The sequence below is a fragment of the Pseudomonas sp. 1D4 genome, assembly GCF_001728925.1.
GTDB classification, from domain to species: Bacteria; Pseudomonadota; Gammaproteobacteria; order Pseudomonadales; family Pseudomonadaceae; genus Metapseudomonas; species Metapseudomonas otitidis.
Window position 1 is genome coordinate 1 of sequence record NZ_LXJQ01000047.1, and the last position, 52,379, is coordinate 52,379.

At 66.6% G+C, this 52,379-nt stretch carries 48 protein-coding genes; 34 read left to right on the forward strand and 14 right to left on the reverse strand.

The features are described 5' to 3' along the window. Positions 1-115 precede the first annotated feature (115 nt). On the reverse strand, positions 116-583 hold the full coding sequence (locus A7D27_RS20845; protein ID WP_069565956.1) for a BRO family protein: 468 nt from the start codon (positions 581-583) through the stop codon (positions 116-118). Between the two features lie 396 nt (positions 584-979). Beyond that, positions 980-2,425, reverse strand: coding sequence for a P-loop ATPase, Sll1717 family (locus tag A7D27_RS28045; protein WP_139134144.1), 1,446 nt, complete (start codon positions 2,423-2,425; stop codon positions 980-982). A 955-nt stretch (positions 2,426-3,380) separates the two neighbouring features. Between A7D27_RS28045 and A7D27_RS28530 the strand changes: the two genes are divergently transcribed. The 3 genes from A7D27_RS28530 (at position 3,381) to pbpG (ending at position 5,341) form a co-directional block, all read left to right on the forward strand. Next, complete coding sequence (locus tag A7D27_RS28530; RefSeq protein WP_082078335.1) at positions 3,381-3,803, forward strand: GNAT family N-acetyltransferase; 423 nt, start codon at positions 3,381-3,383, stop codon at positions 3,801-3,803. Between the two features lie 134 nt (positions 3,804-3,937). Beyond that, positions 3,938-4,273, forward strand: a complete 336-nt coding sequence (locus tag A7D27_RS20855) for a hypothetical protein (protein WP_069565957.1) — start codon at positions 3,938-3,940, stop codon at positions 4,271-4,273. 135 nt (positions 4,274-4,408) lie between these two features. Further along, positions 4,409-5,341 carry a D-alanyl-D-alanine endopeptidase gene (gene pbpG, locus A7D27_RS20860; protein ID WP_069565958.1) on the forward strand — a complete coding sequence of 311 codons (933 nt, stop codon included), beginning with the start codon at positions 4,409-4,411 and terminating at the stop codon, positions 5,339-5,341. Position 5,342: 1 nt separating this feature from the next. On the opposite strand, the gene A7D27_RS28810 is transcribed toward pbpG, so the two are convergent. Beyond that, the gene (locus A7D27_RS28810) at positions 5,343-5,468 is read right to left on the reverse strand and encodes a hypothetical protein (RefSeq protein WP_256548389.1); all 126 of its coding nucleotides are present in this window, start codon (positions 5,466-5,468) and stop codon (positions 5,343-5,345) included. Between the two features lie 177 nt (positions 5,469-5,645). Between A7D27_RS28810 and A7D27_RS20865 the strand changes: the two genes are divergently transcribed. Beyond that, positions 5,646-6,332, forward strand: coding sequence for a tellurite resistance TerB family protein (locus A7D27_RS20865; protein ID WP_069561339.1), 687 nt, complete (start codon positions 5,646-5,648; stop codon positions 6,330-6,332). On the opposite strand, the gene A7D27_RS20870 is transcribed toward A7D27_RS20865, so the two are convergent. Further along, complete coding sequence (locus A7D27_RS20870; protein WP_069565959.1) at positions 6,325-7,992, reverse strand: diguanylate cyclase domain-containing protein; 1,668 nt, start codon at positions 7,990-7,992, stop codon at positions 6,325-6,327. The genes A7D27_RS20865 and A7D27_RS20870 overlap by 8 nt on opposite strands. A 167-nt stretch (positions 7,993-8,159) precedes the next feature. On the opposite strand from A7D27_RS20870, the gene A7D27_RS20875 reads away from it, so the two are divergent. The 11 genes from A7D27_RS20875 to A7D27_RS20925 all read left to right on the forward strand — a co-directional run bounded on the left by A7D27_RS20875 (position 8,160) and on the right by A7D27_RS20925 (position 19,930). Beyond that, the gene (locus tag A7D27_RS20875; protein ID WP_069565960.1) at positions 8,160-10,169 is read left to right on the forward strand and encodes a VIT domain-containing protein; all 2,010 of its coding nucleotides are present in this window, start codon (positions 8,160-8,162) and stop codon (positions 10,167-10,169) included. Beyond that, positions 10,166-11,497 (forward strand): exosortase Q, encoded by a 1,332-nt coding sequence (gene xrtQ, locus A7D27_RS28535; RefSeq protein WP_069565961.1) that lies wholly within the window; start codon positions 10,166-10,168, stop codon positions 11,495-11,497. Before A7D27_RS20875 ends, xrtQ begins: the two co-directional genes overlap by 4 nt. Positions 11,498-11,586: 89 nt before the next feature. Further along, positions 11,587-12,682 (forward strand): peptide chain release factor 2 gene (prfB, locus tag A7D27_RS28050; RefSeq protein WP_139134145.1). Its coding sequence is split into 2 segments (ribosomal slippage): positions 11,587-11,658 and positions 11,660-12,682, totalling 1,095 coding nucleotides; the frame shifts between segments, so codons are not numbered across the junction. 123 nt (positions 12,683-12,805) lie between these two features. Next, entirely contained in the window at positions 12,806-14,311 is a 1,506-nt protein-coding gene (gene lysS / locus A7D27_RS20890) for a lysine--tRNA ligase (protein WP_069565963.1), read from the forward strand. 412 nt (positions 14,312-14,723) lie between these two features. Next, positions 14,724-15,473, forward strand: coding sequence for a TetR/AcrR family transcriptional regulator (locus A7D27_RS20895; protein ID WP_371850561.1), 750 nt, complete (start codon positions 14,724-14,726; stop codon positions 15,471-15,473). Positions 15,474-15,540: 67 nt separating this feature from the next. After that, a complete protein-coding gene (locus A7D27_RS20900; protein ID WP_069561333.1) occupies positions 15,541-16,095 on the forward strand; it encodes a hypothetical protein in 555 nt (184 codons plus the stop codon). 2 nt (positions 16,096-16,097) lie between these two features. After that, complete coding sequence (locus A7D27_RS20905) at positions 16,098-17,387, forward strand: flavohemoglobin expression-modulating QEGLA motif protein (protein WP_069565964.1); 1,290 nt, start codon at positions 16,098-16,100, stop codon at positions 17,385-17,387. Positions 17,388-17,473: 86 nt separating this feature from the next. Next, the gene (locus A7D27_RS20910; RefSeq protein WP_069561331.1) at positions 17,474-18,220 is read left to right on the forward strand and encodes a TIGR00266 family protein; all 747 of its coding nucleotides are present in this window, start codon (positions 17,474-17,476) and stop codon (positions 18,218-18,220) included. Beyond that, the gene (locus A7D27_RS20915) at positions 18,217-19,101 is read left to right on the forward strand and encodes an alpha/beta hydrolase (RefSeq protein ID WP_069565965.1); all 885 of its coding nucleotides are present in this window, start codon (positions 18,217-18,219) and stop codon (positions 19,099-19,101) included. The genes A7D27_RS20910 and A7D27_RS20915 overlap by 4 nt, the downstream gene beginning before the upstream one ends. Continuing rightward, positions 19,098-19,421 carry a hypothetical protein gene (locus A7D27_RS20920; RefSeq protein ID WP_069561329.1) on the forward strand — a complete coding sequence of 108 codons (324 nt, stop codon included), beginning with the start codon at positions 19,098-19,100 and terminating at the stop codon, positions 19,419-19,421. Before A7D27_RS20915 ends, A7D27_RS20920 begins: the two co-directional genes overlap by 4 nt. A gap of 8 nt (positions 19,422-19,429) precedes the next feature. Continuing rightward, positions 19,430-19,930 carry an O-acetyl-ADP-ribose deacetylase gene (locus A7D27_RS20925; protein WP_069565966.1) on the forward strand — a complete coding sequence of 167 codons (501 nt, stop codon included), beginning with the start codon at positions 19,430-19,432 and terminating at the stop codon, positions 19,928-19,930. Positions 19,931-20,110: 180 nt separating this feature from the next. Here the strand turns inward: A7D27_RS20925 and A7D27_RS20930 are convergent, their stop codons facing one another. Continuing rightward, positions 20,111-22,372 (reverse strand): heavy metal translocating P-type ATPase, encoded by a 2,262-nt coding sequence (locus A7D27_RS20930; protein ID WP_139134146.1) that lies wholly within the window; start codon positions 22,370-22,372, stop codon positions 20,111-20,113. Between the two features lie 71 nt (positions 22,373-22,443). On the opposite strand from A7D27_RS20930, the gene cadR reads away from it, so the two are divergent. Continuing rightward, positions 22,444-22,911 carry a Cd(II)/Pb(II)-responsive transcriptional regulator gene (gene cadR / locus A7D27_RS20935; RefSeq protein ID WP_069565967.1) on the forward strand — a complete coding sequence of 156 codons (468 nt, stop codon included), beginning with the start codon at positions 22,444-22,446 and terminating at the stop codon, positions 22,909-22,911. A 61-nt stretch (positions 22,912-22,972) separates the two neighbouring features. On the opposite strand, the gene A7D27_RS20940 is transcribed toward cadR, so the two are convergent. Both A7D27_RS20940 and A7D27_RS20945 read right to left on the reverse strand, forming a co-directional pair. Further along, positions 22,973-23,749, reverse strand: a complete 777-nt coding sequence (locus A7D27_RS20940; RefSeq protein WP_069565968.1) for an OmpA family protein — start codon at positions 23,747-23,749, stop codon at positions 22,973-22,975. 35 nt (positions 23,750-23,784) lie between these two features. After that, a complete protein-coding gene (locus A7D27_RS20945) occupies positions 23,785-24,195 on the reverse strand; it encodes a DUF4398 domain-containing protein (RefSeq protein ID WP_069565969.1) in 411 nt (136 codons plus the stop codon). A gap of 292 nt (positions 24,196-24,487) precedes the next feature. On the opposite strand from A7D27_RS20945, the gene ppc reads away from it, so the two are divergent. The 8 genes from ppc to A7D27_RS20985 all read left to right on the forward strand — a co-directional run bounded on the left by ppc (position 24,488) and on the right by A7D27_RS20985 (position 32,481). After that, entirely contained in the window at positions 24,488-27,127 is a 2,640-nt protein-coding gene (ppc, locus tag A7D27_RS20950) for a phosphoenolpyruvate carboxylase (RefSeq protein ID WP_069561324.1), read from the forward strand. Between the two features lie 157 nt (positions 27,128-27,284). After that, the gene (gene adk, locus A7D27_RS20955; protein WP_069561323.1) at positions 27,285-27,932 is read left to right on the forward strand and encodes an adenylate kinase; all 648 of its coding nucleotides are present in this window, start codon (positions 27,285-27,287) and stop codon (positions 27,930-27,932) included. Positions 27,933-28,019: 87 nt separating this feature from the next. Then, positions 28,020-28,700, forward strand: coding sequence for a tRNA (adenosine(37)-N6)-threonylcarbamoyltransferase complex dimerization subunit type 1 TsaB (tsaB, locus tag A7D27_RS20960; RefSeq protein ID WP_069565970.1), 681 nt, complete (start codon positions 28,020-28,022; stop codon positions 28,698-28,700). Positions 28,701-28,829: 129 nt separating this feature from the next. Then, the gene (locus tag A7D27_RS20965; RefSeq protein WP_069565971.1) at positions 28,830-29,177 is read left to right on the forward strand and encodes a hypothetical protein; all 348 of its coding nucleotides are present in this window, start codon (positions 28,830-28,832) and stop codon (positions 29,175-29,177) included. Then, a complete protein-coding gene (locus A7D27_RS20970; RefSeq protein WP_069561320.1) occupies positions 29,177-30,037 on the forward strand; it encodes a DUF72 domain-containing protein in 861 nt (286 codons plus the stop codon). The genes A7D27_RS20965 and A7D27_RS20970 overlap by 1 nt, the downstream gene beginning before the upstream one ends. Before the next feature lie 83 nt (positions 30,038-30,120). Further along, complete coding sequence (locus A7D27_RS20975; RefSeq protein ID WP_069565972.1) at positions 30,121-30,951, forward strand: isocitrate lyase/phosphoenolpyruvate mutase family protein; 831 nt, start codon at positions 30,121-30,123, stop codon at positions 30,949-30,951. A 14-nt stretch (positions 30,952-30,965) separates the two neighbouring features. Beyond that, complete coding sequence (locus A7D27_RS20980; RefSeq protein ID WP_083265725.1) at positions 30,966-31,643, forward strand: extensin family protein; 678 nt, start codon at positions 30,966-30,968, stop codon at positions 31,641-31,643. Positions 31,644-31,698: 55 nt separating this feature from the next. Beyond that, positions 31,699-32,481 (forward strand): class I SAM-dependent methyltransferase, encoded by a 783-nt coding sequence (locus A7D27_RS20985; RefSeq protein ID WP_069565973.1) that lies wholly within the window; start codon positions 31,699-31,701, stop codon positions 32,479-32,481. Between the two features lie 50 nt (positions 32,482-32,531). Here the strand turns inward: A7D27_RS20985 and A7D27_RS20990 are convergent, their stop codons facing one another. Further along, positions 32,532-33,173, reverse strand: a complete 642-nt coding sequence (locus tag A7D27_RS20990) for a TetR/AcrR family transcriptional regulator (RefSeq protein ID WP_069561316.1) — start codon at positions 33,171-33,173, stop codon at positions 32,532-32,534. A gap of 95 nt (positions 33,174-33,268) precedes the next feature. On the opposite strand from A7D27_RS20990, the gene A7D27_RS20995 reads away from it, so the two are divergent. Together A7D27_RS20995 and A7D27_RS21000 are read left to right on the forward strand one after the other, a co-directional pair. Next, a complete protein-coding gene (locus A7D27_RS20995) occupies positions 33,269-34,372 on the forward strand; it encodes an efflux RND transporter periplasmic adaptor subunit (protein WP_069561315.1) in 1,104 nt (367 codons plus the stop codon). A gap of 6 nt (positions 34,373-34,378) precedes the next feature. After that, entirely contained in the window at positions 34,379-37,450 is a 3,072-nt protein-coding gene (locus A7D27_RS21000; protein WP_069565974.1) for an efflux RND transporter permease subunit, read from the forward strand. A gap of 105 nt (positions 37,451-37,555) precedes the next feature. On the opposite strand, the gene rnt is transcribed toward A7D27_RS21000, so the two are convergent. Continuing rightward, positions 37,556-38,224, reverse strand: coding sequence for a ribonuclease T (rnt, locus tag A7D27_RS21005; RefSeq protein WP_069565975.1), 669 nt, complete (start codon positions 38,222-38,224; stop codon positions 37,556-37,558). After that, positions 38,221-39,267: a dihydroorotase gene (gene pyrC / locus A7D27_RS21010; protein WP_069565976.1), complete on the reverse strand. Its 1,047-nt coding sequence runs from the start codon at positions 39,265-39,267 to the stop codon at positions 38,221-38,223. Before pyrC ends, rnt begins: the two co-directional genes overlap by 4 nt. Before the next feature lie 161 nt (positions 39,268-39,428). Here pyrC and A7D27_RS21015 point away from each other — a divergent pair, with 161 nt between their 5' ends. The 3 genes from A7D27_RS21015 (at position 39,429) to gloA (ending at position 42,233) form a co-directional block, all read left to right on the forward strand. Further along, positions 39,429-40,412: an OmpA family protein gene (locus tag A7D27_RS21015; protein WP_069565977.1), complete on the forward strand. Its 984-nt coding sequence runs from the start codon at positions 39,429-39,431 to the stop codon at positions 40,410-40,412. A gap of 118 nt (positions 40,413-40,530) precedes the next feature. Then, the gene (locus tag A7D27_RS21020; RefSeq protein ID WP_069565978.1) at positions 40,531-41,748 is read left to right on the forward strand and encodes an argininosuccinate synthase; all 1,218 of its coding nucleotides are present in this window, start codon (positions 40,531-40,533) and stop codon (positions 41,746-41,748) included. A 92-nt stretch (positions 41,749-41,840) separates the two neighbouring features. After that, entirely contained in the window at positions 41,841-42,233 is a 393-nt protein-coding gene (gloA, locus tag A7D27_RS21025; protein WP_069561309.1) for a lactoylglutathione lyase, read from the forward strand. Positions 42,234-42,279: 46 nt separating this feature from the next. On the opposite strand, the gene A7D27_RS21030 is transcribed toward gloA, so the two are convergent. The 4 genes from A7D27_RS21030 to plsB form a co-directional block, all read right to left on the reverse strand. Next, positions 42,280-42,957, reverse strand: coding sequence for a DUF4197 domain-containing protein (locus A7D27_RS21030; RefSeq protein WP_069565979.1), 678 nt, complete (start codon positions 42,955-42,957; stop codon positions 42,280-42,282). Between the two features lie 30 nt (positions 42,958-42,987). Continuing rightward, the gene (locus A7D27_RS21035; RefSeq protein WP_069565980.1) at positions 42,988-43,389 is read right to left on the reverse strand and encodes a YbaY family lipoprotein; all 402 of its coding nucleotides are present in this window, start codon (positions 43,387-43,389) and stop codon (positions 42,988-42,990) included. 83 nt (positions 43,390-43,472) lie between these two features. Then, complete coding sequence (locus A7D27_RS28405; protein WP_069561307.1) at positions 43,473-44,423, reverse strand: hypothetical protein; 951 nt, start codon at positions 44,421-44,423, stop codon at positions 43,473-43,475. A 160-nt stretch (positions 44,424-44,583) separates the two neighbouring features. Further along, positions 44,584-47,088 (reverse strand): glycerol-3-phosphate 1-O-acyltransferase PlsB, encoded by a 2,505-nt coding sequence (plsB, locus tag A7D27_RS21045; RefSeq protein WP_069565981.1) that lies wholly within the window; start codon positions 47,086-47,088, stop codon positions 44,584-44,586. A 239-nt stretch (positions 47,089-47,327) separates the two neighbouring features. Here plsB and A7D27_RS21050 point away from each other — a divergent pair, with 239 nt between their 5' ends. The 5 genes from A7D27_RS21050 (at position 47,328) to A7D27_RS21070 (ending at position 52,336) form a co-directional block, all read left to right on the forward strand. Further along, the gene (locus tag A7D27_RS21050) at positions 47,328-48,251 is read left to right on the forward strand and encodes an ABC transporter ATP-binding protein (RefSeq protein WP_069561305.1); all 924 of its coding nucleotides are present in this window, start codon (positions 47,328-47,330) and stop codon (positions 48,249-48,251) included. Further along, positions 48,248-48,982: an ABC transporter permease subunit gene (locus A7D27_RS21055; protein ID WP_069561304.1), complete on the forward strand. Its 735-nt coding sequence runs from the start codon at positions 48,248-48,250 to the stop codon at positions 48,980-48,982. Before A7D27_RS21050 ends, A7D27_RS21055 begins: the two co-directional genes overlap by 4 nt. Position 48,983: 1 nt before the next feature. Continuing rightward, positions 48,984-50,816, forward strand: coding sequence for a Gldg family protein (locus A7D27_RS21060; RefSeq protein WP_069565982.1), 1,833 nt, complete (start codon positions 48,984-48,986; stop codon positions 50,814-50,816). 9 nt (positions 50,817-50,825) lie between these two features. Next, positions 50,826-51,809, forward strand: coding sequence for a DUF4340 domain-containing protein (locus A7D27_RS21065; protein WP_069565983.1), 984 nt, complete (start codon positions 50,826-50,828; stop codon positions 51,807-51,809). Positions 51,810-52,126: 317 nt separating this feature from the next. Beyond that, positions 52,127-52,336: a cold-shock protein gene (locus A7D27_RS21070; protein WP_044413245.1), complete on the forward strand. Its 210-nt coding sequence runs from the start codon at positions 52,127-52,129 to the stop codon at positions 52,334-52,336. The last annotated feature ends 43 nt before the right edge of the window (positions 52,337-52,379 follow it).

A 52,379-nucleotide genomic window follows, 5' to 3' on the forward strand; every position in this document is an offset into this window, starting at 1 on the left:
TTACACCCGTAGGGGCGATTTCAATCGCCCAAGGGCAACCCCGTTGCCCCAAAAGGCCCCTCCCCACACCGAGAGGGGCCAAGCCCAGGTCAGCGACCGGCAGCCGGGGTACCGGTCATGCCGTCACCTCCGGCTCGCCGGCCATAAAGGACGGCAAATCCCGCCAGGCCACCCACAGCTCCCCTTGCCAGCGCACCACCCCCAGCCGACGCCCGCCGTAGTTCAACACCTCACGGCAGGGCGCCGCGTCCGGCGTGCGGTGGTGGTCATGCAGCGTTGGCACCAGCACCTCGTTCAACCAGCGGCCCACCTCGCCGTGCTTCGGCTGGCTGAACTGGAACAGCGCCCGGTAGGCACCGATATCGCTGATCACCACCACCTCTTCGTGGAAGTCGTCGCTGTAACCCAGGCAGAGCGTCTGCTGCTCGTGCGGCTCCAGGGCCGGGAGCAGGGGCACGGCATCGGCCAGGCCGATCAACTGCGCGAAATCATGGGCGACGAACCACGGCTGGTTGTCGACCATCACCGCGCGCAGGCGTTGGTGGTGGTGATAGAAAACGAAGGGGGTGAAAGCCTTGTTCATGGCGAATAGTCCTTTGCTGAGTTCATCAGCTGCCACCATTCGCTGTCATTCGAAGGGTGGCAGATCGCGCAGGGTTGACAGACCGGGCAAAGGAGCCGGCAGACCCGAGGGTCTCCCCACGCGATCTGCCATAGAGCCATGCAGTTGGAAAACTGCATGCGAGCAAGAGCCTGCAAAGAACGTCCGCCGTTCTTCGCATGCACCTTGCGGCGCAATCGCGCCTTTGCATCGGGCTGTCAAACCCGGCCACGGGATTTACCGTGGCTCGGGGAGGATAGGGAGGAGGAAGTAGTAGGGCAAGAGGTGGAGTAAGAGTGTTTAAGCCTTTGTGACTCTGATTGTTCTGGATGATTGGGGTAGGCCCGCCAGTGCAAGTTGACGAGCGCTAGAGGTATTTCAAATTAGGTTAAGGGACTTCCATAAGCCTTTGTGCAGAACAATAGTTTTCTCTTTGTCAAAGTCTGCATGAGGGTTTCTATAGACGAACTCATATCTGTTGCTGTCTCCAACGCGCCACTTATTTCCAATTGCGCTACATTTGAATAGCGTCTTTAGTAATTCATATAGATCGCTCTCTCCATATTTTAAATCTAGTTCAAAATTTGCATAGAGGGATGAGTACTTGAACTCCCTCTCTTTGAGCTTTGTTGCTGCAGATTTAAATCTTACAAACAATTCATGATCTGCATAGCCTACGATTTCGTCTTCAATCTCGGGTAGGAAGTAGTCTATGGAGTACTTTCTTATTCCTTTTATGACATCTGCTCGATTTAGCTTTCCTCCATTGTCAAACGCTTTGCAGCTATTTAGGAGTTGAATGAAGTCTCTTGGTGTATGCCTTGTGTGCTCGAGCAGAAACTGTGCTGAAGGGCGCTCTTCAATGTTGGTATGGAAGAATTCCTGAAAGATATCAACTTCGCGCTCCAGTGCAAGGCCGGCGCGTAAGTTGGCTAATTTTGCTAATTGGGATTTTTCCGGTTCACGTGAGTCGTGGTACCAGTTTAATAGAATAGCGGAGTCTTGCTTAATTTTGTTCTTGTTTGGAATTGGTAGTCTCTCAAAGAGATCCGTTCGGCAGAGTACTATAATTTTTGCTGGAACCCCTTCTTTCTTGAACCAAATATTTAACCTGTTTGATTCAAATACTAGGGCGGAGAGAGCATGTAATTGCACGTCTCGACTTGTTAAAACATCATCCAGACCATCAATTACTAGGAGGTGCGTGCTTTGTGTGGAAAATTCAGGAATCATTTCCTTAATGACGTCAACTACGTCAAGGAACATAAGGTCTTGGTCGGTAGTTCTGTCGGTAGACTCTCTTGTGTATTCCAGTAGTTTTGCGAGGCTTACTTTAAATGATGATTTTGAAGCTTTTAGTGCAATGTGTTTCAAGCTTTTGGCTGGAAGCACTCCCGCGTCGGTGAGCTTTCCTATGTTTTCTCTGAATTCTAGATTTTCTGTATCTCGCCCTCTGGGGTCGGCCAGAAAAGAAGTTAAAAGCGTGGTTAGTAGTAGATACTGCCAGCTAGTAGGGTATTTTGCCTCAGGCTCTGCGCTGCCTGGGTATATTTTTGAAAAACTTTTGAATGGAAAGTCTGCTAGATGGTTAACTACGGCACAAACATTGGAGTCTTCTACAGCTGGATAGCAGCCTAATCTGATTTTTTCTCCGATTGTTGATTTTCCGCTGCCTTTGAAACCTAGTACTAAACTTTTCCCTCCATCTATAATGCTTTCTAAGATTCCACCTTCATCTAAAAAGCCGTCTCGTATCAGTAGTGGTGAATCAATTCCTTCTAATTCCCCAGTTGCTTTTCCGAAGTCTATTTTCCCTAAAGACATTTTGATTCTCCCAATGTTTGTGGTGGGGTTTGTGTTGGTTGTTCTAGTGTGTGATTTTGTACGCTGCGATTGGACTGGTGGTTTGCTTTTGAATTTTACGAAATAAATTGGTGAAAATAACTAGGCGATTGATTTTTTTATAGTATTTACGGGTGGGCTAATTGGGTTTTTGGTTGGAGTTTTTATTTTGATTGGGGCGTTATTTGTATAGGGCAAATAACTACGTTTCGATTCACTGATCGAAACGTCATTGCAGATATACAGGACACTGACGCAGGGAGCGATGCCACCCTTGCTGCCGGAGCTCGTTGTATTGCCGACGTGCGGGCTGTGAAAGCGCGACGAGCACCGGGGCGATAAGGAGATGAAGGCGGAGTAGGCCGGGCACTGTGAGCATCCTTGCGAGTGATGGCCCGATGCTATTCCTCAAGTCTTACCAAAGGCAAGGTATTGGCTTACGGCGGATTGCGCGCGCCTTGCTGAGCGCCAGCTGAGTCAATTCTTACCGTCCACTCACCCCATGCCCGGCACTTCCCCTTCCTCTATCCGGACAATTTCCTGCTCCGCACAATCCGCAAGACTGCCGCCCAGCCCAGTAATCACCACAGGGCAGTCCCATGGAGTTCGCATTCAGCGATGAGCGGCAAATGACCCGCGCATCCGCCGAGGGTTTTCTGGCGGATGTATCCGACTACGCCGCCATGCGTGCGGCTATAACGTCCGAGCAGGGAATACGATCCAACCTATGTCAGCGTCTCTGCATGGAGACGCTGTGACCTGCCACTCATACCCCCAAGTAGTCCCGCAAGTTGGATCTGGGTTTCCTTGTACTGGCGATCCTGCCGAAGCAGAAGGACTGCCTTCCCATCGACAAACAGCTTCTGTCCATACCCAGCGAACATCTGGCTTACTAGCCCATGCTTCTACCCCTTCACTCCCAACCACGGTGACGCCATTGACTGACTATTCCTGCCTGCTCGAAACCCCTTCCGTCCCGGTCTACCAAGCGCTGCGCACGGGCTCTGGCCTCAGCGGCAAGACCGATGAAGCAGCGGTGCGCGGGCTGCCCAATACGCTCTTCGCGGTGCAGATCCTTCATCAGTCGCAACCCGTGGGAATGGGGCGGGTGATCGGTGATGGCGGGTGCTTTTTCCAGGTCGTCGACATTGCCGTGCTCAAGGCGCACCAGGGCAAGGGGTTGGGTAAACGCATCATGGGCGAGATCCTGAAGTACATCGAAACCCATGTGCCGGAGAGCGGCTACGTCAGCCTCATCGCCGATGGCCAGGCGCAGGACCTCTACGCGCAGTTCGGCTTCGTGCAGACCGCGCCGCGTTCGGTGGGCATGGCCTACCGACGACCGGAGTTGAAGCGCTGACCGGCGTGGTAACGCTCCGGCCACCGCCCGTTACCCGCCACTGATCCGAAACCCGCCACAGCCCCGAACCCAAGCCCTGGAGCGGTTGCCCAACGGACGTATCATCGGCATCCATCCCTCAGCGAGGTACGGCCATGAATCTCTTCCGTTGTGCGCTGCTGGCCCTGGTGGCGAGCGGTGCGATCCCCGCGCTGGCCGCCGAACCGAGCGGGCAGCAGACCATCCGCGTCATCCCCAAGACCTACGTCAGCCCCGGCGCCAGCGGCAGTGTGGACACCTACGAGCGCAGCGAGCGCTACAACGTCTACGGCGGGCAGCCCGTGCCCCAGGGCACCACGCGCTACAGCACCGGGAGCGGCAGCCAGGTGATCCAGCAGCAGGGCGGGATTCGCCAGAGCACGGAGTACCCCAACGGGGTGATCATCGAGCGGACGCCGGGGCAGGGGAGTTACCAGTACCAGCAGCGCTGACGGAGGCGCTTGCGAGCTGAGAGTTTTCTTTCAGAAAGCGATGAAAGTGGCTGAAGGAATTGACCTTCAGGGATCTATAATGTGCGTCAGTTCGCACAGGCGATCTTCATCCCACTCTTCATCCGGTAGCCTCCCGTGAAAATCCGAACCGCTCTGCTCAAGGCTCTGTTCTTCTGCACCAGCCTGGCCGTCGCCGCCCCCCTCGAAGCCCAGGCGGCCGCCCCGGTCCGTGACCCCGCCCAACTGCAGCTCGCCTCCGGCAGCGCCATGCTGGTGGACCTCGCCACCGGCAAGCTGATCTACGCCAACAACCCCGACCTGGTGGTGCCCATCGCCTCGGTGACCAAGCTGATGACCGCCCTGGTGGTGCTCGAAGCCAAGCAGCCGCTGGACGAGGTCATCAGCATCGACATCAGCCAGACCAAGGAAATGAAGGGCGTCTATTCGCGGGTGCGCGTGGGCAGCCTGGTGAGCCGTCGCGACGTGCTGCTGATGGCGCTGATGTCCTCCGAGAACCGCGCGGCGGCGAGCCTTGCCCACCACTACCCGGGCGGCTACGGCGCCTTCATCGCGGCGATGAACGCCAAGGCCCGTGCCCTGGGCATGAAGCACACCCGCTACGTGGAGCCCACCGGCCTGTCGCTGAACAACGTCTCCACCGCCCGCGACCTGGTCCAGTTGCTGCTGGAAAGCCGCAAGTACCCGCTGCTGAGCCAGATGAGCACCACCAAGGAAAAGACCATCACCTTCGTCAAGCCGCGCTACAGCCTGGGCTTCAGCAACACCAACCACCTGACCCGCAAGAGCGACTGGGACATCGAGCTGACCAAGACCGGCTTCACCGACGAGGCCGGCCACTGCCTGGTGATGCGCACCCGCATGGGCAACCAGCGGGTCGCCATGGTGCTGCTGGACGCCTTCGGCAAGTACACCCACTTCGCTGACGCCACGCGCATGCGCCGCTGGGTCGAGACCGGCAAGGGCGGCCCCATCCCCGAGGCGGCCAAGGCCTATCGCCAGCAGAAGGACGCGGCCCGTCGCCAGCAGATGGTCGCCTCGCCCAACTGAGTCAGGCGCGCCAGTCCTCTTCGCTACGGTCTTCCTTCAGGCCGTAGCGAATGTACAGCCGCACACCCAGGTGCAGGCCCACGGCCAGCAGCACCCATCCCCACCCGCCCAGCGACAACCCTTCCATGACGGCCTCCTGACGAAACGGCCTACAGCCTAGCCGGTAGGCGTCGGCAGGGCTACGCGGCACGGGACCGGTGATGGCGGTTTCGGGACGCAATATCTCGAAGCAATCCCCCAGCGCGGCATGCGGAAGACTGGCGGTAGAGTGCGCCCCATCGTCCATTGCGACCTGGAGGCCCCCATGAACACCCGTGGATTGCTCGATCAATTGCTCAAGTCCGGCCAGGACCTGCTGCAGAAGAAGGCCGGCGGCAAACCGTCCGGCATCGGCGGCGGCCAGCTCGGCAGCCTGCTCGGTGGCGCGGGCGGTGGTGCCCTGGCTGCCGGTGCGCTGGGCCTGCTGCTGGGCAACAAGAGCGCGCGCAAGCTCGGCGGCAAGGCGCTGACCTACGGCGGGCTCGCCGCCCTGGGTGTGCTGGCCTACAAGGCCTACAGCAACTGGCAGGCCAACCAGCCCACCGCGCCCCAGGGCGAGCCCCGCACCCTCGACCGCCTGCCGGCGCCCCAGGCCGAGCAGCACAGCCAGGCCATCCTCAAGGCCCTGGTGGCGGCGGCCAAGGCCGACGGCCATGTGGACGCCCGCGAGCGCCAACTGATCGAGAGCGAACTGGCCCGCCTGACCGACGACCCCAGCCTGCGTGGCTGGCTGGAAACGGAACTGAACAAGCCGCTGGACCCGGCCGAAGTGGCCCGCGCGGCCACCACCCCGGAGATGGCGGCCGAGATGTACCTGGCCAGCGTGCTGATGGTGGACGAGGAGCACTTCATGGAGCGCGCCTACCTGGACGAACTGGCGCGGCAGATGCGCCTGGAGCCGGGGCTCAAGGCGGAGCTGGAAGCCCAGGTGCGGGACGCCCAGGTCAGTTGACGGCGGGGCCTGCGGCGATGTGCACCGCTTCGTCTTCGTCATGCAGGAAGGCCCGGTTGCGGCCTTCCCGCTTGGCCCGGTAGAGCGCCTGGTCGGCGCGTTCCATCACCTCTTCCAGGCGTTCCCCGTCACGGGGCCACAGGGCCCCGCCGATGCTGCAGCCGATGCCCAGGGTGCGCCCTTCCAGCAGCATCGGCTCACCCAGCACCTGCAGCGCTCGCTGGGCGACCCGGCTGATGTGGCTCAGGCCGTCGTCCTGCTGCAGCTGCAGCACCATCAGGAACTCATCCCCGCCCAGGCGCGCCACCAGGTCTCCGTCCCTCAGGCAGCCGCGCATCCGCTGGGCGGCCTCGCGCAGCACCAGGTCGCCGACGGCGTGGCCGTGGGTGTCGTTGATCGGTTTGAACCCATCCAGGTCCAGGTAGAGCAGCCCCAGTGCGCCGCCCGCTACGTGGCAGCGTTGCTGCAACCGGGGCAGGTGCTTCTCCAGCGCGGCGCGGTTCGGCAGGCCGGTGAGGGGGTCGTGGTGGGCCTTGTTCTCCAGCAGGCCGAGGGTGAGCTGCTGCTGGGTGAGGCTCTCCACCAGGTGGGCGATGGATTTGCTCAGTGTGCGGATTTCCCGGGTGCCGGTGCCGGAGGGGATGACGGCGATTTCCCCGGCGCTGAGACGGTCCGCTGCGTCGGCGATGTGCTGCAGCGGGCGCGTCACCCGGGCTGCCAGCAGCCAGCCGAGAGCGGCGAAGAAGATCGCCAGCGCGCCGCCCCAGAGGTAGATCTCCCGTTGCAGCGCGTGGGCGGGGGCGAAGGCTTCCTCTTCGGCCTGGCGGGTGACCACGATCCAGCCGAGGCCGGGGTAGTCGCGGTAACCGTGGCTGGGGGCGAAGCCGGTGAGGTAGCGGCGGCCGTCCGGCCAGCGCTGCACGCTCCAGAAGCTCTTGCGCGCGTCGATGCTGGCCAGGGCCGGCAGCTCCAGCTTCTGGCCGATGCTGCTCGCCGGGCCCAGCAGCACGCTGTGGTCGCTGCTGAGGATGAAGAACTCTACCCGGCGGTGCGCCTGCATGGGTTCGATCAGCGCGCGGCGCACCTCGTCGGCCCAGGACCAGGACAGGTGTGAGGCGAGCACGCCGACGGTGCGCCCGTCCGGCCCCTTCACCGGCAGGGCGATGTCGACGAACTTCATGGCCTCCCCGGTGGGGTTGGGCAGCAGCTTGGCCAGCAGCACGGCCTCATGCACGTCACCGATGAAGCGGCCCTGGATGCCGCGCTGGTAGACCGGCCGCTGGGCGATGTTGGCGCCTTCCAGCACGCCGTTGCTGGAGGCCATCACCCGGCCGGCGGGGTCGGTGAAGCCGATCCAGGCGATCTCCGGCAGCTCGTGCTGCAGGCTGTCCAGCAGGGCGCGGACCTGGTGGATGTCCTTGGGCTGGCGCAACGCCTTCAGTTCGCTGATGACCTGCAGCAGACGGGCGCGGTTGTCCATGTCGCGGTCCAGGCGGTCGACCATCTGGAACGACAGCTCCGCCAGGCCCTGGCCGAATTCCTCGCCCATGCGCTCGACCGAGCGCTGGCCGATCAGCGTGCCGAGCAGCCAGCTCAGGGCACACACCAGCAGGGCGACGGACAGGGCGATGCGACTACGCAGGCTGTGGGGGCGACGCATGGGGGAGGATCTCCGGGCGAAGACTGCAAGCGAGCCGGCCGTTAAAGGATAGTCCGCTCCGCCTGGGGCCGGCGGCATAAAACCACAGAAACCCCACACACCCTGCACGAAGCCTTCACAGGCGCGGGCGAGGCTGGGCGTCCGATACACGCAAGGAGCCACGCCCCATGTCCCGCCCTGTCCCCCTCCCGCGCCGCCGCTGGTGGAGCCTGTTGTTGTTGCTGGTGCCGATGACCCTCCTGGCCGACGCGGCGCAGCCCGTCCCGGAAGGGCCCTATTTCGTGGTGGAGAACGCCGAGCCCGGCGTGGACGGCCTGCCGCTCAAGGCCACCGAGGTGAAGGCGCGGGTGCTGGGGGTGATTGCCGACGTCAGCGTCACCCAGCACTACCGCAACGAAGGCAACCGGGCGCTGGAGGCGCGCTACGTGTTTCCCGGTTCGACCCGGGCGGCGGTGCACGGCATGACCGTGCGCATCGGCCAGCGGGTGATCGAGGCGCGCATCGAAGAGAAGGGCAAGGCCCGCGAGGACTACGAGGCGGCCAAGGTGGCCGGGCAGACCGCGGCCCTGCTGGAGCAGCAGCGCAGCAACGTGTTCGAGATGAATGTCGCCAACATCCTCCCCGGCGATGTGGTGGACGTGGAGCTGCGCTACACCGAGCTGCTGGTCCCCCGCGATGGGGTCTATTCCTTTGTCTTCCCCACCGTGGTCGGCCCGCGCTACACCGGTCGGCCGGGGGGCGCCGTCGAACCCTGGACGGCCACCGCACACCTGCCGGAAGGTGAGCCTGGAACCGCCGGGTTCAGCCTGGACGTGGACCTGCAGGCCCCGGCGGACATCGCCGAGCTGGCCTCGCCCAGCCACCGCATCCTGCGCCAGGGGCAGAGCGCCCGGCATGTGCGGGTGAGTCTGGACCCGGCCGGTGGCACGGCGGCCAACCGTGACTTCGTGCTGGACTACCGCCTGGGTGGCGAAGGCTTCCAGAGCGGGGTGCTGCTCAGCGAGGGGGCCGAGGAGAACTTCTTCCTGGCCATGGTGGCGCCGCCCCGGCGCGTGCCCAGCGAGGCGGTGGTGCCCCGTGAATACGTGTTCGTGGTGGACATCTCCGGCTCCATGCACGGCTTCCCCCTGGACACCGCCAAGCACCTGCTGCGCCGGCTGATCGGCGGCCTGCGCCCGCAGGACCGCTTCAACGTGTTGCTGTTCTCCGGCAGTGCCAGCCTGCTGGCGCCGCAGTCGATCCCCGCCGATGCCGAGCACATCCAGCAGGCCCTGGGGCTGCTGGACACCCAGATGGGCAGTGGCGGCACCGAGTTGCTGCCGGCCCTGCAGAACGCCCTGGCGATGCCGGCGGAGGCGGGGCGCTCGCGCTCCTTCATCGTCGTCACCGATGGCTTCGTGGACGTGGAAAGCGAGGCCTATGCGCTGGTGCGCGGCAACCTGGGCAAGGCCAACCTGTTCGCTTTCGGCATCGGCAGCTCGGTGAACCGCGAGCTGATCGAGGGCCTGGCCCGCGCTGGCCAGGGCGAACCCTTCGTGGTGCTGGACGCCGCGCAGGCCGATGCCCAGGCCGAGCGCCTGCAGCGGATGATCGAGTCGCCGGTGCTGGTACGCCCGAAGCTGACCTTCGACGGGCTGGACACCTATGACGTGGAGCCCCTGGAGCTGCCGGACCTGTTCGCCGAGCGGCCGCTGGTGGTGTTCGGCAAGTGGCGCGGCGAGCGCCGGGGCTTCCTCCGCGCACAGGGTCTGACCAGCCGGGGCACCTGGCATGCCGAGGCACCGCTGCTGGCCGAGCAGGCCGTGGAGGGCGGCGCCCTGGCGCACCTCTGGGCCCGCCAGCGCATCGCCTCGCTGCTGGACCAGGAGGCCATCGAAGGCGGCTACGCCTACAACTACAGCCAGCAGATCCTCGACCTTGGCCTCAAGTACAGCCTGCTGACGCCCTACACCTCCTTCGTCGCGGTGGATGAGCAGGTGCGCAACCCGGCGCCGCAGGATGCGGCGGAAGTCGACCAGCCGCTGCCCCTGCCCCAGGGCGTCAGCGCCCAGGCCGTGGGCGGCAGCGTCAGCGGGCCGATGGTGCCGGGCACGCCGGAGCCGGCGACCTGGGCCCTGCTGCTGGTGGGCCTGCTGGGCCTGGGATGGGCATTGCGCCGTCAGCGGGGCCAGGCGTGACCCGCGCGCTGCCCGCCTGGGCCTGGCTGGCCCTGCCGACCCTGGCGCTGTGGCCGGTGTGGCGCTGGGCCGTCGCCCGCATGGGCGATGGCTCGGACGACCCCTGGGGCGCGGTGGCGCTGGTGGTGCTGCTGGCTTGCCTGTGGCGTGACCGCCACGCGCTGCTGGCGGCGCCGCGCCTGCCCGGTCTGCTCGCTTCCCTGGGGCTGACGGCAGCCGCGCTGCTGGTGCCGGGCGTGCCGGCCCTGGGGCGCGGGTTGCTGGCCGTGCTGGCGGTGCTGGTGATGGCCTTCGCCCTGCGTCGGCCCGGCCAGCCGCTGCTGGCCTGGCTGGGGCTGGGGGTACTGGCGCTGCCGATCCTGGCGTCGCTGCAGTTCTTCATCGGCTACCCGCTGCGGGTGATCACCGCCGAGGCCAGCCTCTGGGCCTTGCGCGGGCTGGGCTTCGCCGTCACGCGCCAGGGCAGTGCGCTGGAGGTGGGCGGCCAACTGGTGATGGTCGACGCGCCCTGTTCCGGCGTGCAGATGGCCTGGGCCGCCTACTTCGTGGCCTTCACCGCTGCCGCCTGGCTGCGGGTGGCGGATGCCCGGCTGCTGCGCCGGCTGCCCTGGCTCAGCCTGCTGATCCTCGGGGCCAATGCGCTGCGCAATACGCTGCTGGTGCTGCAGGAGGCCGGGCACTGGCAGGGGCCGGCCTGGCTCCACGAGGGCATCGGGCTGGCGGTGTTCGCCGTGCTCTGCGGGCTGGTGCTGCGCCTGGTGGCGGGCTTGCCGGCCCAGCCGGTGAACCGGACGGACGGCCTGCCCGGCGCAGCTCGTCCGTGGCCCTGGGGCGCGCTCTTCGTCGGCCTGGCGGCGTACAGCCTGGTGCCGGGCGCGGGCGGGGAGGGCGCGCGCCCGGCCGCTTTCGTCGAGTGGCCGAGCACCTTCGAGGGGCAGGCATTGCGCCCGCTGGCGCTTACGGCGGTGGAGCGGCGCTTCGCCGAGGACTTCCCCGGCCGCCTGGCGCGCTTCGCCGCCGGCCCGCGCACCCTGGTGCTGCGCCAGGTGCAGGTGCCGACCCGCAAGCTGCACCCGGCGGCGGATTGCTACCGCGCCCTGGGCTTTCGCATCAGCGCCATCGCCCTGCACCGCCGGGCCAGTGGCGAGGGCCTGCAGCGCTGCTTCCTGGCCAGCGCCGCCTCCGGTCGGCTGCGGGTGTGCGAATACATCGAGGACGCCGCCGGACGGAGCTTCAGCGACACCTCCGCCTGGTACTGGTCGGCCCTGGCCGGCACCTCCCCGGGGCCCTGGCGGGCGGTCACCGTGGCCGAGGCGGCGGGCCGGTAAACGGTGGTCGGCGCAGGCTGCCCGAGGCGAAACGACTCGGGTATACTCGCCGGCTTTTCCGAAAGTTTTGCCAGTGAGAGCTTCCCGCCATGGAAATCAACCCGATCCTGAACAGCATCAAGGACCTCTCCGAACGTACCCAGGCCATTCGGGGGTATCTTTGACTACGATCAGAAGCATGATCGTCTCGTCGAAGTAAACCGCGAACTCGAAGACCCCAACGTCTGGAACAACCCCGAATACGCCCAGAACCTGGGCCGCGAACGCTCCATGCTGGCGCAGGTGGTCGAGACCCTCGACGAACTCACCAGCGGCCTGGCCGACTCCAGCGACCTGCTGGACATGGCGGTCGAGGAGAACGACGAAGGCGCCGTGAACGACGTCGCCACCGAAGTCGAGCGCCTGCGCGAGATCCTCGAGAAGCTGGAGTTCCGCCGCATGTTCAGCGGCGAGATGGACGCCAACAACGCCTACCTGGACATCCAGGCCGGTTCCGGCGGCACCGAGGCCCAGGACTGGGCCAACATGCTGTTGCGCATGTACCTGCGCTGGGCCGACAAGAACGGCTTCACTGCCGAGATCGTCGAACTCTCCGAAGGCGAAGTCGCCGGTATCAAGGGCGCCACCGTGCACATCAAGGGCGAATACGCCTTCGGTTGGCTGCGCACCGAGATCGGCGTGCACCGCCTGGTGCGCAAGAGCCCGTTCGACTCCGGCAACCGTCGTCACACCTCGTTCACCGCGGTGTTCGCCTCCCCGGAGATCGACGACAACATCGAGATCGAGATCAACCCGTCCGACCTGCGCATCGACACCTACCGCTCCTCCGGTGCCGGTGGCCAGCACGTGAACACCACCGACTCCGCGGTGCGGATCACCCACGTGCCCACCAACACCGTGGTGGCGTGCCAGAACGAACGCTCCCAGCACGCCAACAAGGACACCGCCATGAAGATGCTGCGGGCCAAGTTGTACGAGCTGGAGATGCAGAAGCGCAACGCCGCCTCCCAGGCCCTGGAGGACACCAAGTCCGACATCGGCTGGGGGCACCAGATCCGCTCCTATGTCCTCGACCAGTCGCGGATCAAGGACCTGCGCACCGGCGTCGAGCGCAGCGACTGCGACAAGGTGCTGGATGGGGATCTGAACGAGTACCTCGAGGCCAGCCTCAAGCAAGGGCTGTAACGCCGCCGCGCCCGGCCAGCCCGCCTCAAGCAGCGGCTGGCCTGCGCCCGCCAGGCTTTGCTGCCGCTGTTATGCAATCCGTTTCCACAGGCAAGAGCGCCTAATCAGGAACCACCGAAGACCATGAGCGACCAACAACCCGACCAGCACGAACTGCAACAGGAAGAGAACAAGCTGATCGCCCAGCGCAAGGAAAAGCTTGCTGCCGTGCGCGAAGCCAAGGCCATCGCCTTCCCGAACGACTTCCGCCGCGACGCCTACTTCGCGGACCTGCAGAAACAGTACGCGGACAAGACCAAGGAAGAGCTGGAAGCTGCAGCCATCCCGGTCAAGGTCGCCGGTCGCATCATGCTCAACCGCGGCTCCTTCATCGTCCTGCAGGACAGCAGCGCTCGCCTGCAGGTCTACGTGAACCGCAAGACCCTGCCGGAAGAGACCCTGGCCGAGATCAAGACCTGGGACCTGGGCGACATCATCGGCGCCGAAGGCACCCTGGCCCGTTCCGGCAAGGGCGACCTGTACGTCGACATGACCAGCGTGCGCCTGCTGACCAAGTCCCTGCGCCCGCTGCCGGACAAGCACCACGGTCTGACCGACACTGAGCAGCGCTACCGCCAGCGCTACGTCGACCTGATCGTCAACGAGGAAACCCGCCACACCTTCCGCGTGCGCTCCCAGGTCATCGCCCACATTCGCCGCTTCCTCAGCGACCGTGGTTTCCTCGAAGTGGAAACCCCGATGCTGCAGACCATCCCCGGCGGCGCGGCAGCCAAGCCTTTCGAAACGCACCACAATGCCCTGGACATGCCGATGTTCCTGCGCATCGCCCCGGAGCTGTACCTCAAGCGCCTGGTGGTCGGTGGCTTCGAGAAGGTCTTCGAGATCAACCGCAACTTCCGTAACGAAGGCGTCTCGACCCGGCACAACCCCGAGTTCACCATGCTCGAGTTCTACCAGGCCTACGCCGACTACGAAGACAACATGGACCTGACCGAGGAGCTGTTCCGCGAGCTGGCCCAGGCCGTGCTCGGCAGCACCGACGTGCCCTACGGCGACAAGGTCTTCCACTTCGGCGAGCCCTTCGCCCGCCTGTCGGTGTTCGACGCGATCCTCAAGTACAACCCGGACATCACCGCCGCCGACCTCAACGACGTCGAGAAGGCCCGCGCCATCGCCAAGAAGGCCGGCGCCAAGGTCCTCGGCCACGAAGGCCTGGGCAAGCTGCAGGTGATGATTTTCGAGGAGCTGGTGGAGAGCAAGCTGGAGCAGCCGCACTTCATCACCCAGTACCCCTTCGAGGTCTCCCCGCTGGCCCGCCGCAACGACCAGGACCCGAGCGTCACCGACCGCTTCGAGCTGTTCATCGGTGGCCGCGAGATCGCCAACGCCTACTCCGAGCTGAACGACGCTGAAGACCAGGCCGAGCGCTTCATGCTGCAGGTGAAGGAGAAGGACGCCGGTGACGACGAGGCGATGCACTACGACGCCGACTTCGTCAACGCGCTGGAATACGGCATGCCGCCCACCGCCGGCGAAGGCATCGGCATCGACCGCCTGGTGATGCTGCTGACCAACTCCCCGTCGATCCGCGACGTGATCCTGTTCCCCCACATGCGGCCCCAGGCCTGAGTGGGATGAGAAAGCCGCCTTCGGGCGGCTTTTTTGTGGCTGCGTTCTGAATGGGATCAACGGGAGGCAAGCTGATTGACGAGCGCTGCTGGCGACGACTGCGCTCGGCCTCCTGAAGGGGCCTTTGTCCCCGCGCCAACATCCGTCTCAGGAACAGCTTCAAGGTGCGCACCAGATTCGCTTTTCCAAGCGCCGCGACAGCGTCGCGCGCGGCCCCGTCCATAACAGAGGATGGAAGCGCTATGCCTTCTGGAGCTTTTCCAAGCCTGCCCACTTTCCCGTGTATGGCTCTGGATTGCGCGCTGCTCCACACGGCACGACGGGCGGTGTGCCCTGGCCGGGTCTCATCACGTCGAGTACGCAAGTTCTTACCTTGTGGCAGTTGAATCGACCGCTGATTGGTCGAAACTGTCTGACATCCACGTACGCAGCCGAAGGTTCCCGCATCTTGCCCCAGCCGTCCCGTCGTGACAGTGCCGCCCAGGCGGCCAGCGCCCTCGCCGAAAGTGTCCAGTACCAGGGCCGCAAGGCCAGTCGCCACGGCAGCGAGCAGCGCCGCCAGGCCATTCTCGATGCCGCCATGCGCATCATCGTTCGTGACGGCGTGCGGGCCGTGCGCCACCGGGCCGTGGCCGCCGAGGCGGATGTGCCGCTGTCGGCCACCACCTATTACTTCAAGGACATCAACGACCTCATCACCGACACCTTCGCCCAGTTCGTCGAGCGCAGTGCCGAGGCCATGGCTGCGTTCTGGAGCAGCGTCGAAGGGGACCTGCAGGACATGGCCGCCGCCGTGGAGCAGGGCGGTGAGCCTCGCCGGGAGGTGACCGAGCGCATTGTCGAGCTGGCCATCGACTACGTGCGCCGCCAGTTGCTGGAGAACCGCACCCAACTGCTCGCCGAGCAGGCGTTTCGCCAGGAGGCGCTGATCAATGAAGGGTTGCGTGTGCTCGCCGAGGCCCATCGCGGCATCCTTTCCCAGGGGGCTGAGCATTTCTTCCAGGCCCTGGGCACCGAGGAACCCGTCGAAGACGCCAAGGTGTTGACGGCCATCATTCTGCAGATGGAATATCAGGGCCTTGTCGGCGGTGTGGATAAGCTCGACATCAATGAAATGCGAGCCGTGCTGAGGCGCTACCTCCATCTGGTGATGGACCTCTAGCGCGATGGCGCCGAACCCCGCTCCAGGCATCCGCCTCGCGGGGTTTTTAATGAACAAGGAGAACACGATGAACCCCTGGCGCGTGCTGGTCGCACTGTCCTTCCTGCTGCTGGGAGGCTGCCTGGTCACCCTCCGGGAGCCGATCCCCGCCCACGAGCCGGCCCCCATGCCGCTGCTGGGGGATTGGACGCGCAAGGACGAATGGGGCGAGCGCGCCTACCTGGAGATCAGTCGCTCCGGCTCCAACCTCTACCGTGCCCGCACCTACGAGGGCGGCAAGGACAACCTCGACAGCCTGCACGAGTACGGCTTCACCGTCGCCCACCACGGCCGCCGCTGGTACCTCTCCGCCGGGTTGCCGAAGCAGTGGGGTGCCAACTTCGCCGTGGCCGGCTTCGAGCTGACCGCCGACAACGAGCTGGTGGTCTACAACCTCGACGTGGAGCGCCTGCGCCAGGAAGTGGAGCGCGGCACCTTCAAGGGGGCGGCGGTGGAGATGCCCGAGGGAGACGGCGTACTGCTGGACGTGCCTTGGGCCACCCTGCAGGCCTGGCTGGACGACCCGGCCAACTCCGACGTGTTCATCGAGGCGGCGCGCTACCAGCGGGCCGGGGCGGAATGACCATGAGCCGGCGCAAGGTCCCCGACGACTACCAGAACACCGTCCGCAGCCTGTCCGACCGTATCGTCCTGGCGCAGACGCCGATCCGTGTGCTGGATGCCATCAAGTGGGACGACAGCGTTCGCCAGGGCTTCCTCAAGCACAAGGGCAAGGCCATGCCCGAGGTGGACCGTGCCTACTACGAGAGCCGGCCGCTGGCCTTCGAACCGGTGGCCAAGAAGCTCGAATTCCAGAACATCGAGCGCGACATCACCCGCCATCTCGGCCAGTTCAACCCGGTGGGGCAGATCATGCGGCGCATGTGCAAGGAGTACCGGATGGTCATCCGCATGCTCGAAGCACGCGGCACGCCGGACTTCGGCCTGATCTCCCAGGAGCTTTACGGTGCCGCTTCCGACGCCTTCCACGCCGGTGACCCGACCCTGTCCGACCTGGGGCTGATGCTTTCGGACTACCTGAACAAGATCGACGACCGTGGCGACCTGAAGGACGAGCCCAAGACCCTCACCGCCAAGGACGCCGTCGGCCTGCTGCAGAGCCGCCTCTCGGCAGTGTTCGGCGACGAGACCATTCGCGTGCTGGAGTCCGACGGCATCGTCGCCGACGCAGCGGCCGGCGCCGACTACATCAAGATCCGCAGCGACGCGCTGTTCAATGAGCGGGATGTGCGCGCGCTGGAAGTCCACGAAGGGTTGGTGCACGTCGGCACCACCCTCAATGGCCAGAACCAGCCGGTATGCACCTTCCTCGCCAAGGGGCCGCCGTCCTCCACCGTGACCCAGGAAGGCCTGGCGATCCTCATGGAGGTGATCGCCTTCGCCTCTTATCCCACGCGCCTGCGCAAGCTCACCAACCGTACCCGCGCCATCCACATGGCGGAGGAGGGCGCGGACTTCCTCGAGGTCTACCAGTTCTACCGCGAGCAGGGTTATGGCATGGGCGAGAGCTACGGCAGTGCCAGCCGCGTGTTCCGGGGCTCGTCGCCGGACGGGCTGCCCTTCACCAAGGACCTGTCCTACCTGAAGGGCTTCATCATGATCTACAACTACATCCAGCTCGCCGTACGCAAGGGCAAGCTGGAGCAGATCCCGCTGCTGTTCTGCGGCAAGACCACCCTGGAAGACATGCGCACCCTGCGCCAGTTGGTGGACGAGGGCCTGGTGGTACCGCCGAAGTACCTGCCGCCGCAGTTCCGCGACCTCAACGCGCTGTCCGCGTGGATGTGCTTCTCCAACTTCCTCAACCACCTGAGCCTGGACCGCATCGAGGCGGACTACGCCAACATCCTCTGACGCTGCGGCGCTCGGTCCCGAGGTGTCGAACCACGGCCTGACCGGCGCTCGTGATTGATCCCCAGTCACCTCCAAGGGAGCCCTGCATGGCCAGCCACCAGCTCGAATACGACATCCTCGGCGCCTCGGCGCAGACCGTGGAGATCATCCTCGACCCCGGTGAAACGGTGATCGCCGAGGCCGGCGCCATGAACTACATGACCGAAGGCATCCGCTTCGAAGCCCGCATGGGCGATGGCAGTGCCAACGGCCTGCTCGGCAAGCTGTGGGGCGCCGGCAAGCGCATGCTCACTGGCGAGTCGCTGTTCATGACCCACTTCACCAACGAAGGTCAGGGCAAGCAGCGCGTCGGTTTCGCCGCGCCCTACCCGGGCACCGTAGTGCCGGTGGACCTGGCTCAGGTCGGCGGCCAACTGATCTGCCAGAAGGACGCCTTCCTCTGCGCCGCCCACGGCACGCGCATCGGCATCGCCTTCAACAAGCGCCTGGGGGCGGGATTCTTCGGCGGTGAAGGCTTCATCCTGCAGAAGCTGGAGGGCGATGGACTGGCCTTCGTGCACGCCGGCGGCACGGTGATCCGCAAGGAGCTGAACAACGAGACCCTGCGCCTGGACACCGGCTGCCTGGTGGCCTTCACCCAGGGCATCGATTACGACATCGGGCTGGCCGGCGGACTGAAGAGCATGCTCTTCGGTGGCGAGGGCATCCTCCTGGCCACCCTGCGCGGCACCGGTACGGTGTGGATTCAGAGCCTGCCCTTCTCGCGGCTGGCCGAGCGCATCTATGAAGCCACCTACAAGGCGCGCGAGGAAACCCGCGCCGGCGGCAAGTGAGGCGCCTCGTCCCGCTGCTGCTCCTGCTCCTGCTGCTGCAGGGCTGCAGCGGGCTGCTGTTCTACCCCGAGCGCGAGCTGCCGTTCACCCCCGAGCGGGTTGGCTTGGCCTACCGCGACGTGAAACTGGTGACCGACGATGGCCTGCGCCTGCACGGCTGGTGGCTGCCGGTGGCGCCGGGCAAAGCGGTCAAGGGCACCGTACTGCACCTGCACGGCAACGGCGGCAACCTCGCCAGCCACCTGGGCGGCAGTTGGTGGCTGCCCGAGCAGGGCTACCAGGTGCTGATGCTGGACTATCGCGGCTACGGCCACTCCGAAGGCAAGCCGGCCCTGCCGGATGTGTTCCTCGACCTGGACGCCGCCTTCGACTGGCTCGACCGTGCGCCCGAAGCCCAGGGCCAGCCGCGCATCGTCCTCGGGCAGAGCCTGGGCGGCGCCCTGGCGCTGCGCTACCTGGCCGAGCACCCCGAGCGCCGGGCCGGCGTCCGGGCGCTGGTATTGGACGGCGTGCCGGCCAGCTACCGTGACGTGGCTCAATTCACCCTCGGCAACGCCTGGTTAACCTGGCCGCTGCAGGTGCCGCTGTCCTGGCTGGTGCCGGATGGCGACAGCGCAATCGGTGCCATCGGCCGCCTGCAGGGGCTGCCGATGCTGATCTACCAGAGCATTGACGATCCGGTGGTGCCCCTTTCCAATGGCGTGCGCTTGTATCAAGCTGCGCCCCCGCCACGGGTGTTCCAGCCGACCCGGGGCGGCCATGTGCAGACCTTTGCCGACCCCACCTGGCGCGAAGTGATGCTGCGTTACCTCGACGACCCCAAGGGGTTCGTCGGGTTGCGACGGCTGGCTGAAGTCCCGAATACAGAGAGTCCCCAATGAGCGAACGCAACCCCATTCCGCTGATCCTCACCGGCGTCGGCACCATCATCGGCACCGTGATGGTCCTCTGGTACTACGGCTACCTGCACTTCGCCAAACCCGAGGATGCATTGCTGCTGTCCGACTTCACCATGCTCAAGACCATCCCCGGCGAGGACTACAAGGTCTCGCTGCAGCCGGCCAACCAGGTCGCGCAGTGCATCGATGGCGTGCTGGTGCTGTTCGACACCCAGCAGAAGGGCCTGACCGGCGTGCTGGTGAACAACAAGAAGCAGGCCGTGCGCTGCATGGGCCAGGAAACCCCGCAGGAAATCCGCTGAGACCGCTGATGAAAATCACCGTCTGGCAGGGCGACATCACCACCCTCGATGTGGACGCCATCGTCAACGCCGCCAACTCCTCCCTGCTGGGCGGAGGTGGCGTCGATGGTGCGATCCACCGTGCGGCGGGGCCGGAGCTGGTGGCCCGCTGCCGGATCATCGGTGGTTGCCCCACGGGCGAGGCGCGCATCACACCGGGCTACCGCCTGCCGGCGCGCTTCGTGATCCACACCGTCGGGCCGGTCTGGCGCGGCGGTGATCAGGGCGAGCCCGAACTGCTCGCCCGCTGTTACCGCAACAGCCTGGCGCTGGCCGAGGCGCAAGGGCTGGCGCGCATCGCCTTCCCGGCCATCAGTTGCGGCATCTACGGCTACCCGCTGGAGGCCGCCGCCGCCGTGGCCGTCCACGAACTGCGCCAAGCGCGCCCCGCCGGCAGCAGCCTGGACGAGGTGCTGCTGGTGGCCTTCGCCGACGACATGGCCCGCGTCTACCGCAACGCCCTCGCCTGATCTGGCGGCTTTTGTAGGGTGGCTCGGGCGGCGTTCCGCTTCAGCCCACCGCTTTTCAGTGGCTTGAAGCACCAGAATGACCCGGCGCCATTCCGGGCCCGCTGTTTCTATGGAGCCACTGCTCCCCGGGCTGAAGCCCGGGCTACGTGAGCTGCGCCGTAGCCGGGCGATGCCGCTCCTCTACTTCACGCCGCGCAACAGCCGCAGGCCGTTGAACACCACCAGCAGGCTCGCGCCCATGTCGGCGAACACCGCCATCCACAGGGTGCCTTCGCCCATCAGCGTGAGCACCAGGAACACTGCCTTGATGCCCAGGGCGAGGGCGATGTTCTGCACCAGCACCGACCAGGTCCGGCGCGACAGGCGGATGAACTGCGGCAGCTTGCGCAGGTCGTCGTCCATCAGCGCCACGCCGGCAGTCTCGATGGCGGTGTCGGTGCCCGCCGCACCCATGGCGAAACCGATGTCGGCACGGGCCAGGGCCGGTGCGTCGTTGATGCCGTCGCCGACCATGCCGACCCGCTTGCCGCCGGCCTGGCACTCGCGAATCGCCGCCAGCTTGTCTTCCGGCAGCAGGTTGCCGCGCGCCTCGTCGATGCCCACCTGGGCAGCGATGGCCGCAGCGGTGTGGGGGTTGTCGCCGGTCAGCATCAGGGTGCGCACCCCCAGTTGGTGCAGTTCGGCCACCGCTTCACGGCTGGTCTCGCGCACGCTGTCGGCCACGGCGAAGAGCGCCAGCGGGCCCTGTTCGTCGAGCAGCACGATCACCGTCTTGCCCTGGCGTTCCAGCACATCCAGGCGCGTCTCCAGTTCGGGCGAGCACAGGCCCAGCTCCTCCACCAGGCGGTGGTTGCCCAGGTGGCAGGTGTGACCGGCGACCTGGCCGCGCACGCCGCGGCCGGGCAGGGCGGCTTGCTCGTCCACCTCCAGCAGGGCGACGCCGTCGGCCTCGGCAGCGCGGGCGATGGCCTGGGACACCGGGTGGTCCGAGCGGGCGGCCAGGCTGGCCGCCAACTGGCGCGGGTCGTGGCCCGGCAGGTCGCGCAGGCGTTCGTGGTCGGTCTGGGTCGGCTGGCCGTGGGTCAGGGTGCCGGTCTTGTCGAGGGCGACCCAGGCGAGCTGGCGGCCCATTTCCAGGAACACCCCACCCTTGACCAGTACCCCGCTGCGCGCTGCGGCGGCGAGCCCGCTGACCAGGGTGACCGGCGTGGAGATCACCAGGGCGCAGGGGCAGGCGATCACCAGCAGCACCAGGGCGCGGTAGATCCAGTCCAGCCACAGCCCGCCCAGCAGCAGCGGCGGCACCACGGCAGTGGCGACGGCGATGAGGAACACCACCGGGGTGTAGACGCGGGAGAAGGCGTCGACGAAGCGCTGGGTCGGCGCCCGCGCGCCCTGGGCTTCCTCAACGGCGTGGATGATGCGCGCCAGGGTGCTGTCGCCCGCCGCGTGGGTGACGCTGTATTCCAGCTCGCCCTCGCCGTTGATGCTGCCGGCGAACAGGCTATCGCCCGGCTCCTTCTCCACCGGCAGGCTCTCGCCGGTGATGGGCGCCTGGTTGACGCTGGAGCGGCCGCGCAGCACTTCGCCGTCCAGGGCGATGCGTTCACCGGGGCGTACCCGCACTCGCGCACCGACTTCCACCTCGCGCGAAGAGAGCGCCTGCCAGGTGCCGTCCCGCCACACGGTGGCCTGTTCCGGCGCCAGGTCCAGCAGGCCGCGGATGGCGTTGCGCGCCCGTTCCAGGGAGCGCGCTTCGATCTGCTCGGCGATGGCGAACAGCACGCTGACCATGGCCGCTTCCGGCCACTGGCCGATCAGCATGGCGCCGGTGACGGCGATGCTCATCAGCGCGTTGATGTTGAGGTTGAGGTTCTTCAGCGCGATCCAGCCCTTGCGGTAGGTGGGCAGGCCGGCGGTGAGAATGGCCAGCAGCGCCAGCCCGGCTTCCAGCCAACCCGGGCCGATGGAGAACCACTCGCAGGCTTCGGCCGCCAGGGCGGCGACGCCGGCCAGGGCCAGCGGCCACCAGGGCTTGCGGCGCTCGGCCGGTGCCGGCTCGCCAGCCTCCAGGGGTTCGGCCTGCATGCCGAGCTGGGCCACCAGTCGCTGCAGTGGCGCCAGGTCGACGAAGCGGTGGCGGACCTTGAGCACTCGCTGCATCAGGTTGAATTCCAGGGCCTCGATGGCCGGGACCTTGCCCAGGGCGTCGCGCAGCAGGCGCTCCTCGGTGGGGCAGTCCATCGCCTTGATGCGCAGGCTGCTCCAGCGTGCTTCGCCGAGGGTGGCGTCCGGGGCGTGCAGCGCCGGCGCGGGGCCCGCAGGCTGATGGTCGTGGTCGTGGTCGTGGTCGTGGTCGTGGTCGTGATGGTCGTAGGCTGTCTTCGGCCTGGCTGTGGCCGCACGTCCGTGGTTGTGGTTGCAGCAATTGTCCTGGCTCATGGCGGACTCCATTGACGGTACGGGCGTCATTGCACACCCTGTAGCAACTACAGAGTCAAGGAGTGCTGTTCATGAAGATCGGTGAACTGGCCCGGCTGACCGAATGCCCGGTGGAAACCATCCGCTACTACGAGCGTGAGGGCCTGCTGCCCGAGCCCGCGCGCAGCGAGGGCAACTACCGCCTCTATACCCAGGCCCATGTGGAGCGCCTGGCGTTCATCCGCCATTGCCGCTCGTTGGACATGACCCAGCAGGAGATCCGCGAGCTGCTGCGCCTGCGGGACAACCCCGAGGCCGATTGCGCGGTGGCGAACCGGCTGATCGACGAGCACATCCACCACGTCGAAGTGCGCATCGCCGAGCTGCGCGCCCTGCAGGACCAATTGCGGGATTTGCGCGCCCAGTGCCAGGGCGCCGGCAGCAGCGAGTCGTGCGGCATCCTGCGGGAGCTGGAGCAGCCGGCACCGCCCAGCGTGGTGTCCGAAGCCTGCTCCGAGGCGGGGCACCTGCATGTGCCGGGGGTGCATGGGCGGCATTGAGTGAAGGCCGTTGCATGAAGAAGCCCGCCATCAGGCGGGCTTCTTCATGGGCGCGGTGTCTTCAGAGGGCGCGGGGCGTGACCGGGCCGGGGCCGTTGGCGATGGTCACCTCGACCCGGCGGTTCAGCGCGCGGGAGGAGGGCGAGTCATTGCTGGCCACCGGGTAGTCCTTGCCGAAGCCGTGGGTGGTGACGCGGCTCGGGTTCACGCCCATGGCCACCAGCGCGCGGCGCACGGAGTCGGCGCGGGCCTGGGACAGTCGCAGGTTGTGGTCGACGGTGCCGGTGTTGTCGGTGAAGCCTTCGATCACCACCTGGCGGTCCGGGTTCTGGGTCAGGTAGGTGCCCAACTGGTGCACGCTCTGCATGCCGTTGGGGGTCAGTTCGGCGCGGTCCACTTCGAACAGCACGTCGCCCAGGGTCACCACCTGGCCACGGTCGGTCTGCTTGGCCTTGAGCTGGTTGAGCAGCACGTCCACCTGCTGGTTGCGGGCGTCCAGTTGGGCCTGGGTGCGTTGTGCCGGCGCCTTGGCCAGGGCCTCTTCGGCGGCCTTCTGCTTGATGGTCTGGCGGGCCAGTTCGATGCGCTGGTTGGTCAGGTAGGCCAGGTGATCGACCTGCACTGGCTCCTGCTTGTCGGCGTAGGCCTGCTCGGCACGGCTGAGCATGTCGCCGGCTTCCTTGGTTTCGAGGGCGGCCAGGCTGTTGGCCTGGGGCTCGGCCTGCAGTTGGGAATAGTTGCTGCGGGCCTGGTCCAGGTTCGGGTTCGGCTTGGAGGCACAGGCCACCAGGGCCAGGCTCAGCACGGAAAGGGCGGAAACGCTGATCAGCTTGTTCATGGGGATCATCCTTATCTGGGTTCGGAGGCCAGGGTTCAGTGCACCAGGATCGGGGTGCGCGAGCCCTCTTCACGGATCTGCTGGACACCCTGGTGGGCGTCGTCCAGCACCTTCTCGGCCTTCACTGCCAGCGCCTTGCGCTCGGCCACGCGGGCATCCCACTCGGCCTGCTCGGCAATGCGGCGGGCCTCGTCGTAACGCTCGTCGCGCATCAGGCGCTCGGCCTGGTCGAGCTTGTCCTGGGCGGTCTTCATTTCAACCGGGGCGTACTGCGGAGCGCCGGCATCGACCGCGCTCTTGACCACGGTGTTGGTGACGGCGAACTGTTCGGTCGGCGGGTTGCCGGCGCAGCCGGCGAGCAGGGCGGTAGCGCCCAGGGCCAGCACGGCCATCACTGTTCTCGGATTCGCTACAGCAGCGCGCTTTTTCATCATGTTCAGCTCCATTGGTGACCTCGGCCCGGTGGGGCTTCATGGCTACTTTCCTGCCAGATGCGCGCCAATGAATACATGTTGGCGCCGGATAGCCGCTTTTAGGCGGCGTTTTCCGAATGACCTGGCTTATGGGGTGTGACTGGCCGCCTGTCGAAAATGTTCAAGAAAATTTACGAGGCAGGGTCACAGCCCTTGACCGCAGCGAGCCGGAGCGCAGGTGCCGCGTGGTAGGGCGGCGGTCTTGCCAGTGCTGCCTGGCGTGGGCACTCTGGAGCCTCCTTGCCCTTTACCGGAGAGGCCTGCCATGGCGGAGATCGACCCGCGCCTGCGTGAAGACGTCCACCTGCTCGGCGAACTGCTGGGTGACACCATCCGTGACCAGTGGGGCGATGCCTTCCTGGAGAAGATCGAGCGCATCCGCAAGGGCGCCAAGGCCGCGCGCCAGGGCGTGGCAGAAGGGCGCCAGCGGCTGGAGGCGTCCTTCGCCGACCTCACCACCGATGAACTGCTGCCGGTGGCCCGTGCCTTCAACCAGTTCCTCAACCTGGCCAACATCGCCGAGCAGTACCACCGGGTACGCCGCCAGGCACCGGGTGAGCCGCTGGCGTTCGAGCAGCGCGTGTTGCCGGAACTGCTGCAGCGCCTGCGTCAGGCCGGCCACGCCCCCGATGCGCTGGCCCGCCAGGTGGCGACGCTGGACATCGAGCTGGTGCTCACTGCCCACCCCACCGAGGTGGCGCGGCGGACGCTGATCCAGAAGTACGACGCCATGGCAGCGCAACTGGCCCGTCTGGACCATGACGACCTCACCGATGCGGAGCGCGAGTCCGTGCACCTGGCGTTGCGCCGGCTGATCGCCGAGGCCTGGCACACCGACGAGATCCGCCGCCAGCGGCCGACCCCCGTGGACGAGGCCAAATGGGGCTTCGCGGTGATCGAGCACTCCCTCTGGCAGGCGCTGCCCAACGTGCTGCGCAAGGCCGACCAGGCGCTGTTCTCCGCCACCGGCGAGCACCTGCCCCTGCGCGCCGCGCCCGTGCGCTTCGCCTCGTGGATGGGCGGCGACCGCGACGGCAACCCCAACGTCACCGCAGCGGTCACCCGCCAGGTGCTCCTGCTGGCCCGCTGGATGGCGGCCGACCTGTACCTGCGGGACGTCGATCACCTGGCGGCCGAGCTGTCCATGCAGCGCGCCAGCGATGAATTGCTGGCGCGCGTCGGCGGCGAACAGGCCGAGCCCTATCGCGCCTTGCTCAAGCAACTGCGCGAGCGCCTGCGCGCCACCCGTGCCTGGGCCCAGGCCGCGCTGGACGGCGAGCGGTTGCCCGGCACCGACGTGCTGCAGGACAACGAGGACCTGCTGCAACCGCTGGAACTCTGCCACCGCTCGCTGCATGCCTGCGGCATGGGGGTGATCGCCGACGGCGCGCTGCTGGATTGCCTGCGCCGTGCGGCCACCTTCGGCCTGTTCCTGGTGCGCCTGGACGTGCGCCAGGACTCGGCCCGCCACCGCGCCGCCCTGGCGGAGATCACCGACTACCTGGGGCTGGGCGACTACAGCCAGTGGGACGAGGACACGCGCCTGGCCTTCCTCCAGCGCGAGCTGGCCAATCCGCGCCCGCTGCTGCCGCCCCATCACCAGCCCGGCGAGGACACTGCCGAGGTGCTCGCCACCTGCCGTGTGGTGGCCCAGGCGCCGGCGGCGTCCCTCGGCTCCTACGTGATCTCCATGGCGGGGGCACCTTCGGACGTGCTCGCCGTGCAACTGCTGCTGAAGGAGGCCGGGCTGCAACGGCCGATCCGCGTGGTCCCGCTGTTCGAGACCCTGGCGGACCTGGACAACGCCGCACCGACCATCGACCGGCTGCTGGGCCTGGCGGACTACCGCGCGCGTCTCTGCGGCCCGCAGGAAGTGATGATCGGCTACTCCGATTCGGCCAAGGACGCTGGCACCACCGCCGCCGCCTGGGCCCAGTACCGTGCCCAGGAAGCGCTGGTACAGGTGTGCGCCCGGCATGGCGTCGAACTGCTGCTGTTCCATGGCCGGGGCGGCACGGTGGGGCGCGGCGGCGGTCCGGCCCATGCGGCCATCCTGTCGCAGCCGCCGGGTTCGGTGGCGGGGCGTTTCCGCACCACCGAGCAGGGCGAGATGATCCGCTTCAAATTCGGCCTGCCGGATGTGGCCGAGCAGAACCTCAACCTCTACCTGGCCGCCGTGCTGGAGGCGACCCTGCTGCCGCCGCCGGAGCCCGAACCGGCCTGGCGCGAGGCCATGGACCGGCTGGCCGCCGACGGCCTGGCCGGCTACCGCGACGTGGTGCGCGGGCACCCGCTGTTCGTCGAGTACTTCCGCCAGGCCACGCCCGAACAAGAGCTGGGTCGGCTCCCCCTGGGCAGTCGGCCGGCCAAGCGCAGGGCCGGCGGCATCGAGAGCCTGCGGGCGATTCCGTGGATCTTCGCCTGGACCCAGACGCGCTTGATGCTGCCGGCCTGGCTGGGCTGGGAGCGTGCATTGCAGGGGGCGCAAGCGCGCGGCGAAGGGCCATTGCTGCAGCGCATGCGCGAGGGCTGGCCGTTCTTCGCCACCCGCATCGACATGCTGGAGATGGTCCTGGCCAAGGCCGACGCGCCGATCGCGGCGCTCTACGACGAGCGTCTGGTGGAAAACGGCCTGCGTCCGCTGGGTGCGCATTTACGCGACCTATTGTCGCAGGCCTGTGCGTCGGTACTGCGCGTGACCGGTCATTCCGAGCTGCTCGCCCTCAGTCCGGAGACCCGCGAGGCGATCGGCGTGCGGAATATATACCTGGACCCGCTTCATCTGCTGCAGACCGAGCTGCTGGCCCGTTCCAGAGCGGCTGGAAGCCGGGTGGAGGACCCCCTGCAACTGGCCCTGCTGGTGAGCGTGGCAGGCATCGCCGCGGGCCTGCGAAACACCGGCTAGAGGGCCTTTGGCTCCGACTTTCGACGGCTTGTGCGCTATAGGGGTGCTGTGTATCTTGAGCAACCTTTTGGCCGCTCGAAGACGCCGAAACCGATACTGAGATTGGCCCCACGAGGCGAATCCGAAGACTTCAAAACAATTCTTGAGGAGCACATCGATGCGCGTGATTCTGCTGGGGGCGCCCGGTGCCGGCAAAGGTACCCAGGCTGGTTTCATCACCAAGAAATTCTCCATCCCGCAAATCTCCACCGGCGACATGCTGCGTGCCGCCGTGAAGGCCGGTACCGAGCTGGGCCTGAAGGCCAAGAGCGTGATGGATGCAGGTGGCCTGGTGTCCGACGACCTGATCATCAACCTGGTCAAGGAACGCATTGCCCAGCCCGATTGCGCCAACGGCTTCCTGTTCGATGGCTTCCCGCGCACCATTCCCCAGGCCGAGGCCATGAAGGAAGCAGGCGTGAGCATCGACCACGTGGTCGAGATTGCCGTCGATGACGAGGAGATCGTTCAGCGCATCGCCGGTCGCCGCGTTCACGAGGGCAGCGGCCGCGTCTACCACGTCGTCTACAACCCGCCGAAGGTCGAGGGCAAGGACGATGTCACCGGCGAAGATCTGGTGCAGCGCAAGGACGACACCGAGGAGACCGTGCGTCATCGCCTCTCCGTGTACCACTCCCAGACCAAGCCGCTGGTGGACTTCTACCAGAAGCTGTCGGCCGCCGAAGGCACGCCGAAGTACAGCGCCGTCGCCGGCGTGGGCAGCGTCGACGAGATCACCGCCAAGGTGTTCGCCGCCCTGTCCTGATCCTTCGCGATCAGCCCGACCAACGGCCCGCTTGCGGGCCGTTGGCGTTTATAATGCGCGCCTTTTTTCGCTCACCTGGATGCCCCGATGACCACCCTGCTGGCCCTGGATACCGCCACCGAAGCCTGTTCCGTCGCCCTCCTGCATGAAGGGCGCGTGCTCAGCCATTACGAGGTGATCCCCCGGCAGCACGCCCAGCGCCTGCTGCCCATGATCCAGGACCTGCTGGGCGAGGCGGGGGTCGCCCTGTCCGCCGTGGATGCCATCGCCTTCGGCCGTGGCCCGGGTGCCTTCACCGGGGTGCGCATCGCCATCGGCGTGGTCCAGGGGCTGGCGTTCGCCCTGGAGCGCCCGGTACTGCCGGTCTCCAACCTCGCGGTGCTGGCCCAGCGCGCCCACCGGGAGCAGGGCGTGACCCAGGTGGCCGCCGCCATCGACGCGCGCATGGACGAGGTCTACTGGGGCTGCTACCGCCTGGAAGCCGGCGAGATGTGCCTGGCCGGTGTCGAGGCGGTCCTGCCGCCTGAACAGGTGGCGCTGCCGCGCGATGCAGCGGGCGACTGGTTCGGCGCCGGCACCGGCTGGGGCACCTACGGCGAGCGCCTGGCGGTGCCGACCCAGGGGCGCGACGCGGCCCTGCTGCCCCATGCCCAGGACCTGCTCGCCCTGGCCGGTTTTGCCTGGGACCGTGGCGAGGCCGTTGTCGCCGACGCGGCGCAACCGGTGTACCTGCGTGACAACGTGGCCACCCCCAAGGCGCCGCTCTGAGGGGAAACGTCGGCGGTCGCCATGGGCGACGGCCGGTATGGCCGGACGTCCGCGCCGATTGAAAAACACCCGGCGCCCGGCTAGATTCCACACCATTCACGCCCACCCTCGGGACAGCAGACGCTCGCAATGCGCATCGACGGTTTCACCTCTTCCATCTCGCTGGACCGCAGCCCTCGCCAGGGCAGCGCGACCACTGCTTTCCGCGAGGTGCAGCGCGAGGTCGAGTCGCGTCGTGACGTCCCGTCCACTCCCGCCAATACCCAGGGCTTCGAGCAGGTCGCTCAGCCGCGCAAGGTGGAGGCGAGCAACGCCAGCAGCGATGCCCTGCCGGCGCGCCTCCAGGACCTGCAGCAGCCCGTCGCTCGTAACCTCAGCAACCGGGCCTACCAGGCCATTGCCAGCTACAGCACCACGGCCAACTTCGCCTCCGAAGGCGGTGCGCCGGAAGTCCTCGGGCTCGACCTCTACGCCTGATGCTGCCGTACTTCCTCGGCTGCCCGTCCTGGAACGAGCCAGCCTGGCGCGGTTCCCTCTACCCTGACGATGTCCGCCCGGCGGAAACCCTGGAGCACTACGCCCGGGTGTTCAACGCCGTCGAGGGCAACACCACCTTCTACGCCCGTCCCGCGCCTGCCACGCTGCAGCAGTGGGCCGAGCGGATGCCGGAGGGCTTCCGCTTCTGCGCCAAGCTGCCCCGGGACATCAGTCACGAAGGCGACCTGCGTGACAAGGTCGAGGCCACCCAGGCTTTCCTGCACCTGCTCGAACCGCTCGGCGGGCGGGTCGCGCCGCTCTGGCTGCAATTGTCGGCAAGCTTCGGGCCGCTGCGGCTCGGCGAGCTGGCAGAGTGGCTCGACAGCTTCTCCCACCGCGCCATCGCTGTGGAGGTGCGCAACAACGCCTTCTTCGCCCGGGGCGAGGAGGAGAAGGCCCTGAACCGCCTGCTCCATGAGCGTGGTGTGGAGCGCATCTGCCTGGATTCCCGGGCGCTGTTCGCCTGTGAATCCGACGACCCCGCCGTGCGCCACGCGCAATCGAAGAAGCCGCGCGTACCGGTGCGCCCGGCAGCCTTCAGCCGCGCCCCGCAGGTGCGCTTCATCGGTGGTCCCGATCTGGACGCCAACCAGGTGTGGCTGGAGCCGTGGCTGGACAAGGTGGCCGGCTGGATCGAGGAGGGCCTCACGCCCTATGTGTTCCTGCATACCCCCGACAACCACCTGGCTGCCGCCCAGGCCAGGCGCTTCCATGACGGCCTGATGGGGCGTCTGCCGGGCCTGCCCGCCCTGGCTGAACCCGAGGTGGCGCCGGCGGTTGAGCAGTTCGCCCTGCTCTGATCGCCGGGCACTGTGTGTATCTGTCCGCTCCCGTTCCCCTGGGGTAAGGTCGGGCCTCCCCGCCTTCGATGGAGCGACCCCCCATGACTGACCAGAGCCAACGCGCCCGAGACTTCGCCGCCCTGCACCAGGGGCCGGACCTGGTGGTCCTGCCCAACCCCTGGGATGCCGGCTCCGCCCGCATGCTCGCGCATCTGGGCTTCAAGGCCCTGGCCACCACCAGCGCCGGTCTGGCCTTCTCCCTCGGGCGGCGGGATGCGGAAGGGGCGGTGAGCCGGGAAGAGGCCCTGGGCAACGCCCGCGCCATCGTCGAGGCCACACCGCTGCCGGTGGCGGCCGACCTGGAGAACGGCTACGGCGACAGCCCCGAAGCTTGCGCCGAGACCCTGCGGCTGGCGGCGGAAGCCGGTCTGGTCGGTGGCTCCATCGAAGACGCCAGCGGCCGGCCAGAGGCGCCCATCTACGATGCCGGGCTGGCCCTGGAGCGTATCCAGGCAGCGACTGAGGCCGCGCGGGCACTGCCTTTCCCCTTCACTCTCGCGGCGCGGGCAGAGAATTTCCTGCATGGACGGTCGGACCTGGACGATACCCTGCGCCGCCTGGTGGCCTATGCCGAGGCCGGCGCCGATGTGCTCTATGCCCCTGGCCTGACCACCCGCGAACAGATCGCCGAGGTGGTGGCCGCCGTTGCTCCCAAGCCGGTCAACATCCTGGTGGGCTCGCCAGCGCTGGCGTTGACCCTCGACGAACTGGCCGCGCTGGGCGTGCGTCGGGTCAGTCTGGGTTCCAACTTGGCGCGGGTGGCCTACGGGGCGTTCTTCGAAGCGGCGCGCCAGCTCCACGGGCATGACCTGTCCGCTGCCCAGCAGGCGATGCCGTTCGACCGGATCAACGCACTGTTTCCCCCGCAATGAGCCGACGTGGGCGAATGCTGGGGGGCCTCGTCCTCGCGCTGGTGCTGCTGCCGCTGGCGGTGAGGCAGGGCTGGATCGAGGTGCCCCCGCGCTGGAACCCCTGGGCCCCGCTGGACGTGCGTGAGCCACCGAACCTGCTGACATCCTTCAAGCTGATGCGCCTGCAGGCCGACCCCCGGCTCTGCAAGCAGGCCCTGGACAGCGCGGGGATGCGCTACCAGACGGTGCCCGACAGCGTGCCGGCCCCGGGCTGCCCGGTGGAGAACGCGGTGCGTGTGAGTGCGTCCGGCGTGCGCTTCAGCAGCAGCTTCCTGGCCACCTGCGAAGTGGCGGTGGGTTGGGCGCTGTTCGAGCGACACGGCCTTCAACCGGCCGCCCGCGAAGTGTTCGGCCAGCCGGTGGCGCGGGTGGACCACCTGGGCAGCTTCGCCTGCCGCAATATCGGCACCAGTCAGCGCCGCAGCCAGCACGCCTATGCCAATGCCCTGGACATCGCCGGCTTCCAGTTGGCCGATGGTCGGCGCATCAGTGTGGCCCGAGACTGGAGCGGTCAGGGCGATGCCGCACGCTTCCTGCGCCAGGCGCACCAGGCTGCCTGCGACACCTTTCACGTCACCCTGGGGCCGGACTACAACGCCGCCCACCGTGACCATTTCCACCTCGACATGGGGCTGTTCCGCCGGTGCCGCTGACCCGGGGTGGGTGGCTCTGGCAAAATGCCGCCCATTCGATTCGATGGACCCCCTGATGAACGACGAGCAACAAACGGCCCGGGTGAGGGTCGAGGCCCTGGCGCCTCACCTGGAGGCCGAGGCTCGGGCCTGGGCCGAGCGCCTGAGCCTGCCCCTGGACGGCGAAGCGGACTTCGCCCTGCAACTGGGCGACGACGGCCTGCAACTGGTGGAACTGGGGCCGGGTGCGCCCGGCCCGGTACGGGTGGATTTCGTTGAAGGGGCTGCGGCGCACCGGCGTCAGTTCGGTGGCGGGGCAGGGCAGATGATCGCCAAGGCGGTGGGCATCCAGCCGGGTATTCGGCCTCGGATGCTGGACGCCACCGCGGGGCTCGGGCGCGATGGCTTCGTGCTCGCCAGCCTGGGCTGCGAAGTGCACCTTATCGAGCGCCAGCCGCTGGTGGCGGCCCTGCTGGAAGATGGCCTGGCCCGCGCTGCGCGTGATCTCGACGTGGCCCCCATCGCCGCCCGCCTGCACCTGCTGACCGGCAATGCGATCACCCGCATGGCCGAGTGGACGGACGAGCCGCCCCAGGTGATCTACCTCGATCCGATGTTCCCGCACCGGGACAAGAGCGCCCTGGTGAAGAAGGAAATGCGCCTGTTCCGCCCCCTGGTGGGGGATGACCTGGACGCCCCGGCGCTGCTGGCTACCGCTCTGGACCTGGCCACCCATCGGGTGGTGGTGAAGCGCCCCCGCAAGGCGCCGATCATCGAGGGGCCGAAGCCGAGCTACGCCCTGGAAGGCAAGTCCAGCCGCTACGACATCTACCCGAAGAAAGCCCTCGCCAAGGGCTGAGTGCGAATGCCTTTGGGGTGTCCGCCGGCCTTCTTCTGCTCGCCTGGGTCTCAGGCCTCGACCCGGTAGGCCTTGAGGAACAGGCCCACCACTTCCTGCACGTGCTGCTCGGCACCTGGTCCTTCCAGTGCGGCGCAACAGCCGATCAGCAGGCGGAAGTTGTGCCCGCCCTTGATCAGGCAGAAGAAGTGCTCGGCGGCGTTCAACGGCTTGTCGATGTTCAGCTTGCCGGCGTCGTTGGCGCGGGCCAGCAGGCGCTCCATCTCGTTGAGGATGCGCTGTGGGCCGGCGTCGAAGAACAGCCGCGAGAGCTTCGGGTCCTGTGTGCCCAGCGCCACCATCAGGCGGTGCAGTTCGATGGACTCGCGGCTGTTGATCAGCGCGTGGAAGCCCCGGCCGATGTTCAGTAGCACGCTTTCGATGGTGCCTTCATGGGGCAACTGGAACAGCAGCTCCGGCAATTGCTCCTCGCACTTGGCCTTCACCGCAGCGGAGAACAGTGTCTCCTTGTCGGTGAAGTGGCTGTAAACCGTGAGCTTCGAGACCCCGGCTTCCGCGGCGATAGCGTCCATACTGCTGCCGTCGTAGCCCTTGCTGAGGAACAGCGATTTCGCCGCCTCGAGGATCGCTGCGCGTTTCGCCGGGTCCTTCGGGCGCCCCGGGCCGATGCTCTGCAAAGAATTGTCTGACATTTTCTCGTTAATACTGGACTGGTGAGTTCGCTATTTTTACTATACCGGGCAGTATAAATATTCAAAAAACCTTACGTCGCGAAAGGTCATTCACCATGCACCGCCATGCCCTGTCCCTCGCTCTGCCCGTGTCCCTGTCCCTTCTCCTTGGTGCCTGTGGCAATGGTGAAAGCGCGCAGCCTATCATCCGCCCGGCCATGGTGGTGCAACCTCAACCCGCGGCGGACGCCGTGGACACCTACGCCGGCGAGGTTCGCGCCCGCTATGAACCGGACCTGGCCTTCCGCATTGGTGGCAAGATCACCCGCCGGTTGGTGGAGGTGGGGGACCGGGTGAAGAAGGACCAGCCCCTCGCCGAGCTGGACCCGCAGGACGTGCGCCTGCAACTGGAAGCGACCCGCGCCCAGGTGGCCGCCGCCGAAGCCAACCTGCAACTGGTGCGCGCCGAGCGTGATCGCTACCGCACGTTGCTGGAGCGCAGGCTCATCAGCCAGTCGCAGTTCGACAACGTCGAGAACCAGTACCGCGCCGGCGAGGCGCGGCTCAAACAGATCAAGGCCGAGTACAACGTCGCCAGCAACCAGGCGGATTACGCTGTGCTGCGCGCCTCCCAGGACGGTGTGATCGCGTCCCGCCGTGCCGAGGTGGGCCAGGTAGTGGCAGCCGGGCAGACGGTCTTCAGCCTGGCCGTCGATGGTGAGCGCGAGGTGCTGATCAGCCTGCCCGAGCACGCCATCGACCGCTTCAAGGTGGACCAGCCGGTGGCGGTGGAGCTGTGGTCCCAGCCGGGCAGCCAGTTCCCTGCGCGCATCCGTGAACTGGCGCCGGCGGCGGACCAGCAGTCGCGCACCTTCGCCGCGCGGGTCGCTTTCACCGCCGGTCAGGTGCCGGCGGAGCTGGGCCAGAGCGCCCGCGTCTACGTGAAGGGCGTGGGGGGCGAGAGTCTCTCGGTGCCGCTGTCGGCGCTTACCGCCGAGGCCGGGACCCCGTTCGTCTGGGTAGTCGACCCTGCCACTTCCACCCTGGTGCGGCGTACCGTGCATGTCGGCCCCTATGGCGAGGACAGGGTGCCGGTGCTGGACGGGCTGAAGGCCCAGGACTGGGTCGTCGCAGCCGGCGTCCAGGTGCTGCGCGAGGGGCAGCAAGTCCGCCCCGTGGACCGCGCCAATCGCGCGGTCAAGCTGGTGGCCAAGGAGTAAGGCACGGTGAACTTCAACCTCTCCGCCTGGGCGCTGAAAAACCGTCAGATCGTCCTCTACGTCATGCTGCTCCTGGGTATCGTCGGTGCCCTGTCGTACTCCAAGCTGGGGCAGAGCGAAGACCCGCCCTTCACCTTCAAGGCCATGGTGATCCGCACCAACTGGCCCGGCGCCAGTGCCGAAGAGGTGTCCCGCCAGGTTACCGAGCGCATCGAGAAGAAGCTGATGGAGACCGGCGAGTACGACCGCATCGTGTCGTTCTCCCGGCCGGGTGAATCCCAGGTCACCTTCCTGGCGCGGGACTCGATGCACTCCAACGAGATTCCCGAGCTCTGGTACCAGGTGCGCAAGAAGATCAGCGACATCCGCTACACCTTGCCCCAGGGCATCCAGGGGCCGTTCTTCAACGACGAGTTCGGTACCACCTTCGGCAACATCTATGCCCTCACCGGTGAGGGCTTCGATTACGCCGTGCTCAAGGACTACGCCGACCGCATCCAGTTGCAACTGCAGCGGGTGAAGGACGTGGGCAAGGTCGAGCTGATCGGCCTGCAGGACGAGAAGATCTGGATCGAACTCTCCAACACCAAGGCCGCGACCCTCGGCCTGCCGCTGGCGGCCGTGCAGCAGGCACTGGAAGAACAGAACGCCGTGGCCGCCGCCGGTTTCTTCGAGACGCCCACCGACCGCGTGCAACTGCGGGTGAGCGGGCGCTTCGATTCGGTGAAGGAGATTCGCGACTTCCCCATCCGCGTGGGGGATCGCACCTTCCGCATCGGTGACGTGGCCGAGGTGCGCCGGGGCTTCAACGACCCGCCGGCGCCGCGTATGCGCTTCATGGGCGAAAACGCCATCGGCCTCGCGGTCTCGATGAAAGCCGGGGGCGACATCCTGGTCCTCGGCCAGGCGCTGGAGGGCGAGTTCGCCCGCCTGCAGGAAACCCTCCCGGTCGGCATGCAGTTGCGCAAGGTCTCCGACCAGCCGGCGGCGGTGAAGACCGGCGTGGGCGAGTTCGTCCGGGTGCTTACCGAAGCGCTGATCATCGTGCTGCTGGTGAGTTTCTTCTCCCTCGGCCTGCGCACCGGCCTGGTGGTGGCGCTGTCCATCCCGCTGGTGCTGGCGATGACCTTCGCTGCCATGTACTACCTGGGCATCGGCCTGCACAAGATTTCCCTCGGCGCGCTGGTGCTGGCGCTGGGGCTGCTGGTGGACGACGCGATCATCGCGGTGGAGATGATGGCCATCAAGATGGAGCAGGGCTACGACCGGCTCAAGGCAGCCAGCTACGCCTGGACCAGCACGGCCTTCCCCATGCTCACCGGCACGCTGATCACCGCCGCCGGCTTCCTGCCCATCGCCACCGCGCAATCGGGCACCGGCGAGTACACCCGTTCGATCTTCCAGGTGGTGACCATCGCCCTGCTGGTGTCCTGGATCGCTGCCGTGGTCTTCGTGCCCTACCTGGGGGACCGGCTGCTGCCCGACCTGGCCAAGCGCCACGCCGAGAAACATGGCGGCAGCGGCGCCCACGACCCCTACGCCACGCCCTTCTACCAGCGCGTGCGGCGTGTGGTGGAGTGGTGCGTGCGCCGGCGCAAGACAGTCATCGTGCTGACCCTGGTGGCGTTCGTCGCCTCCATCGCGCTGTTCCGTTTCGTGCCCCAGCAGTTCTTCCCCGCCTCCGGGCGCCTGGAGCTGATGGTGGACCTCAAGCTGGGGGAGGGCGCGTCCCTGCTCAACACCGAGGCTGAAGCCGCGCGCCTGGAGGCCCTGCTCAAGGATCACCCCGGCATCGACAACTACGTGGCCTACGTCGGCACCGGGTCGCCGCGCTTCTACCTGCCCCTCGACCAGCAGTTGCCGGCGGCGAGCTTTGCCCAGTTCGTGGTGCTGGCCAAGACCATCGAGGACCGCGAGGCGGTGCGCAGCTGGCTGATCCAGGTGCTCAACGACGAATTCCCGGCAGTGCGCACCCGCGTGTCCCGCCTGGAGAACGGCCCGCCGGTGGGTTACCCGGTGCAGTTCCGCGTGTCCGGCGAGCACATCGACGAAGTCCGCGCCCTGGCTCGCAAGGTGGCCGACAAGGTGCGCGAGAACCCCCACGTGGTGAACGTGCACCTGGACTGGGAGGAGCCGAGCAAGGTGGTGCGGCTGAACATCGACCAGGACCGCGCCCGCGCCCTGGGCGTGAGCACCGCCGACCTGTCGCGCTTCCTGCAGAGTTCACTCAGCGGCAGCACCGTCAGCCAGTACCGCGAAGACAACGAGCTGATCGACATCCTTCTGCGCGGCACCCCGCGCGAGCGCGAGGAACTGGCCCTGCTGCCGAGCCTGGCAGTGCCCACCGACAGTGGCCGCAGCGTGCCGCTGTCCCAGGTGGCGACCCTGGAATACGGCTTCGAGGAAGGCATCATCTGGCACCGCAACCGCCTGCCGACGGTCACCGTGCGCGCCGACATCTACGACAAGTCGCTGCCGGCCAGCCTGGTGACGCAGATCCAGCCGACCCTGGAACCGATCCGCGCCGAGCTGCCCAGCGGCTACCTGCTGGAGGTGGGGGGCACGGTGGAGGATTCCGCGCGCGGGCAGAAGTCGGTCAACGCCGGTGTACCGCTGTTCATCGTGGTGGTGCTGACGCTGCTGATGCTGCAGCTCAAGAGCTTCTCGCGTTCGGCCATGGTGTTCCTCACCGCGCCCCTGGGGCTGATCGGCGTGACCCTGTTCCTGCTGGTGTTCCGCCAGCCGTTCGGCTTCGTGGCCATGCTCGGCACCATCGCCCTGTCGGGGATGATCATGCGCAACTCGGTGATCCTCGTGGACCAGATCGAGCAGGACATCGCCGCCGGCCTGGATCGCTGGCACGCCATCATCGAAGCCACGGTGCGGCGCTTCCGGCCCATCGTGCTCACCGCCCTGGCGGCGGTGCTGGCGATGATCCCGCTGTCGCGCAGCGTGTTCTTCGGCCCCATGGCGGTGGCCATCATGGGCGGGCTGATCGTCGCCACCGCCCTGACGCTGTTGTTCCTGCCGGCCCTCTACGCGGCCTGGTTCAGGGTCAAGCCGGCCGAGCGGGCCTGATCGGGGAACGAGAACGGGGGCTTCGGCCCCCATTTTGTTGCAGTGCTGGAAGACAAAAAAGGCCGCGCGTACCAGGTACGGGCGGCCTTTTTCGTGGTGGCGGGATCAGTCGTCGATCCAGCCGCCCATTTCCTTCCAGCGGTTGACGATGCCGCAGAACAGCTCGGCCGTCTTCTCGGTGTCGTAGCGTGCCGAGTGTGCCTCGCGGCCATCGAACTCGATGCCGGCGGCCTGGCAGGCCTTGGCCAGCACCGTCTGGCCGTAGGCCAGGCCCGCCAGGGTGGCGGTGTCGAAGCTGGAGAAGGGGTGGAAGGGGTTGCGCTTGATGCCGGTACGGTTCACCGCGGCATTCAGGAAGCCCAGGTCGAAGCTGCTGTTGTGCCCCACGAGGATGGCGCGCTTGCAGCCGTGTGCCTTGATGGACTTGCGCAGGCCCCGGAAGATCTCGCCCAAGGCATGTTCCTCGGTCACGGCCATGCGCAGCGGGTGGTCCAGCTTGATTCCGGTGAATTCCAGGGCGGCCTGTTCGATGTTGGCGCCCTCGAAGGGCTCGACCCGGAAGAAGTGCGTGTGGTCCGGGTAGAGAAAGCCGTCTTCATCCATCGAGACGGTGGTGGCAGCGATCTCCAGCAGGGCATCGGTGGCGCAGTTGAAACCACCGGTCTCCACGTCCACCACCACCGGCAGGTAGCCACGGAAGCGTGCCGCCATGGGGTGGCGCGGGCCGGACGGCATGTTGCCGTCGAGTTCGTCGTCGAAGAATTCCTCGCTCACGCCTGGCCCTCCAGCAGTCGCCAACGCAGGGTTTCGCCCGCGCGCAGGGGCACCACGCTGTTCGCGCCCAGGGGCAGGGTGGCCGGAGCGGTCCAGTCCTCGCGTACCAGGGTGATGGTGTCGGTGTTGCGCGGCAGGCCATAGAAATCAGGGCCGTGGTGGCTGGCGAAGGCTTCCAGCTTGTCCAGGGCGTTGCGCTGCTCGAAGGCCTCGGCGTACAGCTCGATGGCCGCATACGCGGTGTAGCAGCCGGCGCAGCCGCAGGCGGCTTCCTTGGCGTGCTGGGCGTGGGGCGCGGAGTCGGTGCCGAGGAAGAACTGCGGGCTGCCGCTGGTGGCGGCGTCCAGCAGGGCTTCCTGGTGCACGTTGCGCTTGAGGATCGGCAGGCAGTAGAAGTGCGGGCGGATGCCGCCCACCAGCATGTGGTTGCGGTTGTACAGCAGGTGGTGGGCGGTGATGGTGGCGCCCACGTTGCTGGAGGCCGAGCGCACGAATTGCACGGCGTCACCGGTGGTGATGTGTTCGAACACCACCTTCAGGGTGGGGAAGCGCTCGACGACGCGCACCAGGTGCTCGTCGATGAAAGCCTTCTCGCGGTCGAACACGTCGATCTCGCTGCGGGTCACTTCGCCGTGCACCAGTAGCAGCATGCCGACTTCTGCCATGGCCTCCAGTACCGGGAAGATGGCGTCGATGCGCGTCACCCCGGAGTCGGAGTTGGTGGTGGCGCCTGCCGGATAGAGCTTGGCGGCGTGGACGAAGCCGCTGGCCTTGGCGGCGCGGATGTCTTCGGGGCGGGTGCGGTCGGTGAGGTACAGCACCATCAGCGGTTCGAACCCGCTGCCGGCCGGACGGGCGGCGAGGATGCGCTGGCGGTAGGCGTCGGCTTCCTCGGCGTTGCGCACCGGGGGCACCAGGTTGGGCATGATGATGGCGCGGCCGAAGGTGCGCGCGGCATCGGCCACGGTGTGGGCCAGTACGGCGCCATCACGCAGGTGGATGTGCCAGTCGTCGGGACGCAGCAGGGTCAGGCGGTCGGACATGGGGGGATTCCAGGCGGGTGAAACTCGGCGTGCATGCTACCGGAAAAGCCCGGCCGGGGCACGGGCGGTGCATCAGCGGCGATGGCGCTGAACGGCGCTTAAGTTTTCCGCCTTCGCACCGATAGCCCTTGTGAACCTGACGTCTTTCCCCGGAGCCAGCCGTGCGCGCTTTTCCCATCGCCCTGCTCAGCCTCATTGCCCTGCCGGCCATGGCCATCACCTTCCAGACCCGCCTGGAGAAGGTGGAGTGGAAGGTGGAAGGAGACAAGTTCGAGTGCCGCCTGTCACAGCCGATCACCGACTTCGGCAGCGGTGAGTTCGTCCGCCGTGCCGGCGAGCAGGTCACCTTCCGCCTCAAGCCCAACGAGCGCTGGATGGGCGGCGGCCAGGCGACTTTGCTGGCGGCGGCGGCGCCCTGGCAGCCCGGGCGCGGCGACATCAACCTCGGTGCCGTGGCGGTGGGCAACGGAGAGGTGCCGTTCAACAGCAACCAGTTGCAGGGTGGGCGCCTGCTCACCGGCTTGCTGGAAGGACGCAGCCCACTGGTGCGCCACCGCACCCAACAGGGCGGGGACGCTCTGGAGGTGCGCCTGCTGCCGGTGCATTTCAACAAGGCCTACAACGACTACCTGGCCTGCACCGCCAAGCTGCTGCCGGTGAACTTCGACCAGGTGAAGAAGCTGGAACTGGGCTTTCCCGGTGGTGGCGTGGCGCTCGATCCGAGGGCTCGCGCCAAGCTGGAGATCGTCCTCGACTACATGAAAGCCGACCCGGCAGTGAATCACATCGAAATCGACGGCCACTCCGACAACTCCGGCAACCGCCTGACCAACCGCGACCTGTCGCGGCGTCGGGCGCTGGCGGTGTTCGATTACTTCAAGGCCAATGGTGTGCCGGAATCGCAGATGGTGATGCGTTTCCATGGCGAGCGCTATCCGCTGGTGCCCAACACCAACGAGGCCAACCGCGCCAAGAACCGCCGGGTGGCGGTGGTCCTGTCCAAGGAGCCCGAGGCCCCCCCGGCGGAGACCCCAGCCGCCGCACCGGCTACCGAGCCGGCAACGGCCCCTGCGGCACCCGCCACGGCCCCTGCCGTGCCCCCGACCGCCAGTCCCGCTCCTGCCAAGCCGGCGTCCGCTTCCTGAGCGGCGCCGGATCGAAAGAATCTGTCGCCTGGTCGTCATTGTCTGTCGCGCCACTGTAATTTGGCCGCCAGGGTCAGTAGAATCACCGGTTTTCGTACAACCCCGTGGAGTTGATGGCATGGCGGACGTGAAGAAGGTTGTCCTGGCTTATTCCGGTGGCCTGGACACCTCGGTGATCCTGAAGTGGCTGCAAGATACCTATAACTGCGAAGTGGTGACCTTCACCGCCGACCTCGGCCAGGGCGAGGAGGTCGAGCCGGCCCGTGCCAAGGCCCAGGCCATGGGCGTCAAGGAAATCTACATCGATGACCTGCGCGAAGAGTTCGTCCGCGACTTCGTGTATCCGATGTTCCGCGCCAACACCATCTACGAAGGCGAATACCTGCTGGGCACGTCCATTGCACGCCCGCTGATCGCCAAGCGCTTGATCGAAATCGCCAACGAGACCGGCGCCGACGCCATCTCCCATGGCGCAACCGGCAAGGGCAACGACCAGGTTCGCTTCGAGCTGGGCGCCTATGCGCTGAAACCGGGCGTCAAGGTCATCGCCCCCTGGCGTGAGTGGGACCTGCTGTCCCGCGAGAAGCTGATGGACTACGCCGAGAAACACGGCATCCCGATCGAGCGTCACGGCAAGAAGAAGTCCCCGTACTCCATGGACGCCAACCTGCTGCACATCTCCTATGAGGGCGGCGTGCTGGAAGACACCTGGACCGAGCACGAAGAAGACATGTGGCGCTGGACCAAGTCCCCGGAAGCCGCACCGAACACCCCGACCTACATTGAGCTGACCTACCGCGCCGGTGACATCGTCGCCATCGACGGCAAGGACATGAGCCCGGCCCAGGTGCTGACCGAGCTGAACCGCATCGGTGGCGAGAACGGCATCGGCCGCCTCGACATCGTCGAGAACCGCTACGTCGGCATGAAGTCCCGCGGCTGCTACGAGACCCCCGGCGGCACCATCATGCTCAAGGCCCACCGCGCCATCGAGTCCATCACCCTGGACCGCGAAGTGGCCCACCTGAAAGACGAGCTGATGCCCAAGTACGCCAGTCTCATCTACACCGGCTACTGGTGGAGCCCCGAGCGCCTGATGCTGCAGCAGATGATCGACGCCTCCCAGGCCAACGTGAACGGCGTGGTGCGCCTGAAGCTGTACAAGGGCAACGTCATCGTCGTGGGTCGCAAGTCCGACGACTCGCTGTTCGACGCCAACATCGCCACCTTCGAAGAAGACGGCGGCGCGTACAACCAGGCGGACGCGGCGGGCTTCATCAAGCTCAACGCCCTGCGCATGCGCATCGCCGCGGGCAAGGGCCGCAAGCTGTTCTGATAAGCTGAGCGCCCCGTGCCAAAAGGAACCCCGGCCACGAGCCGGGGTTCTGCTTTTATAAGCCCTGATCGGGCAACCAAGAGGAATCCCTGATGAGACTGCTGCATACCATGCTGCGCGTCGGCGATCTGGACAGATCCATCGCCTTCTACACCGAAGTCCTGGGCATGACCCTGCTGCGCCGCAAGGACTACCCGGACGGCCAGTTCACCCTGGCGTTCGTCGGCTACGGCGACGAAGCCCACAACAGCGTGATCGAGCTGACCCACAACTGGGGCGTGGAGAAGTACGAGCTGGGCACCGGCTACGGCCACATCGCCCTGGAAGTGGCCGACGTCTACAAGGCCTGCGAGGACATCCGCGCCCGTGGCGGCAAGATCACCCGCGAGCCGGGGCCAATGAAGCACGGCACCAGCATCCTGGCCTTCGTCGAGGACCCGGACGGCTACAAGATCGAGTTGCTGTCGCCTTCGCGCAACGACTGACAAAAAAGCCCGGCAGATGCCGGGCTTTCTCTTGTAGCGGGCAGGTTCAGAGCACGCCGAACACCTTCTTCGCCAGGCTGGTGGCGGCACCGGCCGGGTTCTGGCGGATGCTCGCTTCCTGCTCGGCGATCATCTTGAACAGGCCATCCAGCGCCTCTTCGGTCACGTAGCTCTCGATGTTGGCGCTCTTGGCGTCCACCACGCCGAAGCTCGCGGCCTGGCCGGCGAAGCTGTTGTACTGCTGCGCCAGGCCGACCTGGTCGGTGGCCTTCTTCACGATGGGCAGGAACTTGGCGCGCAGTTGCTCGCGGCTGGTCCTGTTCAGGTATTGGGTGGCGGAGTCCTGCGGGCCGGTGAGGATGCCCTTGGCGTCCTGTACGGTCATCTTCTTCACCGCGTCCACCAGCAGGGCCTGGGCTTGCGGCACGGCGGCCTCGGCGGCCTTGTTCATGCTGGTTTCCAGTTGTTCCACCTGGTCTCCCATGCCCATCATCTTCATGGTCTTGGCGGCCTTGCCCAGCTTGCCGGGCAGTTCGATGCGCACCTCGGGGTTGTTGCTGAAGCCGCCCGGCTTGCCGAGCTGCTGCACGGCAACCTTGGCGCCTTGGGTGAGGGCATCCTTCAGGCCGCCGGCGGCGTCCTGCTGGCTGAGGTCGCTGAGGGAGAGTGCGAAGGCGTTGACGGAGAGGGCCAGGCCGGCGACCAGGGCAGTGAGTCGGAACATGAGGGCTTCCTTGGGCTGGTGGGGTTCGGATCAGCGAACCGGGTCGACCCGGATGCGCAGGGGCTGCGGGTCGGTGCCGTCGAGTTTAACCGAGTGACGTTCGCTGCTGATGAACATCAGCTTGCCGTCGAGCTCGATGCGCGCCGCCACGGCGTACTCATGGCCACTCTGCAGGTTGGCCGGGTCGTAGCTGAGCTGGAAGGCCAGGGGCACCTGGCCCTCGATGCGGCCCTGCTGGTGGGCCAGTTCGCGGGCTGGGGCGTCGGCGAGCGAAACGTCCACCAGGGTGACCCGCAGCGTCGCGTCCGGCGGCAGGGCCATGCGCTGCAGGTAGTACACCTCGCCTTCTAGGTGCGCCATCGAGGACGAAGGCTGGGTGGTGCAGGCACCGAGCAGCAGGCTGGTGAAGAGCAGGGGCAGGGTTCTTTTCATGGGGGCGTTCCGTGTTTTGACCCCACACACTATAGAGCGTCAGCACAGTGGAGGCGCCCACCGAGATGGCGGGCACTGTCGGATCAGTCATCGACGACGGGCAGGGCGTTGCCGATGGTGCCCAGGGTATTACCGACGTGCACGTTCTCATTGACGGTGCGCATCAGCCGGCGGAGGCGTTCCTTGGCGGCCAACAGCTTCTCGACCTGCACGTCCAGCTCCGCAGCGCGACGATCGAGGGCGGCTTCGTGTTCGGTCAGCCGTTTGCAGCGTTGCTCCTGTTCGTTCTGGCGTGCGTGGAGTTGGGCTTCCAGCGCCTGCAGCCGGGCTTCTCGGGCCTGCAACTGGTGCTCGCGCTCGGCCAGCTTGTGGTTCGGGTGAGGATGACCGCCGTCTTGTTGGTTGCCAGTGAAGATGCCGGCCATGTCCACCAGGGTGTTGAGGGTAGCCTGCACCTCCCTGAGCATCTGTTCGCTGCGGCTGACGCTGTGGGGTGCTGAGGCGGGGGCGACCGCCGCCTGCTGGGGTTCAACTGCCGCCACCGGTGCGTCTTCCAGGGGGGACTCGTAGGGCTGGTAGGGCAGCAAGTGCCGCGAATAGAACGGCTCGCCGACCTTGTCGCTGCTGCGGCAGGCCAGCAGCGTCTGGATGGCGCCGGGGCCGAGGGACAGCGGATGATGTTGTTCCAGGCAGGTGGGGTGCGGGGTGAGGGGCGGGCCCAGGCGTTCGATGCGGATGAAATGGTAGGCAGCGGCCGCATCGCGGTTCGCGGAACGTGCGCCGCCGACGATCTGACGCAGCACCTGGCGGGCGACCTGGCAGGCGCGGTCGTCCAGGCTGCTGAGCTGGTATCCCCCCTCGACCAGAGGCACCAGGGCGGCGAGGTAAACCCACGACGTGCCCTGGGGCGCGGCTTCATTGAGGGTGTAGACGAGGACGTTGCCCTCTATCTCGGGGATGGTGAGGCTGCACAGCACGGCGGCGTTGAACGCTTCCCGCTGGCCGTTCTCGACGGTGATGGTTCTCAGCAGCATGGGGGTTCCCTGGGTGAAGAGGGCAGAAGGACGCGCAATGCGCAGCCGCCATGGTACTGAGGGCGGGACAGGCAGCCCCTCGGGCAATTCTGTCCAGCTTGTAGGGTATTTCTTCTAGTGGGCGAAGCAGAAAGCGGGCGGCCGAAGCCGCCCGCTTGCATCAGGACACGTCGGCTTGCGGCTCGTCCCGGGGGGCTTCGTCCGTCTGGCGCTCCAGCGCCACCTGGCGGATGGAGAGACGGATCTCGGCGGTGAGCACGCGCTTGGCCGCGCCCTCCGCCAGGTCACCCAGCTCGGGGTGGTAGCTGAGCTTGCCTGCTTCGTCCTGGCGCAGCACGCGCTGGTCCAGCAGGGTCTGGATGAAGTGGCGGAACAGCGTCTTGTCAAAGAATTCCGGGGCGTTGAGGCCATGGAGGATCGACAGGCGCTGGGCCATGACGGTGCACAGGTTCTCCAGTTCCTCGGCGGTGAGCTGGTTCTGCCCGGCGTTGAGCAGCAGGGCGATGGCCATGTAGAAGCGCTGCAGCGTCTGAGCGATGGCGCGGGACATCAGCGTCAGCAGCACGAACTGCCGTGAGCTGGGCGCCGGGCGCACGTACACGTCGTTCTCCACCTTCAGCAGCCCCTGCTCGACGAAGGCGGCCAGCCACTGGTCCACCACCGCGTCCAGCTCGTCCAGGCTCCAGCGGATGAACAGCTCGGCCTGCAGGTAGGGGTACAGGGCGCGGGTGTAGCGCAGGATCTGCTCGCGGCTGCTGCGTCCGCTGCTCTGGAAGAAGCTGGCCAGCAGTCCCGGCAGGGCGAAGATGTGCAGCACGTTGTTGCGGTAGTAGGTCATCAGGACGGCGTTCTGCTCGTCCAGGTAGAGGATCTTGCCCAGGGCGTCCTTCTGCTCGGCCAACAGGTCCATGCTCTGCACGTACTGGATCAGCGCCTGGCCGTTGCCTTCCGGCAGGGTGGCGTGGGGCGAGTAGGGCACCGCGCGCAGCAGGGCCAGGTAGAGATCGAGCACGCGGGTCAGCGCGCGTTCATCCAGCGCCAGGCGGCTGGTGGAGAGCAGCGCCAGGGCCACCAGGTTGACCGGGTTGATCGCCGCCGCGTCGTTGAGGTGGCGGGCGATGCGCACGGCCAGGCGGTTGGTGGTGTCGTTGAGCCAGGCCGGGCGGAACTGCGGCCCCAGCTCCTGGGCGCGCCAGTCCGGCTGCTGCTGGTCGAGGAACTCCGCCAGCTTGATCGGCTCGCCGAAGTTCACCGCGACGCTGCCGAAGCGCAGCTTCAGGGCGCTGATGACCTTGAAGATGTCGAAGATCGATTCCTTCTTCTTGCTTGCACCGCGCAGTTCGCCCAGGTAGGTGCGGCCTTCCAGCACGCGCTCGTAGCCGATGTACACCGGGACGAAGACGATGGGCAGGCGCGAGGAGCGCAGGAAGCTGCGCAGGGTGATGGCGAGCATGCCGGTCTTCGGGTGCAGCATGCGGCCGGTGCGCGAGCGCCCGCCCTCGACGAAGTACTCCACCGGGAAACCGCGACTGAACAGGGTGTGCAAATACTCGTTGAACACCGAGGTGTACAGCGGGTTGCCCTTGAAAGTACGGCGCATGAAGAAGGCGCCGCCACGGCGCAGCAGGCCGCCGATCACCGGCATGTTGAGGTTGATACCGGCGGCGATGTGCGGCGGCGTCAGGCCGTTGCGGAACAGCAGGTAGGACAGCAGCAGGTAGTCGATGTGGCTGCGGTGGCAGGGCACGTAGATCACCTCGTGACCCTGGGCGATGTCCTGCACGCCCTCGATGTGGTTGACCTTGATGCCCTCGTAGAGCTTGTTCCAGAACCAGCTCAGCACCACTTCGAGGAAGCGGATCGCCGTGTAGGCGAAGTCGGAGGCGATCTCGTTGCCGTACTTCAGCGCCTGGGCTTCGGCCTTGGCCGGGCTGATCTTCTCGCGCTCGGCCTCCTCGGCGATGGCCTGGCGAACCAGCGGCGCATGCACCAGCCCCTTCACCAGGTTGCGGCGGTGGGAGAGGTCGGGGCCGATCACGGCGGTCTTCTGGTTGCGGAAGTGCACCCGCAGGATGCGTTGCACCATGCGCTGGGTGCGCTCCGGGCCCTTGCCCTGGGCGATCAGCTCGCGCAGGTGGATGGGGGCGGAGAACTGCACCCGGGTCTTGCGTCCGAGGATGAGGATGCTGACCAGCTTGCGCAGGCGCCCGGTCACGGCCCAGCTATCGGCGAACAGCAGCTTCCAGGGGCTGGTTTCGCGGTCCGGGGACTGGCCCCAGAACACCGTCACCGGAATGATCTGCGCGTCGTCCACCGCGTGCTGCTGGATGGCGTCCAGCACCCGCACCAGGGTCGGCGAGGTGCCGCGCTTGTCCTGCCCGCCGAACCAGCCCGGCTCCGGGGTCAGGTAGAAGAAGGCGGCCGGCTCCAGGCTGTCGCCCACCGCCACCGGCAGCACCGGGCGCGGCAGCCCGGCCTTGGTGCATTCCCGGTCCACCACGGCCAGGTCGCTGGCCGAGGGTTGCTGCAGCACGTAGAGCACGGGCTTGCTGCGGTCGAGCTTGAGGGTGAAGGCGGACTGGTTGATGGTTTCCGAGCGCACCCACAGGTAGAGGAGGCGGCGCAGGGTGCCGAAGGCCAGGCGGCGGAACGGGGAACGGGTCATACGGGCGTCGTGGTGTGGAACGAGCGTGTGCTCGGGGCGGCTAGTGTGCCGTATTCGCTGACCCGCCGCAAAAAGCCGGAGCCGGCTTTTGCTGGGCGAAATCCCACGTTACAGCAGGAAACTTTCGGCACGCTTCGCTGTCTTGCTATGCCGCCGGGAGACTCCTTATAGTCCGCCGGCGTTTTGCAGGGCCCCTGAGGCCAGCATGGCCGGGGGCTTTTCCCGTTGGGGTAGAGGCCATGATCGACATAAGAAAACTGACCAGACGATTCGCGCAGCACACCGCCGTGGACGACCTGTCCTTCGCGGTCGAGCCGGGGGAAGTGCTCGGCTTCCTCGGGCCGAATGGTGCCGGCAAGTCCACCACCATGAAGATGCTCACCGGCTTTCTGGCGCCGACCTCCGGCACCGCCAGCATCTTCGGCCACGACATCCAGACCCAGACCCTGCAGGCCCAGCGCAGCCTCGGCTACCTGCCCGAGGGCGCGCCCTGCTATGGCGACATGACGGTGCGCGGCTTTCTCGAATTCATCGCCGAGATCCGCGGCTTCCGTGGCGCCGAGAAGAAGGCCCGCGTCGCCCAGGCCGCCGGCCAGGTGGAGCTGGACAAGGTACTCGGGCAGAGCATCGAGACCCTGTCCAAGGGCTTCAAGCGCCGCGTCGGGCTGGCCCAGGCCATCCTTCATGATCCCCGCGTGCTGATCCTCGACGAGCCCACCGACGGCCTCGACCCGAACCAGAAGCACCAGGTGCGCCAGCTCATCCAGAGCTTGGCCCGGGACAAGATCGTGATCATTTCCACCCATATCCTCGAAGAGGTGACGGCGGTATGCACCCGCGCGGTGGTGATCGCCGCCGGCAAGCTGGTGGCCGACGACACCCCCTACGAGCTGGAGCGTCGCTCCCGCTACCACCAGGCGGTGACCCTGGTGGCCGACGAGCCCCTCGATCCACTGGCGCTGGCCGTGCTGCCGGGCGTCGCCGGTGTCGAGGAAAACACCGCCGGCGGTGGCCTGACGGTGCTGGCCAAGCCGGGCGAGGTGATCTTCCCGCAGGTCAACCAGCTCATCCACCAGCGCGGCTGGCGGGTCAAGGAGCTGGACGTGGAGCGCGGGCGCCTCGATGAAGTCTTCCGCAGCCTGACCCGGGGGGAAGCGGCATGAAGCAGTTGCCGGTCATCTTCAAGCGCGAGCTGGCGAGCTACTTCGCCACCCCGCTGGCCTATGTGTTCATCGTGATCTTCCTGGTGCTGTCCGGGGTCTTCACCTTCTACCTGGGCGGTTTCTTCGAAAGCGGTCAGGCCAGCCTGGCGCCCTTCTTCAACTTCCACCCCTGGCTCTACCTGTTCCTGGTGCCGGCCATCGCCATGCGCCTGTGGGCGGAGGAGCGCAAGTCCGGCTCCATCGAACTGCTGATGACCCTGCCGGTCACCCGCTTCGAGGCGGTCACCGGCAAGTTCCTCGCTGCCTGGGCCTTCGCCGGCCTGGCGCTGCTGCTGACCTTCCCCATGGTCATCACCGTCAACTACCTGGGCGAGCCGGACAACGGCGCCATCGTCACCGGCTACATCGGCAGCTGGCTGCTGGCCGGCTCCTACCTGGCGGTGGGCTCGTGCATGTCGGCGCTGGCCAAGAACCAGGTGATCGCCTTCATCCTCGCCGTGGTGGTGTGCTTCCTGTTCATCGTCAGCGGCTTCCCGCTGGTACTCGACGCTTTCAGTGCCTGGGCTCCGCAATGGCTGCTGGACGCGGTCGCCTCGCTGAGCTTCCTGACCCGCTTCGACGCCATCAGCAAGGGCGTGATCGACCTCCGCGACCTGCTCTACTTCCTCTCCCTGATCACCGCGTGGCTGGCCGCCACCGCCGTGGTGGTCGATCTGAAGAAGGCCGACTGACATGAAGAAACTGATGTATTCCAGCGCCGGCCTGCTGCTCATCGCCCTGGCCTTCCTGGCGTTCAACATGGTCTCAGGCCTGGCGCTGACCAACGCCCGCCTCGACCTCACCGAGCAGAAGCTCTACACCATCTCCGACGGCACCCGGCAGATCCTCGGGGAGCTGGACGAGCCCATCAACCTGTACTTCTTCTACTCCGACAAGTCCGCCAAGGACCTGGTGGTGCTGCGCAACTACGCCCGCCGCGTGGAGGAGATGCTCAAGGCCTACGCCCAGGCGGCGGACGGCAAGATCAAGCTGCACATCGTCGACCCCGAGCCCTTCTCCGAGGACGAGGACAAGGCCGCCGAGTTCGGCCTCCAGGCGGTGCCCGCCCAGCAGGGCGGCGACGCCATCTACTTCGGCCTGGCCGGCACCAACAGCGTCGACGACCACCAGGTGATCCCGTTCTTCCCGCTGGACCAGGAAGAGTTCCTCGAATACGAGGTCAGCCGCCTGGTGCAGAGCCTGGCGCATCCCCAGCGCCCGGTGGTCGGCGTGCTCTCCGGGCTGCCGCTCAACGGCGGCTTCGACATGCAGACCCAACAGCCCAGCTCGCCGTGGATGGTGATGGAGGAAATCCGCCAGCTGTTCCAGATCGAGAGCCTCAAGCCCGACGTCGACCAGATCCCCGACAAGGTCTCGGTGCTGCTGCTGGTGCACCCGAAGAACCTGTCCGAGCAGACCCAGTACGCCATCGACCAGTTCGTCCTGCGCGGCGGCAAGCTGCTGGCCTTCGTCGACCCCTGGAGCGAGGCCGACCACGCCATGCCGATGCCTGGTGAGATGGGCGGCGAGGGCAAGAGCTCCGACCTGCCGGCGCTGTTCAAGGCCTGGGGCTTCGAGATGCTGCCCGGCAAGGTACTGGGCGACGGTGCCTACGCCATGTCGGTGAGCATGGGCCAGGGCGAGCGCCCGGCCCGTCATCCGGCCTGGCTGACCCTGCCGCGCCAGGCGCTGGACCCGAGCGACGTGGCCACCGCCAACCTGGAGACCCTGACGGTCGCCACCGCCGGCATCCTGCGTCCGCTGGACGGCGCCAAGACCCACTTCGTGCCGCTGATCCAGAGCTCCGAGTACGCCATGCCCTTCGAGGCCCAGCGCTTCGCCATGCTGCGCAACCCGCAGGAGCTGATGGGCGAACTGAACCCCAGCGGTGACCGCTACACCGTCGCGGCCCGTGTCAGCGGGCCGGCACAGAGCGCGTTCCCCGAGGGCATCGAAGGGCGCAAGGACGGGCTGAAGTCCGCGGACAACATCAACGTCATCGTGGTCGCCGACACCGACATGCTCAGCGACCGCATGTGGGTGCAGGTGCAGGACTTCTTCGGCCAGCGCGTGCCGCAGCCCTGGGCAGACAACTCCGCCTTTGCCATCAACGCCCTGGACAACCTTTCCGGCTCTGAAGCGTTGATCAGCGTGCGCTCCCGCGGTCGTTTCACCCGGCCCTTCACCGTGGTGGAAGACCTCCAACGCCAGGCCGAGGTGCGTTTCCGTGAGCAGGAGCAGGCCCTCAAGCAGCGCCTGTCCGAGACCGAGGAAAAACTGGCCAGCCTGCAGAACCAGGACCCGGCCAAGGCCCTGGAGCTGACCCCCGAGCAGCAGGCCACCCTGCAGCAGTTCATGCAGGAGAAGCTGCGCATCCGCAAGGAACTGCGCGAGGTCAACTACCAGCTCAACGCCGACATCGAGAAGCTCGGCCGCACGCTCAAGTTCATCAACATCGCCCTGGTGCCGCTGGTGCTGACCCTGGGCGTGCTGCTGCTGTGGGCCTGGCGCCGCCGCCGGGCCTGAGGAGAGAACATGGGACGCAAGGCTTTCATTTTCCTGTTCATCCTGGCCGCCGCACTGGGCGGCACCTACCTGGCGCTGCAGCGCCAGGCGGGGCCGACGCCGGGGGCGCAGGCCCAGGCCTGGCTACCGGCCCTGCAAGGCCGGCTGGCCGACATCGACGCCATCGAGGTGCAGCGGCCCGGCCAACCGCCGGTGCATCTGGCGCGTCGCGAGTCCACCTGGGTGGTGGCGGACAAGGCCGGCTACCCCGCCGACGCCCGCGCCGTGGCCGAGCTGCTGCGGGCCCTGGGCGAGGCGCGCCGTGTCGAGGCGCGTACCGCCAAGCCGGAGCTGCATGCCCAGTTGGGCCTGGCCGACAAGCCTGGCGAAGGCCAGGCCCTGCGCCTGGTGGTGCGTGGGCAGAACGGCCTGCCGCAGCAGGACCTGCTGATCGGCAAGCCCGGCCAGCAGGGCAAGGGGCAACTGGTGCGCCTGCCCGGCGACAACCAGAGCTGGCTGATCGACCGGCGCATCGAGCTGCCCGAGACCGAGCTGGCCTGGCTCGACCGGCGCATCGCCGCCATTCCCTTCTCCAGCGTGCGCCAGGTCGAAGTCCGCTACCCCCAGGGCAAGGCACTGACGGTGTACCGCGACGCCGAGAACGAGCCGAACATGAAGGTCCGCCAGTTGCCGGCCGGTCGCAAGCTGGCCTACGAGGCGGCCGCCAACGGCATGGCGGCGGTGTTCGCCGGCCTGCAGTTCGCCGACGCCGCGCCGCTGGACCAGGTCCAGTTCAAGGACAAGCCACTGCTCAGCTTCGAGCTGCAGACCTTCGCCGGCGGCCGCCTCACCGGCGAACTGCTGGGGCAGGGTGAGCAGTACTGGCTGCGCCTGACCGGCCAGGAAAAGCTCGACGACCAGGTGCCGGGGCGTACCGATTGGGCCTACCTGATCGAGCCGTTCCAGTACCAGGCACTGGCCCGAAAGCTCGAGGATCTGCTCTCGGCGAAGTGAACCTCAGGGCGTTTCCGGGCCCTGCCCAGGGGCCCGGAGCGCCTTCGCCGAAATGCCCCATTTTGTGACGCGAAAGCCCCGGAAAAGTGCGTGAACACCTAGTCTCACGGCGTTTTCCGCATGCCGGAAAAAAGTGCTTTTCTGTAGCATTTCCTGTCGTATACTCCGGGCGCGGTGGTTAAAAGAACGCCTTTCGGAGTACCCGCCCACGCCTCGTCAGACCGCGGTCGGATATCGAGAAAAATACGTCTTTACCAACCCGTCTAAGTCCCAGGATTGGGGCCAACAACAAAATTGCGAGTTTGGAGAGAGTAGTAATGGCTGATCGTGAGGTCGGAACCGTCAAGTGGTTCAATGACGCTAAAGGCTATGGATTCATCCAGCGTGAAAGCGGTCCGGATGTATTCGTTCACTACCGCGCTATCCGCGGCGAAGGTCACCGTTCCCTGGTCGAAGGCCAGAAGGTCGAGTTCTCGGTGATCCAGGGCCAGAAAGGCCTGCAGGCGGAAGACGTCGCCCGCGTCTGAGTCTCCAAGCGAAAGGCCCGTCCAAGCGACGGGCCTTTTGTTT

Excerpts from the sequence above, each read along its gene's own strand:
- A7D27_RS20980 (WP_083265725.1), top strand. The coding sequence starts at position 30,966 with ATGCTGGGGGGCCTCGTCCTCGCGCTGGTGCTGCTGCCGCTGGCGGTG.
- A7D27_RS20875 (WP_069565960.1), top strand. The coding sequence starts at position 8,160 with ATGTCCCGCCCTGTCCCCCTCCCGCGCCGCCGCTGGTGGAGCCTGTTG.
- A7D27_RS28045 (WP_139134144.1), bottom strand. The coding sequence starts at position 2,425 with ATGTCTTTAGGGAAAATAGACTTCGGAAAAGCAACTGGGGAATTAGAA.
- A7D27_RS20905 (WP_069565964.1), top strand. The coding sequence starts at position 16,098 with ATGAGCCGGCGCAAGGTCCCCGACGACTACCAGAACACCGTCCGCAGC.
- A7D27_RS20865 (WP_069561339.1), top strand. The coding sequence starts at position 5,646 with ATGAACACCCGTGGATTGCTCGATCAATTGCTCAAGTCCGGCCAGGAC.
- A7D27_RS20870 (WP_069565959.1), bottom strand. The coding sequence starts at position 7,992 with ATGCGTCGCCCCCACAGCCTGCGTAGTCGCATCGCCCTGTCCGTCGCC.
- A7D27_RS20990 (WP_069561316.1), bottom strand. The coding sequence starts at position 33,173 with ATGTCAGACAATTCTTTGCAGAGCATCGGCCCGGGGCGCCCGAAGGAC.
- A7D27_RS28405 (WP_069561307.1), bottom strand. The coding sequence starts at position 44,423 with ATGCTGCTGAGAACCATCACCGTCGAGAACGGCCAGCGGGAAGCGTTC.
- cadR (WP_069565967.1), top strand. The coding sequence starts at position 22,444 with ATGAAGATCGGTGAACTGGCCCGGCTGACCGAATGCCCGGTGGAAACC.
- A7D27_RS21050 (WP_069561305.1), top strand. The coding sequence starts at position 47,328 with ATGATCGACATAAGAAAACTGACCAGACGATTCGCGCAGCACACCGCC.
- A7D27_RS20910 (WP_069561331.1), top strand. The coding sequence starts at position 17,474 with ATGGCCAGCCACCAGCTCGAATACGACATCCTCGGCGCCTCGGCGCAG.
- A7D27_RS20925 (WP_069565966.1), top strand. The coding sequence starts at position 19,430 with ATGAAAATCACCGTCTGGCAGGGCGACATCACCACCCTCGATGTGGAC.
- A7D27_RS21055 (WP_069561304.1), top strand. The coding sequence starts at position 48,248 with ATGAAGCAGTTGCCGGTCATCTTCAAGCGCGAGCTGGCGAGCTACTTC.
- A7D27_RS20985 (WP_069565973.1), top strand. The coding sequence starts at position 31,699 with ATGAACGACGAGCAACAAACGGCCCGGGTGAGGGTCGAGGCCCTGGCG.
- A7D27_RS20975 (WP_069565972.1), top strand. The coding sequence starts at position 30,121 with ATGACTGACCAGAGCCAACGCGCCCGAGACTTCGCCGCCCTGCACCAG.
- A7D27_RS20995 (WP_069561315.1), top strand. The coding sequence starts at position 33,269 with ATGCACCGCCATGCCCTGTCCCTCGCTCTGCCCGTGTCCCTGTCCCTT.
- A7D27_RS20920 (WP_069561329.1), top strand. The coding sequence starts at position 19,098 with ATGAGCGAACGCAACCCCATTCCGCTGATCCTCACCGGCGTCGGCACC.
- A7D27_RS21060 (WP_069565982.1), top strand. The coding sequence starts at position 48,984 with ATGAAGAAACTGATGTATTCCAGCGCCGGCCTGCTGCTCATCGCCCTG.
- A7D27_RS21070 (WP_044413245.1), top strand. The coding sequence starts at position 52,127 with ATGGCTGATCGTGAGGTCGGAACCGTCAAGTGGTTCAATGACGCTAAA.
- gloA (WP_069561309.1), top strand. The coding sequence starts at position 41,841 with ATGAGACTGCTGCATACCATGCTGCGCGTCGGCGATCTGGACAGATCC.
- A7D27_RS21030 (WP_069565979.1), bottom strand. The coding sequence starts at position 42,957 with ATGTTCCGACTCACTGCCCTGGTCGCCGGCCTGGCCCTCTCCGTCAAC.
- A7D27_RS21020 (WP_069565978.1), top strand. The coding sequence starts at position 40,531 with ATGGCGGACGTGAAGAAGGTTGTCCTGGCTTATTCCGGTGGCCTGGAC.
- tsaB (WP_069565970.1), top strand. The coding sequence starts at position 28,020 with ATGACCACCCTGCTGGCCCTGGATACCGCCACCGAAGCCTGTTCCGTC.
- ppc (WP_069561324.1), top strand. The coding sequence starts at position 24,488 with ATGGCGGAGATCGACCCGCGCCTGCGTGAAGACGTCCACCTGCTCGGC.
- pyrC (WP_069565976.1), bottom strand. The coding sequence starts at position 39,267 with ATGTCCGACCGCCTGACCCTGCTGCGTCCCGACGACTGGCACATCCAC.
- A7D27_RS20965 (WP_069565971.1), top strand. The coding sequence starts at position 28,830 with ATGCGCATCGACGGTTTCACCTCTTCCATCTCGCTGGACCGCAGCCCT.
- A7D27_RS20900 (WP_069561333.1), top strand. The coding sequence starts at position 15,541 with ATGAACCCCTGGCGCGTGCTGGTCGCACTGTCCTTCCTGCTGCTGGGA.
- A7D27_RS20970 (WP_069561320.1), top strand. The coding sequence starts at position 29,177 with ATGCTGCCGTACTTCCTCGGCTGCCCGTCCTGGAACGAGCCAGCCTGG.
- A7D27_RS20940 (WP_069565968.1), bottom strand. The coding sequence starts at position 23,749 with ATGAACAAGCTGATCAGCGTTTCCGCCCTTTCCGTGCTGAGCCTGGCC.
- A7D27_RS20855 (WP_069565957.1), top strand. The coding sequence starts at position 3,938 with ATGAATCTCTTCCGTTGTGCGCTGCTGGCCCTGGTGGCGAGCGGTGCG.
- A7D27_RS21035 (WP_069565980.1), bottom strand. The coding sequence starts at position 43,389 with ATGAAAAGAACCCTGCCCCTGCTCTTCACCAGCCTGCTGCTCGGTGCC.
- A7D27_RS21065 (WP_069565983.1), top strand. The coding sequence starts at position 50,826 with ATGGGACGCAAGGCTTTCATTTTCCTGTTCATCCTGGCCGCCGCACTG.
- adk (WP_069561323.1), top strand. The coding sequence starts at position 27,285 with ATGCGCGTGATTCTGCTGGGGGCGCCCGGTGCCGGCAAAGGTACCCAG.
- lysS (WP_069565963.1), top strand. The coding sequence starts at position 12,806 with ATGAGCGACCAACAACCCGACCAGCACGAACTGCAACAGGAAGAGAAC.
- A7D27_RS28810 (WP_256548389.1), bottom strand. The coding sequence starts at position 5,468 with ATGGAAGGGTTGTCGCTGGGCGGGTGGGGATGGGTGCTGCTGGCCGTG.
- A7D27_RS20945 (WP_069565969.1), bottom strand. The coding sequence starts at position 24,195 with ATGGAGCTGAACATGATGAAAAAGCGCGCTGCTGTAGCGAATCCGAGA.
- plsB (WP_069565981.1), bottom strand. The coding sequence starts at position 47,088 with ATGACCCGTTCCCCGTTCCGCCGCCTGGCCTTCGGCACCCTGCGCCGC.
- A7D27_RS20930 (WP_139134146.1), bottom strand. The coding sequence starts at position 22,372 with ATGAGCCAGGACAATTGCTGCAACCACAACCACGGACGTGCGGCCACA.
- A7D27_RS20845 (WP_069565956.1), bottom strand. The coding sequence starts at position 583 with ATGAACAAGGCTTTCACCCCCTTCGTTTTCTATCACCACCACCAACGC.